The sequence below is a fragment of the Planotetraspora silvatica genome (genome assembly GCF_016863315.1).
Taxonomy (GTDB): domain Bacteria; phylum Actinomycetota; class Actinomycetes; order Streptosporangiales; family Streptosporangiaceae; genus Planotetraspora; species Planotetraspora silvatica.
This window is the reverse complement of record NZ_BOOQ01000059.1, coordinates 1-57,671: the sequence shown is the minus strand read 5'-3', so window position 1 is coordinate 57,671 and position 57,671 is coordinate 1. Positions and strand designations below refer to the sequence as shown.

The following is a 57,671-nucleotide window of genomic DNA, read 5'->3' as shown; positions in this document are numbered from 1 at the left end:
TCGTGGGCCGTCGTTCGAGCGCGCGGTACGCCTTGAGGTCGGCCAGCTCCATCAGGCCCTGCCTGACGACGCGGGTCGAGCCGGGGGTGACGGGCGGTTTCTTGACCGTCGCGACGATCTCGGCGCCGAGGCCCCCGCCGTACACCCAGGACGGGCCGCGCTTGGCCAGCTCGGTGTAGGTCCTGGCGAGGTCGGGGTTGCGGAAGACGGACCCGACCGGCGGCGGCTGTCCCCCGGGCAGGTAGAGGGCGGACGTGGTGGTGAAGTCGGCGAACCGGGCCGCGTTCTGCACGGTCTGGTCATAGAACGTCTGGTCCACGACGAAGCCGTCCCTGGCCGTCTCGATCGCCGGGCGCAGCGCCTGGCCGAGGGACAACGTGCCGAACCGGCGCAGCCCGAGGTCCCACTGCGCGACGCTTCCGGGAACGCCGACGGAAAGGCCGCTGGTGACGGCGTCCGCGAAGGGGATGCCCTCGAAGACGGAGGAGGTCATCGCCTTCGGCGCGGTCTCCCTGCCGTCGATCGTGGTGACCCGCTTCGCCCTGGCGTCGTAGTAGACGATGAAGCCGCCGCCCGCCAGGCCGGCCGAGTACGGCTCGGTCACTCCGAGCGTGGCGGCCCCCGCGACGGCGGCGTCCATGGCGTTGCCGCCCTGCCTGAGCACGTCGAGCGCGGCCTTGCTGGCATCCAGGTCCACGGTGGCCACGGCACCGCCGTACCCCTCGGCGACCGGCTTCTTGACGGAGGACGGGGCCTGCCACGAGGTTGTCGTCTCCGCGGGGTGACGATCCCCCTCGGCCTGGGCGGGCGGCGCCACCAGGCCGATCAGCATGACCAGCCCCAGCGGCGCGACGACTGCGCTCCTCATGTGCGACCTCCACGACGTGGGCGATCACTCCAGCATGACTGACGACGTCAGATCCTGTACGGAAATGTCCACATCCGGACGAGGGCCGGGGCTACTCCTCCCGTCGTACGAGGCGGTGCCGCGCCAGGAGGATGTGCTGGTCAACCGGATGGCCTAGCGTGCGTGATGTGCGCTCCAGGTCCCAATGGCTCCACCGGGTCGATCTCGTCCTGCCCGTCGTCGTCGGCGTGATCCAGGTCGCCGGGACGATTGGCGCCCAGCACGTGCAGCTCTCGATCGCCGATCTGGGCCGCGCGCCGCTGGACTGGCGAGGATACGCGCTGCTGCTCGCCGGTCCCCTGGTCATCGCCGCCCGCCGCCGCCTCCCGGTCGCGGCGATGGTCGTCACGCTCGTCGCGACCTGCGTCTACCTCCTTTTCGACTTCTCCTACGGGCCGGTCTTCCTCAGCCTGGTCATCACCCTGTTCACCGCGGTGACGTCAGGCCGCCGGCGGGCCGCCTGGCTGGGAGCGGCCGCCTTCTTCCTGTTCATTGTGGTGTACGCCGGCTGGCTCATCCCGAACCCCCGCGGCTGGTTCCACGACACCGCGTTCGCGGCGTTCCTGCTGCTCACGATGACGGTCTCGGAGTTCGTCCGGATCCGGAGGGAGCGCCTCGCCGAGCGTGAGCGCGTGGCGCGGGAGGAGTCGAGGCGCCAGGCCAGCGAGGAGCGGCTGACCATGGCGCAGGAGCTCCACGACGTGCTCGCGCACAACATCTCGCTGATCCACGTGCAGGCGGCCACCGCCCTGCACCTGCTCGACGAACATCCCGAGCAGGCACGAACGGCGCTCACCACGATCAAACAGGCGTCCAAGGACGTCCTCACCGAGATGCGCGGCGTCCTGAGCCTGCTCAGGGAGGGCGCGCCCCGCTCGCCCACAGCCGGGATGGATCACCTGGGCGAGCTGGCCAAGCGCAGCGGCCTCCCGGTCACGGTGGAGATCACCGGATCCGTCCGGCGGCTTCCCGCGGGAACCGACCGGGCCGGTTACCGGATCGTCCAGGAGTCGCTGACGAACGTCTCCCGGCACGCCCCCGGCGCCAGCGTGACCGTCCGCGTCTCATACGGCCCCGGCGAGTTCGGCATCGTCGTGGAGGACGACGGTGCGGGGGCGGCTCCCGCGATTTCCGGCCTCGGCAGCGGGAACGGCATCCCCGGCATGCGTGAGCGGGCCGCGGCGCTCGGCGGGTCGCTGAACGCCGCGCCCCTGCCCGGTGGAGGTTTCCGTGTGGAGGCCGTCCTTCCCCTGCCCGACGACCCGGCGATGGAGTCCATGTGATCAAGGTGCTGCTGGCGGACGACCAGGCTCTCGTACGGGCCGGCTTCCGCGCCCTGCTGGACGCGCAGGAGGGCATGACCGTCGTCGGTGAGGCCCCCGACGGGGCGGAGGCCGTGCGGCTGGCCCGGGAACTGCGGCCGGACGTGGTGCTGATGGACATCCGCATGCCGGGCATGGACGGCCTCACGGCGACCCGCCGCATCGGCGAGGACGCCGAGCTCGACGCCACGAAGATCATCATGTTGACCACGTTCGAGCTGGACGAGTACGTCTTCGAGGCCCTTCGAGGCGGGGCCAGCGGCTTCCTGGTCAAGGACACCGAGCCCGCCGAGCTGATCCAGGCCGTCCGGGTGGTGGCGTCGGGCGACGCGCTGCTGTCCCCCGGTGTCACCCGCCGGCTCATCGCGGAGTACGCCTCCAGGGCGAAGGAGCCCGGAGTCGGCCGCCGCCTCGACGTGCTCACCGATCGGGAGCGGGAGGTCCTGTCGCTGGTCGGCACCGGTATGACCAACGACGAGGTCGCCGGCAGGCTCTTCATGTCCCCCGCCACGGCCAAGACCCACGTCAGCCGGGCGATGACGAAGCTCCACGCCCGGGACAGGGCCCAACTGGTCGTCATCGCCTACGAGTCCGGCCTGGTCAAGCCCGGCTGGCTCTGACCCGCGGGCGCCGGGGTGAGCGAAGTGTTACTGGTCGCCCCCGGACCGCCACGTTACGTTGCGGGAAAGCCCTGGTTCGAGGAGGACCGCGTGAAGTCCATCGCACGATTCTGCGGCAGTTGCAGCTGTGGCTGCCCCGAGCTCTTCGTAGATCTATCGGCGCCGGCCGAGCGGCAAGTCGTGATCACCGACGACTTCGGGCAGCGGGTCGAGATGAGCCTCGACCAGTTCGGCTCGATCGTGGAGGCCGCGAAGTCCGGCACTCTCGACGACCTGGCCCTCGTCCACTGAGGGCCGTCCGCGCCTGTCATCGCGAGAGATATCACGGGAGATGTCCAGCGGGCCCGCCGGGGCCCGTTGACAAAGGACTTCTTAATTACGCTCCGTAGTCACAACATCACGTGCCACCCTGGCTCCCATGACAACACTGGGAGCTATGCAGGCGGCGGTCCCGTGGCCTGACGTCCCGGTCCCGCGCAGCCCGGAGCCCGCGGATCCCTTCGAGGCGAAGCTGCTCTCGACGGCCCGGGCGGGCGACCCGGATGCCGCGCACCGTCTCGGCCGCCTCTACGCCGAGCGCGGTGACCGGTCCGCCGCCCGGCACTGGTGGGAGCGGGCCGCCCGGATGGGCAACGTCGACAGCACGTTCAACCTGGGCCTGTGGCACCAGCGGCACGGCACGACGGAAGAGTCCGTGGGCTGGTTCGAGCTGGCCGCCACGACCGGCGACGCCGAGGCCGCGATCTACCTGGCCACGCTGCTCCTGGAGCGCCGCGGCGACGTCGCGGGCGCCCGGAGCTGGTTCGAGCGGGCGGCCGCGGACGGCTCATGCGTGGCGGCCCGGCGGCTGGCGCTGCTCTGCGAGGACATGGGAGACACCCTCGGCTCGCGCGACTGGCACCGCAGGGCGGCGATCGAAGGCGAGCTGGAGTCGGCCTACGACCTGGGCTTCCTCGGTTACTCGGCGGGCGACGAGAGCGAGGCGCGTCACTGGTGGGAGTACGCGGGACGGGCGGGTCACGCCGACGCGGCCTACCACCTCGGCCTGCTTCTCCACGCCGCCCGCGACCCTGAGGCCGCCGAGACGCTCTATCGGCTCGCCGCCTGGCAGAACCACCCCCGCGCGGCCTTCGCGCTCGGCGGCCTCTCGCTGGCCAAGCGCGATCTCCGTACGGCACGGGCCTGGTTCGAGCGGGCGGCGCACGCCGGTCGCGTCGACGGCCAGCGCATGGCGGGTTTCGTATGCGTCGAGCTGGACGACCGTCCGGCGGCCGCCCACTGGTTCGCGCAGGCGGCGGCCGCGGGCGACGCGGAGGCGGCCTACAACTACGGCCTCCTGCTCGTCGCCGAGCACCACGATCTGGACGGCGGCCGGCACTGGCTCGCAGAGGCCGCGACCGCCGGCCACCACAGGGCGGCCGCGGAGCTGCGCACGCTCCAGACCGTGACCGGCGGGCCCGAGCAGCCGGCGGGCCGGCCGTGCGAAGCGCGGGCCGCGAGCTGGGACCACCCGACGGAGCCCGAGCTGACCGCCCGGGCCGAGCTCGCGGTGGCAGCGGGCCGCCGCAGAGGCGACGCGGTGGCCGACACCGCGGATCTGATCGAGATCCTCGGCACGTGGGATCTGATCACGCGCGGGCTGGCCGAGCGGCACGACCCGGTCATGTGGCTGACCGAGACGAGTGGCCTGCACGCTCCCGCCGTCGAGCACCTCTGCTCGGTGCGGGCGACCCTGCTGAAGCCGGGCACGGCTCCATGGCCGGCTCCGACCGAGGTCGAGCACGTGCTGACGACGGCCCGCGACCTGCGCAGGCGCCTCGGCCTGCGCTAGTCGACGGGTTCAGACGCGTTCCGGCGGATTCGGACGGAATCAGGCCGCGAGGATGTCGGCGACCGGGGTGAACGCGACGCCGTGCGCGACGGCCACGGGCTCGTTCGTGAGCACACCCGCGTGGGTGTTGAGCCCGAGCTGGAGCGCGGAGTCGGCGCGCAGCGCCTCCCGCCAGCCCCGGTCCGCCAGCTTGACGGCGTAGGGCAGCGTCGCGTTGGTCAGGGCGAAGGTGGAGGTGTTGGCCACCGAGCCCGGCATGTTGGCCACGCAGTAGAAGATCGAGTTGTGCACCGTGAAGGTGGGCTCGGCGTGCGTGGTCGGCCGCGAGTCCTCGAAGCAGCCGCCCTGGTCGATCGCGATGTCGACGAGGACCGAACCCGGCTTCATGCGTGACACCAGGTCGTTGGAGACCAGGGTCGGCGCCTTCGCGCCCGGGATGAGGACCGCGCCGATGACCAGGTCGGCCGCGAGCACGGCCTGCTCGAGGGCGTAGGCGGTGGACACGAGCGTCTTCAGGCGGCCCTGGTAGATCGCGTCGATGAACCGCAGCCGGTCGATGTTGACGTCGAGGATCGTCACGTCGGCGCCCATGCCGACGGCGATCTGCGCCGCGTTGAGGCCGGACACGCCGCCGCCGATGACGACGACCTTGGCCGGGGCCACTCCGGGGACGCCGCCCGGCAGGACACCGCGGCCGCCGTTGAAGCGCATCAGGTTGTACGCGCCGACCTGGGGCGCCAGACGGCCGGCGACCTCCGACATCGGGGCGAGGAGCGGCAGGGTGTTGCCCACCTGCACGGTCTCGTAGGCGATCGCGGTGGTCCCCGCCGACAGCAGCGCGTCGGTGCAGGGCCGCGAGGCGGCCAGGTGGAGATAGGTGAACAACACGAGGTCGTCACGGAGCCTGCCGTACTCCTCGGCGATGGGCTCCTTGACCTTGAGCACCATCTCGGACTCGCCCCAGACCGCGTCGGCCGTGTCGAGGATCTTGGCACCGACCGCGAGGTACTCCTCGTCCGTGATGTGCGACCCGAGACCCGCGCCACGCTGAACGTGGACGTCGTGTCCGTGACGGACGAGTTCGTGCACACCCGCCGGGGTGGCGGCGACACGGTACTCGTGGTTCTTGACCTCGGCAGGCACGCCGATCTTCATGGGATGAGTCCTTTCGGCTTTCTCGGTACGGCCCGGCGCCGCCGGGGGCGCCTGGCCGTACCACGCGGATTGTCAGAGACGGGCCCAGGCCTCGGTGAGGACGGACCGGAGAATCGACTCCATTTCGTCGAACTCCTTGGGGCCGCAGATGAGCGGCGGCGCGAGCTGCACCACGGGATCACCGCGGTCGTCAGCCCGGCAGTACAGACCGGCTTCGAACAGGGCCTTGGACAGGAACCCGCGGAGCAGCCGCTCGCACTCCTCGTCGTTGAAGGTCTGCTTGGTCGACTTGTCCTTGACGAGCTCGATTCCGTAGAAGTAGCCCGCCCCGCGGACGTCGCCGACGATCGGCAGGTCGAGGAGCTTCTCGAGCGTGGCGCGGAACACCGGCTCGTTGGTCGTGACGTGGCCGAGCAGGTCCTCACGCTCGAAGATGTCGAGGTTGGCCAGGGCCACGGCGGAGGCCACGGGGTGGCCGCCGAAGGTGTAACCGTGGGCGAACGTCTCGTCCCCGTGCCGGAACGGCTCGAACAGCCGCTCGGACGCGATCATCGCACCGATGGGCGCGTACCCGCTGGTCAGGCCCTTGGCGCAGGTGATGATGTCGGGAACGTAGTCGAACTTGTCGCCGCCGAACATCGTGCCGAGGCGGCCGAAGGCGCAGATGACCTCGTCGGAGACGAGCAGCACGTCGTTCTCGTCGCAGATCTCACGCAGCCGCTGGAAGTATCCGGGCGGCGGGGGAAAACACCCTCCGGCGTTCTGCACCGGCTCGACGAAGACGGCGGCGACGGTGTTCGCGCCCTCCATCTCGATGGCCTTGCCGACCTGGTCGGCGGCCCAGCGGCCGAACGCCTCGGGGTCCTTGTCGAAGCCGGGGAAGCCGGAGATCTCGTCGGCGCGGTAGAGGTTGGTGTTGGGGACCTTCAACGCGCCGGGGACCAGCGGCTCGAAGGCCTCCTTGAGGCTGGGGATGCCGGTGAGGGACAGAGCGCCGTGCGGGGTGCCGTGGTAGGCGATCGAACGGCTGATCACCTTGGTCTTGAGGGGCTTGCCCTGGGTCTTGAAGAACTGCTTGGCGAGCTTCCAGGCCGACTCGACGGCCTCGCCTCCGCCGGTCGTGAAGAAGACCCGGTTCAGGTCGCCTGGGGTGAGCTCCGCGATTCTGGCCGCCAACTCGGCGGCCTTGGGATGGGCGTACGACCAGAGCGGGAAGAAGGCCAGCTCCTGGGCCTGCTTGGCGGCCGCCTCCGCGATCTCCGCGCGGCCGTGGCCCACCTGGACCACGAACAGTCCGGCGAGGCCGTCGAGGTACCGCTTGCCGTGAATGTCGTAGATGTAGGCGCCCTCGCCCTTCACGATCATCGGCACTTCGGTGCCTTCATGGGAACTGTGCCGGGTGAAATGCATCCACAGGTTGTCTTGTGCGGCTTTGAGAACGTCCGGGCGCGTCATCGCAACCTTCCCTCAGGCGATAGGTGCTCTGCACAGTCTGCATGCCGTTTACGGAGTTTGCCAAGTGATTACGTGGTTGCAGTATCCAAGAAGTTCGGAATCCGCGATATCGCCATGTAACCACAACGAAATCCGTGAGGATCAATTCTCGCCTCGGCCTGGCCGTACGGGCGGGGGGCGTCACGGGATGTGGTGCAATGGGCTCACCCAACGGCCCAGCGCGCCTCAAACCACCTACATTCGGGAGAAAACGCCGTGACACCTGCGGAGATCGAAAAGGCCGTCGAGGCGGGAATGCCGCAGGCGATCGAGGACCTCACGAAGCTCGTGTCGATCCCGTCCGTCGCGTTTCCCGGGCATCCGGAAGCCCCCGTGCACGAGGCGGCCGCGGCCGTCGCGGAGCTGCTGCGCTCGGCCGGTCTCCCGCACGTCGAGCTGATCCCCGTCGAGGGCAGCTTCCCCGCCGTCTACGCCACCGCTCCCGCGCCTCCCGGCGCTCCGACCGTGCTGCTGTACGCGCACTACGACGTGCAGCCCTCCGGTGACCTCGCCCTGTGGCGGACCCCGCCGTTCGAGCCGACCCTGATCGGCGGCGCGATGTACGGCAGGGGCGCCGCCGACGACAAGGGCGGCCTCATCGCCCACATCGCGGCGCTGCGTGTCTTCCAGGGCCGCTTCCCCGTCGGCCTGAAGGTCATCGTCGAGGGCCAGGAGGAGTACGCCGGCGAACGGCTCGAGGCGCTCGTCGAGTCCGACCCCGAGCTCGTGCGCGCCGACGCGATGGTCATCGGCGACGTCGGCAACCCGAAGGTGGGCGACCCCGCACTGACGACCATGCTGCGCGGCATGGCCGCCTTCACGGTCGAGGTCCGGTCGCTCGGCGACGCCGTACACAGCGGATCGTTCGGCGGCGCGGCCCCGGACGCCCTGTCGGCGCTGATGCGCATGCTGACCGCGATGCACGACGACAACGGCGACGTCCGGGTTCCGGGCCTGGGCCGGGGGACCTTCCCCGGCGAGAGCTCCTCCGAGAAGGAGTTCCGCGCGACGGCCGGCGTTCTCGACGGCGTCTCCCTGGTCGGCTCCGGGTCGATCGCCGACCGGGTCTGGGCGTCCTACGCCATCACCGTGACGGGGCTCGACGTGCCCAGCGTGTCCGGTGCGATCAACGCGGTGCAGGCGGTGGCCCGGGCGCGCGTCACGATCCGGATCCCCCCGTCGGGTGACTCCGCGACCGCGCTGAAGGACGTGACCGCGTTCCTCGAGGAGGTCGCCCCCTGGGGCGTCCAGGTGTCGTTCGCCGACATCGTCACCGGCTCGGGCTTCCGCGCCGACGAGGGCGGACCCGCGCGGGCGGCGATCGAGAAGGCGATGGAGCAGGCCTTCGGCCGCGCGCCGCGTGAGGTCGGCCAGGGCGGGTCGATCCCGCTGGTCGCGAAGCTGGCCACGCTCCACCCGCAGGCGGAGATCCTTCTTTACGGGGTCGAGGACGAGGACGCCTCCATCCACGCACCGAACGAGCGGGTGGTCCTCGACGAACTCCGCCGGATCATCACGGCCGAAGCCCTCTTCCTCGCCACCTACACCCACCTCTGACGGATGAGCAGAACCCGGGGTGAACAGAACCTTGGGGTGATCATGCACACCTTCGGCCGGAGGGCGTCCCACCTGCGACGCCCCCGGCCGTGATCATGCACAGGTTCGGAAGAACGGCCTCTGACCTGTGGCGACGCTTGTCGTGATCATGCACAGGTTCGGGGAAATACGCCCCTACCAGCATGAACGCGTTCTGTGATCATGCACGGTTTCGCCAGCCATGCCGCCGACCAGGCGATTCACATCCCGTGATCATGCACGGCCTCCGCAGTCACCGTACGGACGACTTGTGCATGATCACGGCGGGCATTCAGGCCGACCGGGGGCGACTTCCCCGAATCCGCGCATGATCACGTTGGGGATATCCGCAGGTCGGCGAGCGTCTTTCCGAAGCTGTGCATGATCACGGCGAGCATGTCAGCAGGTCAGTGGGCATCCTTCCGAAGGTGTGCATGATCACGCCCAAGGGGTGGGGGGAACCGGATGGTCATGCGTTAGCCGGACGAGATGATCGGAAACTAACGTGGATCGCGATACGTCGGGAAAGATGCCGACAATCTCGTTCTCCGATGCTCATCCAGTGGAGGAAGCGTGTACCCCCCAGCGCAAAAGCGCCGCAGCTTCGCTCCGTTCATCATCGCGATCATCCTCGCGGGCGCCCTCATCGTCGGACTGCGCGTGCTCTTCGGAGGGTCGGACGCCGGCGGCTCGGCGAACACGCAGGACCCGTCAGGCTCGCAAGAATCGTCGAGCGCCCAAGGGGCGGCCTGCGGCGACGACGGCGTCAAGCTGAACGTCGTGGCCTCGAGCGAGAAGGCGGAGGTCCTGCGCACGATCGCCGACGCGTACAACGGCCGCGAGGTCGGCGGCCGCTGCGTCGACGTGGTCGTGACCTCCAAGGCGTCAGGCGACGCGATGCAGGCACTTGCGCGCGGCTGGGACACCCGCAGGGACGGCCCGAAGCCGGACGTGTGGACCCCCGCGAGCGCGGGCTGGGTCAGCCTGCTGCAACAGCGGGTCGCGGTCAGCGACCAGGCCAGCCCGATCCCGGCGGAGAACCCCACAATCGCGACGTCTCCCCTGGTCATCGCCATGCCCAAGCCGATGGCCCAGGCGATCGGCTGGCCGTCGAAGAAGGTCGGCTGGACGCAGATCCTCGATCTGGCCAACGATCCGAAGGGCTGGGCGAAATACGACCACCCCGAATGGGGTCCCTTCCGTCTCGGCAAGACGAACCCGAACTACTCCACCTCCGGGCTGAACGCCACGATCGGCGCCTATTTCGCCGCGACGGGGTTGTCGGGGGACCTGTCGAAGCAGGACGTGGCGAACGCGAAGACGCGAAAGTTCGTCAGTGGCGTGGAACGGTCGATCGTCCACTACGGCGACATCTCGCTGACGTTCCTGTCGAACCTCCAGCACGCGGATGACTCCGGCACGGCCATGTCGTACATCTCGGCCGTGACCATCGAGGAGAAGTCGGTCTGGGACTACAACCAGGGCAACCCGACGGGCGACCCGAAGACCCTCGGCCAGCACGCCAAGCCCAAGATCCCGCTCGTGGCGATCTATCCCACGGAGGGCACACTCTTATCGGACCATCCGTACGCCGAACTGACCGGGCTCGATCCGGCCAAGAAGGCCGCCGCGGACGACTTCCTCAAATACCTGCGTTCGGACGGCCAGCGCGAGTTCGCGAAGTACGCCTTCCGCTCGTTCGACGGGAAGGCCGGCGACCTCATCACCGCGGCGAACGGGCTGGACCCCAAGGAGCCCGCCACCACGCTGAGCGTGCCGGCTCCCGACGTGCTGGACGAGATCCTCAAGAGCTGGGGCGAGTTGCGCAAGCCGGCCAACGTCCTGGTGGTCATCGACACGTCCGGGTCCATGGGGGCGGCGGTCCCCGGCACCGGGAAGAGCAAGCTCGACCTGGCCAAGCAGGCCGCGGTCAACGCCCTCTCCCAGTTCGGGCCGAACGACAAGGTCGGCCTGTGGATGTTCTCCCTCCGCCAGGACGGCAACAAGGACTACCGCCAACTGGTCCCGATGAAGAAGATCGCCAAGGACGAGCTGCGCAGCCGTATCCGCGACCTCATCCCCAACGGCGGCACCGGCCTGTACGACACCGCGCTGGCGTCCTACCAGGACGTGCTGAAGCGGCAGAGCGATGACACGATCAACGCCGTCGTCCTGCTCACGGACGGCAAGAACGAGGACAACAACTCGATCTCCCTCGACGACCTCCTCCCCGACCTGGGCACGGAGGCGGGACAGGACACCGTCCGCCTGTTCACGATCGCGTACGGCGCGGACGCCGACCTGGACGTCCTGAAGCAGATCTCGCAGACCACCAACGCCGCGGCCTACGACTCCCGTGAACCGGGGAGCATCGATCGGGTGTTCACCGCAGTGCTCTCCAATTTCTGAGCCAGGAGCCCTCCTTGTCCCGCTTCAGTGACGAACTGCGCGACCCCTGGGGACTGCTCATGGGCGCCACCGCGGGCGGCGTGGCCTGGGCCGTCAACGTGCACCCGGTCGCCGCCGCCGGCGTCGGCGTGGCCGTTTGGCTGGCCAAGTCGTTCGCGTCGGCGTGGCAGGCCGCCGGAGGCGAGAGCCGTACCGAGCCGGTGCAGTTGCCGGTCACCAAGGGCAGTCCGGAGGAGGCGTGGTTACGGCGCGCCGAGCGGGCGGCGGACGGCTTCGGCGACCTGACGGCCTCGATGCGGGGCCGGCTTCTCCTCGACCGGATCGCGGCCATGCGCCCCCAGGTCGACGACACGGTCGCGACATTGCGGCGGCTGGCCGGGCAGGCGTCGGTGACCGGCTCGGCGCTCGCCCGTTTCGACCCCGGCTTCCTGCAGGCCGAGCGCGTACGGCTCGAGCGGGCGCGCGCGTCGGCGTCGGCCGACGTGGCGGGCGACCTGGACCGGTCGATCGCGTCGCTGGAGTCACAGCAGCAGGTCCATGACCGGTTGTCGGCGACGCGGGCACAGGTGCTCGCCAGGCTCGAGTCCGGCGCGATCGACCTCGAGGGCCTGGTCGCCCGGGCGGTCGAGGTGTCGGCGATGACCGCGACGTCCTCGGCGGCCGACAGCGGAACCCGTGACCTGGACGACCTCGTCTCCGAACTGGAGCTCACCCGGCAGAGCCTGCACGAGGTCGAGCAGGCCACCCGCGAGGACCTCGGTCAGGCCCCCTGACCTGGGCGTCGCCGATCAGGCCCCCTGACCTGGGCCGCTTCGGTCAAGCCCCCGACCTGGGCGTCTCAGGCGGCCAGCAGGCGGTCGAGCTCGGCGGGTCCGGCGTTGCCCCCCGTGCAGACGACGGCCACCTCGCGACCGGCGAACTCCTCGCGTACGGACATCAGGCCGGCGAGCGCGGCCGCGCCGGCCCCCTCCGCCAGCGTGTGGGCCTCGGTGAGGAGCATCCGCTGGGCGCGCCGGATGTCGTCGTCGCCGACCAGCAGGAAGTCGGCCAGCCCGTCCCGCATGACGGCCTGGGGCGTCGCGAAGGCGGAACCGGTCGCCAGGCCGTCCACCACGGTCTCGCACGGCCGGGTCACGAGCTCTTTCGACGCCCAGGAGTCATGGGCGGCCGGCGCCGAGGCCGACTGCACGGCGATCACCCGGCAGCGGGGCGCGAGCGCGGCGGCGACCAGGCATGCGGCGGCCGCTCCCGTGCCGCTGCCGACGGGCACGAAGACGGCGTCGAGCCCGGGCCGTGCGGACAGGATCTCGAGGTAGAGCGTGGCGACTCCCGCGATGATGTCCGGCTCGTCGGCCGGGCTGATCAGGCGTCTGTCCTGGTCGTCGGCCAGCGCGCGGGCGTGGTCCGCCGCCTCGACCATGGTGGCGCCCGCGACGGTGACCGTGGCGCCGAGTGCCTGGACGGCGGCGACCTTGGCCGGATTGGGGTTCTCCGGCATCACGATCGAGCAGGCGACGCCGTACAGCCGGGCCGCGTAGGCCACCGACTGCGCGTGGTTGCCGGTGGAGTACGCGACGACTCCCCGGGATCTGTCGGGCATCCGGGCCAGCAGGTTGATCCCCCCGCGCACCTTGAAGGCGCCGGTGGGCTGGACGTTCTCGTGTTTGACCTGGACCCGCGCCCCCACGATCGAGTCGAGGACGGGATAGGACCACATGGGCGTCTCGGGCAGATGCCCGGCGATCAGCCGCCGGGCTTCCAGCACGTCGCGGAGCTCTGTCACGTACCCAGGGTGGCGTTCGATCGTGGCATAGGTCCAACTGAAGTCATCTCGTCAATCGATAGATGGCATTGATAGGTTTCGCGGCATGCTCGACATCGTACGGCTGCGGGTGCTGCTCGCCGTGTCGAGGACCGGTTCTGTGACCGCGGCGGCCAGGGAACTCCACTACGCCCAGCCCTCGGTCAGCCACCACCTCGCCCGCTTGGAGGCGGAGACCGGGGCGAAGCTCGTCCAGCGCGTGGGCCGCGGCATCCGGCTGACCGAGGCCGGCCGCCTGCTGGCGGAACGGGCCGCCGAGATCCTCGGGCGGCTCGACTCGGCCTCGGCCGAGCTCGCGGCCCATGTCGGGTTACGCGCCGGCCGGGTACGGCTGGCCGCCTTCCCCTCGGCGCTCGGCACCTTCGTCCCCGAGGCGGCCGTACGGCTCGCGCACGATCACCCCGGCCTCGACCTGCGCCTGGCCGAGGCCGAGCCGCCTGAGGCGTTGCGCATGTTGCGGGCCGGCGACGTGGACGTGGCGGTGGTCTTCCAGTACGGCCCTCACGGCGCGGCCGAGGGGGCCGGGCTTCGGACGACGCCTCTGCTCGACGAGCCGAGTCTGCTCGTCGTACCCGGCTCCGGGCCGCCCGCGACGGCGCTGCGGGACCACGCGGAGTCGCGCTGGATCGCGGGCTGCGATCGGTGCCGCGCCCACCTGCTCGATCTGTGCGCCCTCGCCGGATTCGAGCCCCGCATCTCGTTCACCACGGACGACTACGTCGCGGTCCAGGCCATGGTGGCCGCGGGCCTGGGCGTGGCCGTCCTGCCGAGGCTGGCGTTGTCGGCGCATCGTCACCCGGGCGTCCAGGTGACCGAGCTGCCCGGGTCGACGCGGCGGGTGTTCGCGGCGACGTACGGGGAGCCGCCCGATCCCCCCGCCATCGCCGCGCTGCTGGCCGCGCTCAGGTGAAAAACGGGATGCCGGGACCGGCGGTCACTTCGTACCATCGCGACCATGCCACCGATTCCGACGCTCGCCCTGTTCGCGGCCGCGACCCTCGCTCTGCTCCTGGTACCGGGACCCGCAGTGGTCTACATCGTGACCCGCAGCGTCGCCCAAGGCCGGGCGGCGGGGCTCGTCTCGGTGCTCGGGGTCCACGCCGGCTCGGTGGTGCACGTGACCGCCGCGGCACTCGGCATCAGCGCGCTGCTCGCGGCGTCGGCGACGGCCTTCGCGATCGTGAAGTACCTGGGTGCGGCCTATCTGGTCTACCTCGGCATCCGCAAGCTGATCAAACGCTCCGCTGCGGAGGAGCCCTTCGAGATGCGGCGGGCGTCCCGGTCCCGGCTGTTCGGAGAGGGGTTCGTCGTCAACGTGCTCAACCCCAAGACGGCGATCTTCTTCCTGGCGTTCCTCCCGCAGTTCGCCGACCCGTCGCGAGGACCCCTGGCGCCGCAGATCGTGGTGCTCGGGCTCATCTGGATCGTGCTCGGAATGGCGAGCGACGGCAGCTACGCCCTCCTGTCGTCGGCTCTGGCCGGGCGGCTCCGCCAGTCGGCCCGGGCCCGGCGGCGCCTGGACGTGGGCAGCGGAGTGGTCTACCTGGGCCTGGGAGCCGTCGCCGCCCTCACCTCCGAATCCGCGTGATCACCCGCCGTGATCATGCACGGGTTCGACGAGGCACCCCCTGACCTGCCACTCCCCCGGGCGTGATCATGCACAGGTTCGGAGATTGCCGGCCTGACCAGCGCAAACACCGGCCGTGATCATGCACACTTTCGCTGATTGGCCGGACGACCTGCGCTGATTCAGTTCGTGATCATGCGCACATTCGCGCAAACCCGCGACCAGCTGGCCGTACACACTTCGTGATCATGCAAGTCGGCATTGCATGATCACGAACGACGAAACCCCTGGTCGGCCGACGTTTCCCCGAATCCGTGCATGATCACGAACCGAGAACCCGCTGACCAGACGCCACCCCACCGAACCCGTGCATGATCACGGCCGGTGTTCGCGCTGGCCAACGGGCATGCGGACGAACCTGTGCATGATCACGCCGGGGTGGGGGGTGGGGTGGTGGCGGATTGGGCGATCTGCTTGGCCCATCGGTAGTCGGCCTTGCCGGCCGGCGACCGGAGTACTTCCTCCACGAACGCATACGTTCGCGGCACCTTGTACCCCGACAACCTCTCCCGGCAGTGGGTGTCCAGTTCCTCCCACACGGGAGCGGTCCCCTCATACGGCTGGACCACGGCCGCCACACGGGAGCCCCAGCGGTCGTCCGGTATCCCGGTGACGACGGCGTCGAAAACCGATGGATGCCCCTTCAGCACCGCCTCGACCTCCTCGGGGAAGACCTTCTCCCCGCCGGTGTTGATGCACTGCGAGCCCCGGCCGAAGATCTGGATCGTCCCGTCTTCTTCCACCATGGCCATGTCGCCCGACAGCAGCCATTTGATGCCCTCGCCGTCAGTCACGAACGTCCGCTCGGTCTTGTCCGGGTCGTTGTAGTACCCGAAGGCGATGCGCCCCGACCTCGCGACCATTCCCATGACTCCCGAGCCCGGCTCGACGGGCCTGAGCTTCTCGTCCAGTACGGCGATGCCCGCATCGGCCTTGGGCTGGTACTTCAGACCGGCCTCCGGAGTCGACCCCGCGACTCCCGACGCCGTGAAGCCGGACTCCGTCGACCCGAAGCTGTCCATGATCATCGAGTGCGGCAGCAACTCCTGCAGCCGCGCCCGGACCGTGCCGCTGAGGATCGCCCCCGTCGAGCTGACGACGGCGAGCGAGGACAGGTCGTACGCCCCGGTGGCGATCTCCTCGGCCAGCGGACGGGCCATCGCGTCGCCGGTGATGTTGATACTGAGGACCTTCTCGCGCTCGATCGCCCGCAACACGGCGACCGGGTCGAACTTGCGGACGTAGACCATGGTGGAGCCCATGCACCAACACAGGAACGTCCCCATCTGCGCCGCGCCGTGCATCAGCGGCGGCGCGGCCATCATGACGATCGGGTTGGCGTTGCGCGCCTGCTCGATGACCGACTCCGGCGTCTCCAGCGGCGCGCCGTACGGGTTGCCCCCGCCGAACGCCATGAACAGGTCCTCGACCCGCCACATCACGCCCTTGGGCATGCCGGTGGTCCCACCGGTGTAGATGATGTAGATGTCCTCGCCGGTCCGCGGTTCGAACCCTCGCGTCGCCGGTTGCGCTTCCAGGGCCTCGCCGTACGGCACGGCCTCCGAGATGGCGGAGTCGCCGCCGACGGCGATGAGGTGACGCAGCGCGGGAGCTTCGGGAGCGGCGGCGGCGACGCGGCCGTCGAACTCGACGTCGAACAGCAACGCCACGATGTCGGAGTCGCGATAGAGGTAGACCAGTTCCGCCTCGACATAGCGGTAGTTCACATTCACGGGCACGGCCCGGATCTTCAGCGCCGCGAGCAGCGCGGTGATGTACTCCAGCCCGTTGTAGAGCTGGATCCCGACGTGTTGCCCGCGCCGTACACCCTGGGCGGCCAGGTGATGGGCGAGGCGGTTGGCCTGTGCGTCGAGTTCGGCGTATGTCATACGGGTGTCGCCGCAGACGACGGCCACCCGGTCCCCGATCGTGTCCGCGAACCCTTCGAAAAGGTCGGCGTGATTGAACTCCATACGAGGGACCTCTCTCCCGGGGCCTGGCCGATCAGGGTTTTTGCGCTCCGACGATCCACATGGCGAAGAATTGCGCCCCTCCGCCGTAGGCGTGGCCGAGGGCCGTACGGGCGCCGTCGACCTGATGCTCACCAGCCATGCCTCTGACCTGCTGTGCCGCCTCCGCGAACCGGATCAGGCCGGAGGCGCCGATGGGGTTGGAGGACAGCACGCCGCCTGAGGCGTTCCACGGGATGTCGCCGTCGAGGGCCGTGCTGCCGGCCTCGGTGAGCTTCCATCCCTCGCCTTCGGGGGCGAAGCCGAGGTTCTCCAGCCACATCGGCTCGTACCACGAGAAGGGCACATAGACCTCGGCGACGTCGATCTCCCTGCGCGGATCGGTGATGCCGGCCTGGCGGTAGACATCTGCCGCGCAGTCCTTGCCGGCCTGGGGGCTCACCGTGTCGCGATCGGCCCGGGCCATCGGCTCGGACCGCATGGCCGTGCCGTGCACCCAGGCGGGCGTCCCGGTCACCTTGTCCTCGGAGGCGAGCACCATCGCGCAGGCGCCGTCCGACGACGGGCAGGTCTCCAGATAGCGGATCGGCTCCCACAACATCGGGGTCGACTCGACCATCTGCCGGTTGATCCCGGGGATCCGCAGGTGGGCGTAGGGATTCTTCAGGGCGTTCTGCCGGTCCTTGACCGCGACCAGCGTGCCGATGTGGTCGGGCGCGGCCGATCTGCGCATGTACTCGCGGATGTGCGGCGCGAAGTACCCGCCCGCGCCGACGACCAGCGAGGCGTTGAACGGCAGGTGCGTGGACAGGGCCCAGGTCGCGTTCGACTCCGACTGCTTCTCGAAGGCGACGACGAGCACCCGGTCGTGCACGCCGCCCTGGATGAGCGAGGCCCCGACCAGCGCCGTCGACCCGCCGACCGATCCCGCGGTGTGCACGCGCGTCATCGGCTTGCCCGCCGCGCCCAGGGCGTCCGCGAGGTACGCCTCGGGCATCATCACGCCCTCGAACAGGTCGGGGGCCTTGCCGATCACGACGGCGTCGATGTCCTTGAACGTCAGGCCCGCGTCCTCCAGTGCACGGAGGGCGGCCTCCCTGACCAGGCCGGCGATGGAGACGTCACGCCGCCTGGTCTGGTAGCGCGTCTGGCCGACGCCGATGACGGCACAACGGTTACCCACGGCAGCACCTCGATTGCATGATCACGATCGACGACTTCCCAGCTCAGGGCGTGAATTCGCGAACTTGCGCATGATCACGCCAGGGGTTTTCGCAGGTGGGACGGCCTGATCACGAACCTGTGCATGATCACGGCGAAAAGTGGGGGGCATGGGGGTTCAGGCCTCCAGGACGGTTACGAGGTTGTGCTGGAGGCAGGGGCCCGACGTGGCGTGGGCGACGGTACGGCCCGCGCCGCCGTCGAGGATCCGCGCCGCGGCCTCGCCGATGCGGATCAGCCCCGTCGCCATGACGGGGTTGGCCGCCAGCGGGCCGCCCGAGGGGTTGACCACGGTCTCCGCCGGCAACTCGAGCGCCTCGCGGAGGATGAGCTCCTCATGGCTGAACTGGGCGTGCAGCTCCGCGACGTCGACCGGCCCCTTGCCGACCCCGGCCGCCCGGCCGGCAGCCTCCGCGGACGGCGACCGCGTGAGATCACGCATGCCGAGGTAGTGGGGCTCGATCCGGTGGGCGATGCCCGTGATCCAGGCGGGACGCTCCGCAAGCTCTCGTGCGAGGTCGCCCGCGGCCAGCACGATCGCCGCGGCGCCGTCGGTGATCGGCGCCACGTCGTACGGCCTGAGCGGCTGGACCGCGAACTCCTCCCCGGAGGGGTCGTCGAGGTCGAGGGCGCGGGGGTTGTTCCGGCCGTCCGCGCGGCTGCGCCGTACGATCTCGTCGAGCTCGGCCCGGCCCGCGCCGTACGCGCTCGCCTGCAGGGCGGCGAAGGAGACCTGGTCGAGACCGAGCGGCGCGAGATAGTACGGGTCGAGCTGCAGGGTCATGATCTCCCGGAGGTCGCCCATGGACGACTTGCCGAAGCCGTAGACCAGCGCCGAGTCGACGTCCCCGTGCTGGAGCCGCACCCAGGCCTCGTACAGGGCCCACGCCGCGTCCATCTCGACGTGGCTCTCCGAGATCGGCGGCCAGGCGCCGAGGGCGTCCAGCGCGGAGACGAAGGAGAACGGCGCACCGGCCAGGTAGTCACAGCTCCCCGAGCAGGTGAACCCGAACCTCGACAGGCCGGACCGTTCCTTGACCTCCTGGATCACCGGGTGGATCAGCTCGAAGTCGGTCAGTCCCTCGTCGTGGTCGGTGTGCTCGGTCTGGGCGAAGGCGATGACCGCCACCTCACGCATACGGCTCCTCCCCTCACAGCTCGACGTCCGGCTCGCCCGTGGGGGCGAACCAGCGGATGTTGGCCATCGACAACGTGCGTTCCTCCGGCGGCGCCCAGACGGCCCTGACGCGCATGCCCTGACGCACCTCGTGTGCGGGCACGTCGGCCACCAGCGCGATCATCGGGACGTCCGCCCCGTCGAGCTGGATGTAGGCCGACACGAAGGGCACCTCGGGCGCCCGCGGGTCGGGGAGGTTGTTGATCGCGAAGGTGGTCACGGTGCCGGTGTCGGGCAGCTCGACCTCTTCGGAGATCGCCGAGCCGCACTCGGGGCACGACGTCCGGAAGGGCACGTAGACCTTGTCGCAGTGCGTGCAGCGCCCGGCCAGGAAGACGCCGTCGCGGACACCCTCCAGGAATCGGCTGAGCGACCGGCCCGGCCGGACGCGGTACTCCATGCGGATGGGCGCGACCATCGCGGTCACTTCAGGAACAAAGCACGAAATATCGGTTATGTGGCCGATGCGGTCCGCCTCCGGCTTCCACCGGGGACGGACGCGCAGCCCCGGGCGCATCGCCTTGGCATCGTCGGCGCCGACCGCGTGGACCAGCGCCGTGTCCGCGCCGTCCAGCTTGATCAGCGCCCAGGCGAACGGCCGGTCCAGCGGATGGCCCTTCCTCGGCGACTCGACCCAGGCCCAGCTCATCACGGTTCCGGCCGGGCCGACCTCGACGTAGTCGCCGGTCACCGGCTCCCCCGTCTCCGGTTCGTATTCCAGCGGCGGCACGAGCACCCGGCCTTCGGCGGTGCGCACGCCGACGATGCGGCCGTCGCGCAGCTCCGTCAGGAAGCGCCCGATCACCGGCCCCGTCGTCCGCGTGTACCCACCGGGGAACTCGAGTGCGTGCTCGGCGACCAGCGGTTCAGATGGCACGGTCACGGCCCTCCCAGTACGGGTCACGGAGTTTGCGCTTGAGGAGCTTGCCGTTCGGCTCGCGCGGCATGTCCTCGATGAAGTCGACGGTCTTGGGCCACTTCATCCGCGACAGCCGGCCTTCGAGCGTCCCGAGGATCTCCGCGGCGAGCTCGGGCCCGGGGTCGTTGCCGGGCATGGGCTCGATGACCGCCTTGATCTGCTCACCCCACTCGTCGTCGGGGATGCCGAAGACGGCGACGTCGGCGACCTTGGGATGGACCATCAGCTCGTTCTCGATCTCGGCCGGGTAGATGTTGGTGCCACCCGAGATGATCATGTCGGCCTTGCGGTCGCACAGGAACAGGTAGCCCTCGTCGTTGAGATAGCCGATGTCCCCGACGGTGAAGAAATCCCTGAGTCTGTTCGCGGCGGTCTTCTCGGGGTCGCCCTTGTACTCGAAGCGGCCGGCGCCCATCTTCATGTAGATCGTGCCGGGGGTCCCCACGGGAACGGGCTCGTGGTCGTCGTCCACGATGAGCAGTTCACTGATCGGCCAGGACGTGCCGACCGTGCCAGGATGCTTCTTCCAGCCGTCCGGGGTGGCGAGGGTGCCGCCGCCTTCCGTGGCCGCGTAGTACTCGTAGACGCAGTCGCCCCACCACTCGAACATCGCCCACTTGACCGGGACGGGACAGGGCGCCGCCGCGTGGATCATCCAGCGCAGCGTGGAGAGGTCGTACTTCGACTTGACCTCGTCGGGCAGCGCGAGCAGCCGCTTGAAGTGCGTGGGGACCATGTGCGAGTTGGTCACGCCGTACCTGGCGCACAGCCGCAGCGTCTCCTCCGGATCCCACTTGTCCATATAGACCAGCGTGTGGCCCATGTGCAGGGCCGATCCGCCGAACTGCGTCACGGCGGTGTGGTAGTTCGGCGAGGTGACCAGGTGCGCGTTGGGCGGCCCCGGGGTGATGCCGAACAACGCCAGCAGCCCCGTCATGAGCTCCGCCGAGTCGTCCGGATCCAGCCCGGTGAGGGCCCGTCTGACGCCCTTGGGCCGGCCCGTCGTGCCCGACGTGTAGTGCATCGTGGCGCCGGCCGTACGGTCCTCGGGAGCGGAGTCCGGCTGCCCCGCGGTGAGGTCCGCGACCGGCCTGAAGCCGTCGATCTCCCCGAAGGAGAACCGGCGCTCGGGCTCGACCTCCTCCGCGGCCCTGACGGCTTCCACGGCGTACCGATCGTGGGCGAAGAAGGCCTTCGCCTCGCTGTCGGCCAGGATGTAGGCGATCTCCGGCCCCGTCAGGTGCCAGTTGACCGGCGTGTAGTACCAGCCCGCCTGCAACGCCGCCAGATAGAGCGTGAGCCCCTCCACGCCGTTGGGCATCAGGCCGCAGATCCCGTCTCCGGCCTTCAGGCCGAGTTCACGGAGGCCGTGGACGAGCCGGTTGGCCCGGGAGAGCAACTCCCCACCCGTGTACTCGACGCCGTCGGGATCGATCGCGGCGATCCAACCAGGATCCGCCTGCGCAAGCCTCCAGAAACCCAGCGAGCCCATCGGAACTCCCTTGCCCGGTGTCGTCTGACATCCCCCGGATCGCCGCAGTGAAGCACGTTCTCGTTCTATCGACAAGCCCTGGCATTACTGGGGGGTTACGAACAAGAATCTGTTCTAGTTCGTAGTCCGCAGACTAACCCGGCCCGACCCTGCCGAGCAATCGCTTGATCAATTTTGGAGAGTCTCCATGGAGCTCCTGTCAATCAGTACGCCGCACTGCCGCGTCGAGCGCGACGGCCACGTCGTCGTCGTCACGATGGACCGCCCGGAGGCCAGGAACGCCCTCTCCATGGACATGCTGGTCGGGCTCGCCGACGCGTGGGCCTACATCTCCGCCGAACCGGACGTGCGCGTGGGCATCCTGACGGGCGCGAACGGGACGTTCTGCGCGGGAGCCGACCTCAAGGCCATGGGCACGCCGTCCGGTGACCCGCGGGTCCTCCAGCGCGCCCAGGAGATCCCCGACGTCCACTGGAAGGGCCTGCTGCGCGACAGCGGCGCCCTGCCCACCAAGCCGATCATCTGCGCGGTGGAGGGCTACGCGGTGGCGGGCGGCACGGAGTTGCTCGTCGGCACGGACCTGCGGATCGTGTCCGAGTCGGCGACCCTCGGCCTGTTCGAGGCCCGGCGGGCGCTGTTCCCGATGGGAGGCAGCGCCGTACGGCTGCCGCGCCAGATCCCCTACGCGTTCGCGATGGACGTCCTGCTGACCGGACGGGCCATCAGCGCGCAGGAGGCGCTGTCGATGGGGCTGGTCAACCGGGTCGTGCCGGACGGCCGGGCGCTGGCGGCCGCCCGCGAGACGGCCGACCAGGTCGCGGCCTGCGGCCCGCTCGCCGTGCAGGCGATCCTCCGGACCTACCGCGAGACCCTCGGCATGGCGGAGGGGGAGGCGCTCAAGGTGTCGGACACCATCGGCTGGCCGGTCATCGGCTCGCAGGACGCCAAGGAGGGATCGCTGGCGTTCCGCGAGAAGCGCCCCGCCGTCTACCGCGGCGAGTAGAGCGGCACGGCCCGCACCGGGTCCGCCGCCCTACCCCCGATCCGCGGGCTGCGGCGAGTAGGGCGTCACGCCCTGCCCTGGATCAGCGCCCGCGTGCCCGTCGTGCGCCAGCGCTCTCCCGTCGCGTCCAGGCCGGCCGACACCTCCTCGGCGACGCCCACGAGGACGTCGGACTTGAGGGTGCGCAGCGCGACCACCGGTCCGGGGAAGTACGCGGTGACCTCGGCGAACGGGATGTCCGACGGCCACATCCTGTCGCCGACCAGCCTGCGGTAGTTGAGGTCGCCCTTGGTGATGGTCAGCGACGCCGCGGCGAAGTCGTCCCGCAGGCTGTCCGGCATGTCGCTGTAGGGCAGCGGAGCGCACGCGAAGGGGTGGGTGCGCAGAACGAGACGCCCCGACCTCAGGGCCTGCCGGAGACGCACCCCGGCCTTGCCCGCCTCGCCCGGCGCCCCGGACAGGCGCCGCAGGCCGGCGAGGACGTCCGCGGGCGTGGCGTCGGAAACGAAGTACGGCTGCGGCTTGACGTGCAGGACGACCTCGGTGGCCAGTCTCCGGGCGAGAAGGTGGTCGATCAGGGCCAGGTCGGGCAGCAGTTCGCGGCCGGCGTTGTCCGCGACGACGCAGATCGTGCCGGGAGGACCGTCGTGGACCAGCGACCACAACAACTCGCCGTCGTCCACGACGAGGTCGGCCGCCGTGTCCTCTCCGAGCTCCCCGGTGATCTGGAAGGTGAGGTCGGCGCGGTTCCCCCACAGGGACGCCAGCAGCAGCGCCGTCTCCTTCTCCCGCTGGGGCAGCGCGGCGACCCGGTCCAGGCTCGCGAGTTCCTCGTCGACGATCGACCCCGTGAGCTCGGCCTGCTTGAAGGGCTCGAAGGGGTCGACGCCCCGCCACGGTCCCTCCGCGAAGTAACCCGTGGCCTCGAGCAGTCTGCGGTAGAAGAAACTCTCCGCCCAGAGGAACGGCGCGTCCGTCCACCGCCCGCGAAGGTAGTCGCGCCCCCACGTCAGCCAGGCCGCGAAGTCGTGGGCCGAGGCGTCGAGGGGTTGCATCTTGTCGGCGATGGCCTCCTCGAGCAGCCGGTCGAGCGCCTCGAGCCGGTCCGGCGAGTACGGCAGGGCATCCCTGACCTGCCGGACGAGCGCCGGATGCCGGTCGCGGAAGACGCCGAGCGCGTACGCCCCGGGGACGTTGCCCAGGATCGGCGGCGCGCTCACGGCCGCCCCCTGCCGGTTCCGCGCCGCGTCACCGGACGGCGCCGGTGTCCTGTCGTCCATCTCTACAGCTCCCCAGTCCGGCGCCCAACGGTCCGCCTGCATTCCATCAGAACGGGAGCCGCGGGCACGGCACCGCCCTCACCAGGGATGGGAAGAGGAGATCACGACGGCTCCACGGGGGCCGGTTCTCCCACGGCGATGGCCTTCACGCAGGTTCCCCCACTCACCGTGAGCGACAGTGAGCGGACGGCGGAGCGCACGGGGAAGTACACGACGCCGTCTCCCCGCTTCAACGGCAGGGTCAGCCGCCGCCCGTCCACCGTCGCGCTCGCCGTGGTGTCGACGAAGGCCGCATACCCCAGGCCCGCGACCGTCAGCGGCCCGCCGTCCGTGCTCAGCGGCAGGTCGACCACGCCGCCGATCGTGGGGAAACACGGCAGGCCCGCGGGAGGACCGAGCAGACCACCCCCCTTGATCGTCATCTTGACCAGATCGCCCTTGTCGTCGAAGACACGGGGCTCCGTGGCCGGCTCGGGGGCGCGCATGCTGTCGACGGCCCATCGCGGGGCCACGGGCGCGAGCACACGGGAGGTGAGGTCGGTGAGGCCGGTCGCCGGGATCGGCATCTCCATCGGCACGTCGGTCGGGTAGATGGCCGTGCCGGCGGGCGCGGCGGCGAGGGCACGGGCCGCGTTGCCGATGTAGGCCCGCTGTTCCGTAGTGTCGATCAGCTTGCCGAACGAGCTGGCCGACAGGATCGACAGGGCGGCCATCGCCCCCGCGAGCACGCCGGCCGTCGCCTTGACGGCGGGCCCGGACGGCGGCTTGATCAGATAGGTCCTGTTCCCGTTCCCGGGAAGGTCTCGTACGGGCAGGAACGCGAGGGCGAGACACACGGCGAGCACGGGGGCCGCGTCCGCGACGTACCGCAGCTCCCATCCGGACCACGCGGTGGCACGGCCCAGCCAGGTGAACAGCGCGTCGGCGACCAGCAGCCAGGTGAGCAGGACGAGCCAGGCCCGCCACGCGCCCCGGCGGAAGATCAGGCTCGCCACGACCGCCAGCGCCCACACCAGCCAGGCGAAGCCGAGGAGCAGTGCGGGCGGCGCGGCGTTCGCGAAGTGGCCCGCGCCCGGCTGCCAGCCGGCGGGGCCGCCGACCGCCCCGGTGAGGAACGTCTCGCCGATCACCCGCCCGATGTACGGCAGCAGCCCGATGCCGCGCTCGACGCCCACCGGCACGTACGAGCTGGCCGTGGCACCCGTGACGAGGTAGCACGCGCCGTACCCCGCGAGCAGGAGTCCGTGCAGGACGAGCAGGATGCGCTGCCGCAGGAGCAGCCGGAGCGCGTCACGGAGACCGCGGACCCCGGGGACCACAAGAGGCGCCGCGAACAACGTCACCACGACGAGCAGCAGCGGGATGACGGCCGCCTTGATGAAGAAGAGCAGGCCGAATGCCGTCCAGGCCACGGTCCGCAGGCCCGACTTGAGCGTCCCCTCGCGCAGGTGACGGACGTGGGCGTACAGCGCGCCCGCCACGGCGAGCTGGAGGGTGACGCTGAGCATGGCCGCCGAGTACCAGGCGACCGCGGGCACCGTCAGCGGCGAGAACAGGTAGAACGCCAGCGGCACCAGGATGGCCGGCCTGTCACCGAACAGCAGGCGCAATGTGCGCAGGACGTAGACATAAGCGCCGACCTGCATGAGGAGCACGACGGACCAGGTCAGGACCCAGTTGTATCCGGCCGCCCAGGTGAGGATCCACGTCAGGAACAGGCCCCCCGGCATGAGCTGGCCGTACACCGGCTGGGTCAGGTAGGACCAGCCGGGCGGTCCCTCCGTGGCGAGCGCGACGAAGCGGAAGTCGTCGACGCTGTACCAGGTGGCCCGCAACGCGACCACCTGGCAGACGACGGACAGGGCGATCATCGCCCAGGCCGCGCCCGCGACCTTCTTCCCGCGCCGCCACGTCGGCGGCGTGATTGTCGGCGACACCGCCCTCAGCCCTCCGTGGCCGGCACGGCGACGCCGACGACCCCACTCGTGACGCAGAGGTCCTGCGTCGTGGTGATGCGCATCTCGGTGTCCTTCGCGCGCGTCATGAAGTACATGCTGTGGGCGCCGGGCGGAAGGGTCACCGCGACCCTCGTCGTGCCCACGAGAACGGTCGCCGGTCCGCCTGCCGCGCGGAGGTAGGAGAAACCGGCGAGGGCGTAGTCGCCCTTGGTGGCGATCGGGAGCGTGAGGGTGCTGCCCATCCGCGGGAAGCATTCGCCGCCGCTCGGCCGCACCTGGCCGGCGTAGGGCTTCAACGCGGTCAGGTTCCCGTCGCGGTCCAGCACCTTGGGGTCGGCCGACGGCTGCGGGTCGCGCATCATCGCGCGGACGGCGGGCGGCGCGAGCGGGCCGAGCACGTGCGAGCTGAGGTTGGCCTCCCCGAATCCGTAGAACACCACGTCGTCGGGCAGCGCCTGCGGATACAGCTGAGTGCCCGGGGGGAGGGTCGCGAGAGTCCGCTCGGCCGTCGCCAGGTAGTTCCGGTCACGATCCGCCCTCGCCTCGAAGCCCGTCGTGTAGCGCTCGACGGAGACGAACGACAGGAGCAGGCAGGCGCCCGCGAACACGCCGCCGGCGGCCGCGGCCCTGCCCGCGGGGAACACCCTCCTGTACGGCTCCCGCTCGCCCTGGACCGGAAGCGTGGCGAGGGCGAGACACAACGCGAGCGCGAGCGCGGCGTCGGCGAGATAACGCGGTTCGAGGGCCTGTGAGGCGTACTGCCCGCGCCCCAGCACGACCGGCACGAAGTCGACGGCGACCAGGTAGACGATCAGCCCCGCCCACGCCCACCCTGCGGACCTTCGGCACCGCAGGGTCACCACGAGCAGCGCGGCGAAGGCCAGCCAGGACGACAGCAGCAGCAGATCAGGGGGGACGGCCCAGCCGCCGAACCAGTCGATCGGGCCGCCCAGGGCGAGTGCGGGGAAGACCTTGCCCAGCAGCGTCCCGGCGAAGGCGGCGGTGTCCGCGAAGGAGGGAAGCCCGACGGGCTGATCCGACGTGTCGAGGCCGAGCACGAAGAGGACGGCGCAGGCCGCGAGGACCACGGCGTAGACCAGCCAGACCCGCAGGTGGCGGACCAGTGCCGTCCGCACGCCGCCGAAGTATCCCGCCGTCACCATGAAGGCCAGCAGGGGGAAGGCGCCGGCGGCCTTGAGGAAGAACGAGCCGAGGGCCACGAGGAACCAGCAGGCGGCGGCCACGACGTGACGTGTGCGCCCGCTGCGCAGGTAGAGGACGTGCGAGGTGAGCGCGAGCGCGAGGGCGAGTTGGAGCGGCACGGCCTCGAGCCCGGCCGCCCACCACAGCAGCGCGGGCACCGTGAGCGGCGTGAAGAGGTACAGCCCGAACGGGACCAGGATCGCGCGACGCGGTCCGAACAGGACCCGGAGCAGCCGGTAGACCGCGAACGACGCGGCGACCTGCAGGACGAGCAGCACCGACGCGGCGAGGACCCAGTTGTACACGTCGGCGCGGGAGACGGCCCAGACGACGGCGAACCCGACGGGAAGCAGCTTCGGGCCGTACATCGACGTGAGGTAGTCCCACCCGAAGGGGTGCTCCATCGCCCGGACGATGTAGGCGTAGTCGTCGCCCCAGAAGTAGCTCCGGCCGAGCAGCACGCCCTTCCACACCAGCTGGATCGCGACGAGCGTGAGCGCGACGATGCTCAGCCCGTGACGCCGGAGGAAGCCCGCGCCCATCCAGGAGGGGAGCGCGAGCTCCACGACGACTTCTCCCCCGCTCGCGGCCTGCTTCGAGGTCGCCACGTGTCTCCCGCCCGTTTCACCGAATAATCGTCCAAAGACGATTTAGTCGACTTCGGCGCTCGCGGGCGAGCACACGAGGATAACGTTTGGCCTCGCACGACTCAGGGGGAGCCGGAACCCTCAGTCCGTCGTCATGCGGTCGAGTCGCTCCATCGCCTCGATGTACTCCTCGACCATCTCGAAGACGACCTGCCTGGCCGGCTTGACCTGGTTCATCGAGCCGATGATCTGCCCCGCGGGGAAGGTGGCGAGCTCGGCCGCGGTGGAGTTGCCGATCCGGCGCAGCGCGGGCGACACCAGCATGTACTGCAGCGGCATCGGCAGCGTCCCCGGCGACTCGGCGGACTCCCAGGCGTCGGTCCACTCGTTCTTGAGCAGCCGGGCGGGCTTTCCGGTCCAGCTCCGCGACCGGACCGTGTCACGCGAGGTGGCCTCCAGGATGCGCCGCTTGGCCATCTCCGGGGTGTCCGCCTCCTCGACGGTGAGCCAGATGGACCCGGTCCACACGCCTTCTGCCCCGAGCGCCATCCCGGCGGCCATCTGGCGGCCGCCGCCGATGCCGCCCGCGGCCAGAACGGGCACGTCGACCGCGTCGACGACCTGGGGGATCAGCACCATCGAGGAGATCTCCCCGGTGTGCCCGCCCGCCTCGGTGCCCTGCGCCACGACGACGTCGACGCCCACCTCGACCTGCTTCATCGCGTGACGCGGAGTGGAGGCGAGCGCGGCCACCTTGACGCCCTTCGCGTGCGCGAGTTCGACCACGTCGGCCGGCGGCGGGCCCAGGGCGTTGGCCAGCAGCGCGATGGGGTGTTTCAGGGCCACCTCGACCTGCGGCCGCGCGGTCGCGTCCGTCCAGCCGAGCAGCACCTTCCCGGGGTCGGCCCCCGTCAGGGCCGGCACGTCGTGCTTGGCGAGCAGGTCCTCGACGAAGGCCCGGTGTTCCGGAGTGATCATTCCCTGCAATCGGGCGACCAGGTCGGCCGGAGAGTCGAGGCCGAGGTCGGCTCCGGCATAGGAGGCCGGCATGACCACGTCCACGCCGTACGGCCGGCCGCCGACGTGCTCGTCGATCCAGGCGAGCTCCACCTCGAGCTCTTCCGGCGTGTAGGCGAGGGCGCCGAGGACTCCCATGCCGCCGGCGCGGCTGACCGCGGCGACGACATCCCGGCAATGACTGAAAGCGAAGATCGGTAACTCGATGCCGAACATGTCGGTGACGCGGGTCCGCATGTCTCGACTGTACGACCGGACGCCACGAAACTGCAACGTGTTCTACAACTATGATTTTCGGGGTCCTACCACCCGGTAACCACGGGACGAGAGCACGATGATCAGACAACAGGAACACGTTTCAAACAATGCCCCGGACCTGCGGTCCATCTCGACGCACAATCGCCCCGGCACAATGGGTAAATCCTCGACGAATATGAGTCAGATTTCGTGACATAACGGGATTGCGGCCATACCACCGGGGTCGTAGTTTCCCGGTATGGATCTGGAGCTGCGCCACCTCAAGATCGTGCGAGCGGTCGCCGAGTCCGGCAGCGTCACCAAGGCCGCCACGCGGCTCGGACTGGCCCAGCCGTCCCTGACCGCGCAACTCAAACGGATCGAGCGCACCCTCGGAGGTCCCCTGTTCGAGCGTGACCGCAACGGCGCCAGACCGACACCGCTCGGCGAGATGGTGTTGTCGCGTGCGCGGGTCCTGCTGCCCGCCGTCCGCGAGCTCCAGGAGGACGCGGTGCGGTTCGCCAACAAGTCCGAGGACATCCCCGGATATCGCATCGGGGCCACCCACGGGCCGATACTCGGCGGGCTCGTCGAGCGTCTCACCACCGCCCATCCCGCCACCCCCGTGACCACCCGCACGTCATGGTCGGCGCAGGAGCTGACCTCGCTCGTGAGCTCGGGCAGGCTCGACTTCGCACTGGTCGGGACCTGCGGCGACAGCCCGCCGCCGCAAGCCGAGGCGATGAGCTGGAGCACGGTGGCCGCCGATCCCGTCTTCGTCCTCCTGCCCGAAGACCATCCGCTCGCGGAAGAAAAGGAGCTGGAGTTGTCCCGGCTCGCCGGCGAGAGCTGGGCGGTCGCGCCGGGCGACGGGTGCTTCGCCGACTGCTTCGCCGGCGCCTGCGCCCGGGCGGGCTTCGTCCCCCTGTCCATCTACGAGACCGACGTCGCCACCTGCCTGCACCTGGTGGGCGTGGGAAAGGCCGTCGCACTGTGCCAGGCGACCTTCCAGCTGACGGCAGGTCTCGTGATGATGCCGCTGGTCGGTACACCGTTGCGCTGGCGTCACCTGCTCGGCTGGCACGACGACTCCATCGCGGCGCGAGTGTCGTCGTCCGTCGTCCACCACGCGCGGGCCGCGCACGCCGACACCGTACGGCGAAGCCACCGATACGCCGACTGGCTCGTCGCCCATCCGCAGTTCAGGGCCATTCCATAATTCGGCGGTAGGGGTCATCTGATAGATCCACACACGGCATGGGCTCGGTTACCTTGGCGGCACCCCCCCAACCACCCAAGGAGAGCCAATGCTCCACAGACGCACGGTCATCGCCGGATGCGCTCTGGTCATCGGCGCCATCACCGCGATGGCGTCACCCGCGGCCGCCGCACCTGCCCCTGGCGCCGCCCCCGCAATCTCCGCTTCCGCCGTCAAACCGCCGCCCGGCATGCTCGACGCCATGAAGCGCGACCTCAACCTCAGCTCCGAGCAGGCCGAGTCGCGACTGCTCAACGAGGCCCACGCCGGTGCGGTCGAGCCCCGGATCCGCAAGGATCTCAAGGACACGTTCGCCGGCTCGTGGCTGGCGGGAGACACCGCCTCGACGCTCGTGGTCGCCACGACGGACGCCTCCAGCGCCGCGGCCATCACCGCGTCGGGCGCCCAGGTCAGGACGGTCGACCACAGCCTCGACGCGCTCAACGCCGCCAAGGAGACCCTGGACCGGCACGCCGCCAGTGCGCCCAGGACCGCGCCCGTCTGGTACGTCGACGTCCGGAGCAACCGCGTCGTCGTCCTGTCCTCCCAGCCCGCGCAGGCCGACGCCTTCGTCGCCGCCAGCGGCGTGGACAAGTCGCTCGTCCGGATCGAGATGTCCAACGAGCAGCCCCGCACGTACTACAACGTGCGCGGCGGCGACGCGTACTACATCAACAGCTCCTCCCGCTGCTCCGTCGGCTTCGCCATCACCCGCGGCACCACCAACGGTTTCGTGAGCGCCGGTCACTGCGGCCGCGCGGGGAACACCACGACCGGCTTCAACCAGGTCGCCCAGGGCACCTTCCAGGGCTCGTCCTTCCCGGGCAACGACTACTCCTGGGTCGCCGTCAACAGCAATTGGACATCCGTCCCCTACGTCAACAACGGCAGCGGCGGCAACATCACGGTCAGCGGCTCCACCGTCGCCGTCGTGGGCGCCTCCATCTGCCGCTCCGGCTCCACCACCGGCTGGCACTGCGGCACCGTCCAGCAGCTCAACACCAGCGTGACCTACTCCCAGGGCACCGTCTCCGGCGTCACCCGCACCAACGTCTGCGCCGAGCCCGGCGACTCCGGCGGCTCCTTCATCTCCGGCAGCCAGGCCCAGGGCGTCACCTCCGGCGGTTCGGGCAACTGCACCTCCGGCGGCACGACCTACTTCCAGCCCGTCAACGAGATCCTCTCGACGTACGGCCTGACCCTCGTGACGTCCGGCGGCGGCAACCCGCCCCCCGCCGTTTGCTCCGGCTACCAGTCGACCTACACCGGCAGCCTGACCAGCGGCGCGAGCGCCTACCAGCCGAACAACTCCTACTACACGACGACCGTGACCGGGACCCACCGCGGCTGCCTCGACGGTCCCAACGGCGTCGACTTCGACCTCTACCTGCAGAAGTGGAGCGGCACCGCATGGGTCAACGTCGCCCAGGGCACCTCGTCGGGCCCTGACGAGACCCTCACCTACACCGGCACCGCCGGCCAGTACCGCTACCGCGTCCACGCCTACAGCGGCTCCGGCACCTACTCCCTGGGTGTCACCCGGCCGTAACAGCAGCCGTAACGCCAGGCCGTGACAGCCTGGCGGGGACGACCGCCGCACGACAGGCGCCGCCGTACATGTGTACGGCGGCGCCTCCGTGTCCCGGAGGTCACCGACAGGTAGATTCGGCACCGGCTCCCCCGTACCCGACAGACCTCCACGAGGAGAGCCCATGCTCCGCGGTCGCACAACCACCAGGGGATCCGGCCTGGCGATCGGTGTCCTGGTCATCAGCGTCCTGATCACCGCACCCGCCGTCGCGGACCCCGCGCCGGAGACGGCGGACGCCCAGCCCTCCCAGGCGATGCTCGACGCGATCCAGCACGACCTCGGCCTCAGCGCGGAGCAGGCCAGAACCCGGCTGCTCAACGAGTCGCGCGCGAGCGCGTCCGAGGTGGTCCTGCGGGGCAGGCTCGGCGACAGCTACGCGGGCGCGTGGGTCACCGGGCCCGCGTCCGAGACGTTCGTCGTGGCCACGACGAACGCCTCACAGAGCGAGACCATCACCGCGTCAGGCGCGCGGGCCGAAGTGGTCCGCCACAGCCTCGCCGAACTGACCGCGTCCAAGGAGGCTCTGGACCGGCACTCCTCGACCGCTCCCGGGAGCACTCCCGTCTGGTACGTCGACGTCCGGAACAACCAGGTCGTCGTCCTGTCCTCCGAGCCCTCGGAGGCCGACGCCTTCGTCGCCAGAAGCGGCGCCGACACGTCACTCGTCCACGTGGAACGGTCGGACGAACGGCCGAGGACCTACCTGGACCTGCGCGGGGGCGACGCCTACTACATCGGCGGCTCGGCGCGCTGCTCGGTCGGCTTCTCCGTGGTCCGCGGCGGCACCAACGGCTTCGTGAGCGCCGGTCACTGCGCCGACGCGGGGAGCTCGACGACCGGCTACAACCAGGTGGCCCAGGGCACCTTCCAGGGCTCGTCGTTCCCGGGCGACGACTACTCCTGGGTCGCCGTCAACGGCGACTGGACGCCACGGCCATGGGTCGGCAACGGCGGCGGCGACATCATCGTCAAAGGGTCCGCAGCCTCCATCCAAGGCGCCTCCGTGTGCCGTTCCGGCTCCACCACCGGCTGGCACTGCGGCACCATCGAGCAGCGCGACGCCAGCGTGACCTACTCCCAGGGCACCGTCTCCGGCGTCACCCGCACCAACGTCTGCGCCGAGCCCGGCGACTCCGGCGGCTCCTTCATCTCCGGCAGCCAGGCCCAGGGCGTCACCTCCGGCGGCTCCGGCGACTGCGCGTCCGGCGGCACGACCTACTTCCAGCCCGTCAACGAGATCCTCTCCGCCTACGGCCTGACCCTCGTGACCGGCTAGCCGCATCGACCCGCATGGTCGTCGGCACGGCTGGTCAGCGCGGCAGGCGCCGCCACACCGCCTGAGGCAGCACGCGCATGACCGCGAACACCGGCCGCAGCCTCGCGGGCACCCACACCGTCCGCCGGCCGGACCTGAGCCCGTCGATCACCGCGTCCGCCACGGTGTCCACCGTCACGGACATCGGAGCCGGACTCATGCCCTCGGTCATGCGCCCGATGACGAACCCGGGCCGGACGACGACCACCCGGGCGCCGGATCCGTGGAGCGAGTCGGCGAGGCCCTGGGCGAAACCGTCCAGTCCGGCCTTGGCCGAGCCGTACACGAAGTTGGCCTTGCGGACGCGCACGCCGGCGACGGACGACAAGACCACGAGCGTTCCGTGCCCCTGCTCTCGTAGCCGCCGTGCGGCGGCGAGGCCGATCGAGACGTGCCCGCCGAAGTTGACCGCGACGTCCCGCGCCGCCGCCACGGGGTCGGCGTCGTAAACCGCCTGGCGGCCGAGCACGCCGAAGGCGGGGATCACGACGTCGAGGTCCCCCAGTCGCGTGGCGGCGTCCTCGATCAGCGCGGCGTGCGTCTCGGGACGCGCGGCGTCGAAGTCGGCCAGGTGAACCTCGGCGCCCAGCTTGCGCAGCCGATCCACCGGAGCGGTGCCGCCGCGCGCGGCCAGCATGACGCGGCGCGCACCAGCTCTGACCAGGCGCTCGACGATCGCGAGGCCGATCTCGCTGCGTCCGCCGAGAAGCAGGACGGTGTCCACGGAACCCAGGGCGTTCTTCATGGTCTCCCCCTCAAAGGCACAACCTTCTCGCGAGGTCGGAGCGGAACACGCCCTCCGGGTCGGCCCGGTCACGGATCGCCCGCCACTCGTCCAGGCGGGGATAGGTCCCGGCCATCATGGACGCCGGCATCCGGGAGTCCTTGGCCAGGTACAGCCTGCCCCCGGCGGCGGCCACCCACTCGTCGAACACGGTGAGCATCTCGGCCAGGCCGCGCTGTCCCACCGGGATGTCGAGAGCCAGCGTCCAGCCAGGCATGGGAAAGGACAACATCCCCGGCGTCCCCCGCCCGAACCTCTTGAGCACGGTCAGGAAGGACACCACGCCCGCGTTCGAGAGGCGCTCCACCACACGGCGCAGCGTTTCCTCGGCTCCGAACGGCACGACGAACTGGTACTGGACGAATCCGCGGGAGCCGTACATGCGGTTCCAGTGCGCGACCCCGTCCAGCGGGTGGAAGAACGGCGCGATCCCCTGGACGAGCCCGCGCCTGGCGGCGGGCGCCTTGCCGTACCAGGTGGCGTTGAACGCGCCCACCGTCGCCCGGTTGAGCAGGCCGCCCGGCACCCACGGCGGCGCGGCGAGCCGGGGCCGCGGCGCGAACGCGAGCGGGTCGCGCCGCATGCGAACGGGGAGTTCGTCCCTGCGAGCGTGGTCGCCCCGCGTGAGCACACTGCGGCCCATGCGTCCGCCGCGGGCGAGCAGGTCGATCCAGGCGACCGTGTAGCGGTACCGGTCGTCGGTCGCGGTCATCACCTCGAGCGTCTCGTCGAGGTCGCGGGTGCGCTCGACGTCGACCCACATGCGTGAGGTCTCCACGGGCACGCATGCGAACGTCGCCTCGACGACGACTCCGGTCAGCCCCATGCCGCCGACCGTGGCCCAGAACAGCTCGTCGTCCGGGGTCAGCGCCCGCAGCGTCCCGTCAGCGGTGAGGAGGGTGAGCGAGCGCACGTGGGCGCCGAATGAGGAGTCCACGTGGTGGTTCTTGCCGTGGACGTCGGCCGCGACGGCTCCGCCTACGGTGACGTGGCGCGTGCCCGGCGTCACCGGCACGAACCAGCCGCGCGGGAGGAGTTCCGTCATCAGGTCGTGCAGGCTCATGCCCGCGGACGCCGTCACCAGCCCGGTCGCGGGGTCGTGGGCCCACGACGAGGTGAGGGCCGTGCAGTCGAGCACCACCCCTCCCGAGTTCTGGGCGGCGTCGCCGTACGACCGGCCGAGCCCGCGGGCGACGGCCCCGCGTCCGGTCGCCGCACGCAGGAGCGCCGCGGCCTCCTCCACCGACCGGGGGCGCGACAGGCGGGCGGGTGTGGGAGCCGTGCGCCCCCACCCCGTCAGGAGTGTCATGTCAGGAGTGTTCACCGCAGGATGGTCACGTCAAATACACGCCGACGGCCAGCGGCACCAGCAACAGCCCGATGAAGACCTGCAGCGGACGGTCCCGCAGGGCCAGCTCCTCCGGTTCCTCACCCACCCCGCGGTCCACGAGCAGGGCGTGCCGCAGCACGACGAGGACGAACGGGACGATGCTCACGGCATAGGGCGCACGGGCGGCGCCCTCGTGCTCCTGCAAGGCCCACAGGCAGTAGGTGACGATCATCGCGCCCGATGCCATGACCCGGACGTGCCCCAGGTAGGCGACCGTGTACGTCACCAGGGTCGCCCGGGTGCCGTTCCCGCCCTGGGCGCGCAGCTCGGCCTCTCTCTTGCCCGCCACGAGCAGGAGCGACCCCAGGGAGATGACGACGAGGAACCAGCTCGTCACCGGAACGGCCACCGCGACCGCGCCCGCGTAGGCCCGGAGCACGTGACAGCCGGCGACGGCGACCAGGTCGACCACCGGCTGCCGCTTGAGCCAGAGCGTGTAGGAGAACGTCAGCGCGATGTAGGCGGCCACCACGGCGGCGAGTTGCCAGCCGCCGGCCCAGCCGGCCAGGAGACCGAGGGCGATCAGGACCGTGCCGGTGACGCGCGCGAGCCGTACGGACACGGCGCCGGAGGCGATCGGCCGCAGCCGCTTACGCGGGTGACGCCGGTCGGCGTCCGCGTCGGCGGCGTCGTTGAACATGTACGTGCCGCTCGCCGTCACGCAGAACGCGGCGAAGGCGACGAGTGAGCCGCGCAGCCCCGCGCCCGTCGTGAGCACCCCCGCGGCCGCCGGGGCGGCGAAGACGAGCGCGTTCTTGAGCCACTGGCGGGGACGGCAGGCATGGAACAGCGCGGCCGCCACCGAGTGGGTGGCGGGTCCGCTCGCCGGTGGCACGTCGTCCACCGGCGAGCGGAGTGCCGGGCCTTCCGTGCTGCTCATCGCTGCCGTCCCGCTCGGGTCACGGCCCGTCTCAGTCCGCGCGTCCGTGTCTCACTCCGCGTCGGCAGCGGACGCCGTCGCCGGCTTGTCCTTGGAGGCCGCGGCGGAGGGAGCGCGCAGGAGCACGAATCCCGCCACGGCGAGGATGAGCCCGATGACGAGCGACAGCAACGGCGCGGTCGTCTTGATGAGCGTGATCTGGTCCATGCTGTCTCTGGCCGTCTTGACCAGTTCACCGATGGTCTGCGGCGTGAACTGCGCGGTGGCGATCAGGGCGGGCATCCGCTCGACCCCGTCGGCCGTCTTGAGCACCTCGTGACGCTGCTGCTCCTGCTTGACCGGCGCGCCCGTCGTGGGCTCCACCCAGAACGTCACGACGCCGTCGTAGACGCGGTTGACCTGGACGTCGCCCGGGTCGGTCATGCCCAGCACCGACGCGGGCGCGGTGAGCGTCTGGGTGACCGTGGGCGGGATCTTCTGCTGGAACTTGTAGACCTTGAGCCCCTGGACGGTGTCCTCACCGACGAACGCCGCGTCCCAGGCCTTGCGGGTGGAGGTGTCGAACACCTTGTAGGTCTTCTTCTCCACGCCGAAGGGGAACAGGAAGATCTGGCCGTCCAGCTGGACCGGCTGCTTGTCCACGCTCACGCCGCAGCAGTTGACCCCGGCGCCGTTGTACTTGTTGAACGCGCTGCGGAACTCCGACAGCGAGATCGACGGCCTGCTGTTGGTCACGTCGTTGACGGCGGTGAACTGATCCCAGACGACATGGTCGTCCTTGGACTCCGCCACGTCGCCCCGAGTCGTGACGGTGATGTCGAGGGTGCCGGTGAGGACCTTCAGGTCCTGCTGGCTGAAGTACTGGGCGTTGTCCGCGGAGAGCTTCGAGACGGAGTACTGGTCGGACGGAGCCTCGATGAGCTTGCCCGCCACCTGGAATCTCAACAGCGGAGCCAGAACGACAAGGAACGCCCCGACGGCTAGCAGAACAACTCCGGTGGCGCGGCGCATTCGCTCCTCCTGGGGCATCCCGCAAAGGGGGGTGAGAGACTTTGAAATTGTGAGGTTTTGTACTGAAACATGTTTCTATTCCGCGTTATGTTAGTCGCGCACGTGACCCACGTCACCAGGGATGCGGAAAAGTGACCGAAACAGGTTCTAGCGAGATGTCGGCGAGTTCCCCGCGAGCGGAGAACCCCCGCCCCGTCTCCCCCGACCTGCCGGCCACCGGCGGGCGCCAGGCCTCCCTCGACGGACTGCGCGCCATCGCCGCGTTCGGAGTGCTCCTCTTCCACGTGTCGATCGAGACCGGAACCGCCCTCCGTGAGGGTTTCCTCGGCGGCATACTCTCCCGCGGCGAGGTGGGAGTGCCGATCTTCTTCACCCTGTCCGGCCTGCTGCTGTACCGGCCGTGGGTGCGGGTGGTGCTGGAGGACTCCCCCGAGCCCGACACCAGGATCTACCTCTGGAAGCGCCTGTTCCGGATCATGCCGGCGTACTGGCTGGTCGTCGTCGTCGCCCTGCTGTTGTGGGCGGACGGCCACCGCGGCGACCTGTGGACGTGGACCGAGATGTTGTTCCTGCTGCACAACTACGACATCGACCACTGGTGGTACGGACTGGGACCACAGGGCCTCGGCCAGATGTGGAGCCTGTCGGTCGAGGTCGCGTTCTACCTCACCCTGCCGATCATGGCCGCCGCCCTCCGCGCCTTCGCGACACGCGGCGGCGCGCCGGTCGCCATCCGCGCCAGGCGGCTGCTCATCGGCCTCGCCGTGTTCGGCGGCCTGTCCTACGTCTACACGGTCTTCGAGTTCCACCCCGACTACCGGCCCTGGATGAACATCTGGCTGCCTCGATCGTGGACGTTCTTCGTCCCCGGCATGATGCTCGCGGTCGTCTCCGTCTGGGCGCGGACCGGCGCCGAGGGGCCCCGGCGCTTCGGCCGGGCCGTCCACGCCTCCACGGGCTCGTTGTGGCTGATCGCGGCCTTGGCGTACGTGATCGCGGCCACGCCGGTGACCGGTGCCCGGTTCGTCGGCATCGACGGGATGTGGACCGGCCTGTTCGAGCAGATCCTCTACACGACGGTGGCGTTCTGCCTCGTGGCCCCCGCCGCCCTCGGGCCGGAGCGGGGCGGCCTCAGCGCGTCCGTGCTGGGCGGCCGCACGATGAGCTATCTGGGCCGGGTGTCCTACAGCGTCTTCCTGTGGCAGTTCGTGGTGCTCTACCTGTGGCGGGACTTCACGGGTCAGGCGACGTGGACGGGCGACCTGGTCCTCAACTTCGTGCCGGTGGCCGGGCTCACCCTCCTGATGGCCCACCTGACCTACCGGTACGTCGAGGAGCCCGCACGCCGTCTGATCCGCTACGTGGCCCCCCGGCCGGATCCGGCGAAGGCGGCCGCCCTCCAGCCGGCTCCCTAGCCGATCGGCGTCGGCCGGTACCCCTCCGGCGGGGCGGACAGCGCGGCCCTGACCGAGCGGGTCACCTCGTCGGCCAGCACCTCCTCACGGTCATCGAGCAGCGCCCGCATGGTCCGCTCCGCGACGTCCTCCGGAGTGATCTTCGGTGCCGTCGTCCACGCGCTGAGATCGGTGTCGACGTAGCCGGAATGCACGGCGACCACCAGCGTCCCCTGCTCGGTCAGCCCGAGACGCAGCGCGTTGGTCAGCGACCACTGCGCCGACTTGGACGCCGCGTATCCGGGCGCGCCGGGCATCGCCATCCACGAGGCGACGGAGAGCATGTTGACCAGCGCCCCGCCTCCGTTGCGGGCGAGCACCGGGGCGAACGCCCGGGAGACCGCCCAGGTGCCGAGGTAGTTGACCTCCATCTCGTGCCGCGCTCCGTCGAACGATCCGTCGAGCAGTCCCGTGCCGCCGGCGACGCCCGCGTTGTTGATCACGATCGTGACGTCACCGGCGATCTCCGCCGCGGCCGCGACCTGGGCCGGGTCGGTGACGTCGAGCCGCACCGGGATCAGACCGCCGTCCTTCACGGCGCCCGGGTCCCTGGATCCGGCGTAGACCTTCGCCGCGCCGTGCTCGAGCAGGGCCCGGGCGAAGGCCCGGCCGATTCCGCGGTTCGCACCGGTGACAAGGGCGACTGCTCCCTCGATCTGCATGGTCGTTCTCCGTTCGTGGATTCTCAAAAAGTAGACCGATCGTTCGATTCACTATAGATAGACCGAGTGGTCTATAGTCAAATCGTGGACACGACGAACACCACGAAGGCCCCCCGGAGCGAAGGCCCGCGCGAGCGGCTGCTGCGCGCGGCCGACGAGCTGACCTACCGCGAGGGGATGCATGTCGGCGTCGACGCCATCCTCACCGCGGCCGACGTCGCCCGCCGCTCGCTCTACCAGCATTTCGGCGGCAAGGAAGGCCTCGTCACAGAGGTGCTCGCGAAGACCTCCGAACGCACCGAGCGGCTCTACGCCGACGCCCTGGCCGCCGGCGGAGACGATCCACGCGAGCGGCTGCGGTCTCTCTTCGCCGTCCTCGAGAAGATCCCGGACGCGCCCGGATACCGCGGTTGCCCCTTCGTCAACGCCGATCTCACGCTCGCCGACCCGGCACACCCGGCACACGACGTGATCCGCGCTCACAAGCGCCGCCTGCGCGCGCTGCTGGAAGGGGAACTGCGCGCCGCCGGGCACCCCGACCCGGCCATGGCGGGCGTCCAGCTGCAACTGCTGATCGACGGCGCCGCCGCCGTCGCGGCCTCCCGTCCCGATGAACGGCCCGCCGCTGCCGCGCGGGCACTCGTCGAACTCGTGATCTCCCAGGCGACCCCGGCGGGCTAGAACCCAGGGCTTCGTCAGGGGCCTGGGACGACCGCGCCGAACGCCACGGCCTTCAGGCACAGGCCGTCGGGCGCGGTCACCCGCATCCCCCGCCCCACGCCGGGATGGGGGAAGTACACCAGCCGGTTCTGAGCACTCGCGGGCAGGTCGACGCGCCGGGAGACGGCGCCGAGCGACACCTCGACCGTGACGGGTCGCTCGCTGGTGTACGAGAGCGCCCCGACCGCTTCCGGCCCGCCCTGCGACTCGACGGGGAACGAGACGGCCCCGTCCTTCGGCGGATAGCACCCCTCTTTGAGGAAGTCGAAGTAGCCGAAGAGCTTGGCCACCCCCACGAGCCTGCCGCTGTCGTCGATGACGTACGGCTTGTCCGTCGGCCCGGGGTCGCGCATGCTCGCCCGCACCGCTTCGCCGGCGAGTGGCGCGAGCACATGCGAGGTGAGCCGCCGTTCGCCGTTCCACGGCAACACCGCGTAGTCCGGCACCGGCCGAGGATAGATCTGCGCTCCCGCGGGGGCCGACGCGAGCGAGGCACGCGCGGTGTCCAGGTAGGTCTGAATCCGATCGCCCACCACGAGCGTCCTGCCGTATGACGTGATGGACATGATCGACATGCCGACGACGGCGAAGGTCGCGACGGCCGCCGCCAGCGGCATGACCTCCGGGTACGGCCGGCGCAGCGCGCGCTCCTCGCCCCGGACCGGCAGGAAGGACAGTGCGAGGCAGATCGCCACGATGAGGGCCGCGTCGGCCACGTACCGGGTCTCCGTGCCCACCAGTGCGGTGTACCGGCCGCGTGCGAGCACGGTCGGGGCGGCGTCGGCCACGACGACGAAGGCCGCCGCGATCAGCCAGGCCCGCCAGGCGTGCCTGCGGTAGAGGCACGTGAGCGCCACCACGACGGCGATCGTGAGCCACGCCGTGACGACCATCGTCGGGGACGGATCGGCGAGCCCACCGGTCCCGGCCAGGCCTCCCCAGTTGAGCGGGCCCCCGACGACGCCGGTGGGGAACGTCTTGCCGAGCATCCATCCCAGCAGCCCGGCCGTGACGTCCGTCTTGGGCACCCCCGCCCCCTCGTCGCCGGCCGTCCCCTGCTGCGCGAGATAGACCACGGCGTAGGCCGCCAGGAGCCCCGCGTAGGCCAGCCAGATCCGGGGGCGTGCCCGCAGTTCCCGCACCATCGACCGCACCCACCCGCCGCCGGGGCCGAGGTAGGCCGTGGTGACGGCGAACGTCACGAACGGCAGGAAGACGCCCTTGGTCGAGAAGGCCATGCCGAACACGGCCCAGGCCAGCCCCCGCCAGGCGAAGCGCATGTCCCCGGTCTGGACGTACCTCACATGGGCGGCCAGTGAGAAGACGATCGCCACCTGCAGCGGGACGGCGTTGAGCGCCGCCGACCACCAGCTCAGCGCCGGCACGGTGAGCGGGGCGAAGACGTAGACCGCCAGCGGGATCAAGATCCCGATCCGCCCGCCGAAGAGCCGGCGCAGCAGCACCAGCATCCCGGCCGACGCCGCGGCCTGCAGCGCCAGCATGACCGAGCAGACCAGGAACCAGTTATAGGCCGCCGCCCGCGACACCACCCAGACCAGCAGGAGGGCGCCCGGCATGAGGTGCCCCTTGTGCACCCGCATGAGGTAGTCCCAGGTGAGGCCGTGCTCGTGGGCGTCTCCCACGAAGAGGAAGTCGTCCTCGATGAAATAGGACCGGGACAGGACGTGGGCCTTGAAGGCCAGCGACACGACGATCAGCGCGAGGGCCACCAGCGTCGCCGGGCTGAGCCGCGGGGCGGCGAGGCGGATCCGGATCGTTCCCGGCTGACGCGCGTCCTCGATCTCGGTTTCCGTCACGGTCGTCCCTCCACCGCTTCGCGGGTGCAACGTGTTCTATATACCGTGTTAGGCTCCGCCGGATGGAGACCCACGAGGCGTTCCGCGCGGACCTCGCGCGGTCGGTCCGCCTGCTCGGCGCCTTCCGCCTGGAGCAGAGCGACCCGAGCTTCTTCTACGGTCTGCTGGCCAGGGACACGGTGGCCCAGCTGTCCACCTACGCCGACCTGGACGGCGCCCTGGTGGCCGACATCGGCGGCGGGCCCGGGTACTTCGCGGAGGCGCTGCGCGCCGCCGGAGCGCGCACGGTCTGCGTGGACTGCGACGCCGGCGAGATGCGCGCGCGTGACGGCGCCATGCCGGAAGGCGCCGTCCTCGGCAGCGCGCTGGAGATCCCGCTGCGGACCGGCTCCGTCGACGTGTGCTTCTCCTCCAACGTGCTGGAGCACGTGCCCGACCCTCTGGCCATGGCCGACGAGATCGTCAGGGTGACCCGCCCCGGCGGGCTCGTCTACCTGTCGTACACGTCGTGGTTGTCGCCCTGGGGCGGCCACGAGACCTCGCCGTGGCACTACTTCGGCGGCCACCGCGCGGCCCGCCGCTACGAACGCCGGTACGGCAGGCCGCCCAAGAACGTCTACGGCGAGAGCATGTACGCCGTGTCGGTGTCGCGGATGTTGGGATGGGCGCGACGCCAGACGAGGGCCGAGGTGCTCGACGCGATCCCTCGCTACCATCCTCGCTGGGCGCGGCATGTGCTGCTCCTACCGGGGATTCGCGAGGTCGTGACGTGGAACCTGCTGCTCGTCCTGCGCAGGCGCTGACCCGCGGCGAGACCGCCGCCGCGGCCACGAGGCCCAGATTCCCAGGGCGATCAGCAGCACCCCGGCGCCGGCCGCGCCGATCGGCAGGATGGTGCGGAGCCATCTGCTCCACGAGGCGTACGCCGCGGCCTCGGCCTCGTTGACGGCGATCTCGTCGTCGGGGGTTCGCAGGTCGGCCGCCAGCGCGACGAGCCGCTCCACCCCGTCGGCGGTGCGGAAGGTCTCCCGCCGCTTCTCCTCGAATTTGACGGGCACACCGCTCACCGGCTCCACCCAGACCGTTCGCTCCGTCTGGGCCCACCTGGTCACGGTGAAGCTCCTGTCGCCCGGCAGGCCGAGCGCCGAGCCGGGGATGCGGGTCGCGACGTCCTCGATCTTCGTCGCCGGCACGCTCTGCCTGTACCGGTAGGCCGTGACCCCCTCCACGGTCTCCTGTCCGTCGAACACCATCGGCAGGGTGCGCTTCACCTGGGGGTCGAAATACTCGTAGTCCCGCTTCTGCGCGCCGAACGGCCAGCGGAACGCGAGGCCCGCCTGGCGGGCCGCGGGATCGTCGTCGACGTACTCTCCGCAGCAGTTCACGATCGCGCCGGTGCGCCGGTCGAAGGCGACCCGGCGCTCGTGATAATCGAGGCGGTCACCGTCCGCGGTGTCGAGAGAGCTCGACTCGAGCCAGACGGCGCGCTGGTCGTCACCCGCGCCCGTGTCCCCGTTCAGCGCCCGCGTGAGGATGACGTCCCCGACGCGCGACCGCATGGCGGCCGTGTCGAAGTAGGTGGCCGCCTCGGCGTACATGTGGGTGAGCGACGAGTGCTCGAGCGGCACCCGGATGACCTTGTCGTACACGAAGCCGTGCAGCAGCGGGACGAGCGTGAGCAGGAACGCGCCCGCGCCGGCGAGGGCGAGCCCGGCGGCGCGACGCAGGGACATGCGACCCCGTGGAGAGGCCGCCTGGCCCGCGGCGGCGTTCATGACGCCGCCATGGCGTCGCCGACGGCGACGTCCCCGAAACAGATCTGCACAGCTGGTGACATGCCGGACACGAGCACCTTCGACAGATTCGCTGGGGCGGTGAACAGCACCCGGCCCAGTCCCGGCCCGATCGACACGTCGTATCCCTTGTCACCGATGTAGAGGACGACGTGGGCGCTCACGGCCGAGGCGTAGCCGAGACGGACCACCGAGCCCTCCCGCGTGACCGTGGGCAGCGGGATCTCCACTGCGGCTCCGGCCACCGGATGGCAGCCGCCGGGTGCGAGGGCCCGCTCCCCCGAACCCTCGGCCGGGCGAAGCCGTCCCTGATCGTCGAAGACCAGAGCGCTGGTGGACGGCTCCGGATGACGCATGCGCTCGCGCTGGGCGGGGGTCGCCAGCGGGCCGAGCACGTGGGAGGTCATGGCGTAGGCGCCGTACGACGCCGGGACCACGTCGGCCGGGGCGCGGCGGTCGAGGATGACGGCGTCGGGAGGGGCCGACCGCAGCGCGGCCGCAGCGGTGGTGAGGTAGGCGTGCGTCCTGTCGTTGCCCAGATACCCGGAGAAGACGCTCACCGACGCGAGCGAGCCGACGAGGAAGCCGCCGACGAGCAGCCCGCCGGCGCCGATCACCAGGTCTCTCGGCGGCCGCGCGCGATAGGGCGAATCCTCCCCCACGAGCGGCAGGAAGGCCAACGCGGCGGCGAGCGCCAGCACGGGGGCCGCGTCGACGACGTACCGCGTCTCCATGCCCATGAACGCGCCGAGGATGTGGACACGCCCGTAGAACGTCGGCACCACGTCGGCGACGACCAGGTATCCGAGCAGCAGCCCCCAGGCGCGCAGGGCGCGCCGCCGGTAGACGGCGGTGATCACCAGGACGGCCGCGGCGACGAGCGCCGAGAGGACGACGAGCAGGCCGGGAGGGCTGGCGACCGCACGGTCCGGGCCGGAGAACCACCGCCAGGGGCCGCCCAGCGTGGTGCCGAGGAAGGTGTCGAGCAGCAGCCTCCTGATGAACCCGAGCCCCTCGGCCACCGTCGGCCATCCGCCCAGGCCGGGCGTGTTCCGCGCCGCCACGAGGTAGCCGGCGACGTACGTCACGACGACGACGGCGTAGGCCGCCCACAGGCCCGCGTGCCTGCGGAGAACGCCCCGCATGCCCGTGCCGGCTGAGAAGTAGGCGAGCGTCAGCGCGAACAGCAGCACCGGCAGCGCCGCCGCCTTCAGGAACGAGCACAGCGCGACGACGATCCACGCCGTCGCGGCCACCGCGTGCACGAGACGGCCGTCGCGCAGGTAGAGGACGTGAGCGGTGACCGCCATGGGGATCGCGAGCAGCAGCGGCGCGAGGTTGAGCGCGGCCGACCACCACGTGAGGGCGGGCACCGTGAAGGGCGCGAACAGATAGACCACGAGCGGGACCAGGATCGCCCGCCTGCGCCCGAACAACACGACCAGCATCCGGAACACGGCGATGCCCGAGACCGTGAACAGGACCAGCGTGCTCCCCGCCGCCAGGCCCCACCCGTACGGCGCGAGCCGGGTGACGAACCAGGCCAGCGCGAATCCCACCGGCATGAACTGGTCGTAGTGGATGCGGGTCAGGTAGTCCCACGAAAGAGGGTTCTCCGCCGCCCGGGCGACGAACTCGAAGTCGTCCTCCTTGAAGGAGGCCAGGCTCACGACGTCGGCCCGCCAGCACAACTGGAGCACGAGCAGGAGGACGGCCGCCAGGGTGACGCCGTTGCGCCGGGCGAACGCGCCCCAGGCCGAGAGTTGCGCCACCGTCTCCGAGGGAAGCGTGATGCGGATCCGCGGTGACCCTGACCGCGGTGTGACGTCCGAGATCACCTTGGTCACGGCACTCCAGAGAGGTGGGCGTCCCTGCGTGCCGGAGGCGACGCCTGCGGCGCCTCGCCGCCCGGATCGGCGGTCCGCGGGGCCGGAGCCCTGGACGGGTCGTCGGGCACGTTGGCGAACAGACGGGCGATGAGCGGGAGGCAGAGCAGTTGCGGCACGAGGTCGCTCAGCGGCCGCCCCCAAGCCGTGTTCTCCGTGGAAAGCAGAGCGGTCCCGGCCGCCAGGCTCAGCCCGGCGAGAGCGAGCGAGGCCAGCGCGGCGGGCGCGGACGAGAGCGCGCGCGACACGGCCACGACGGCGGTCCCCCGCCGGGCGTGCTCTCCCGCCGAGACCCGCCGGAACAACACAGTCGCGGCGAACAGCGCGGTCAGCACGGCGAGGCCCGTCACGCCGCCGATCCAGAACCCGTAGACCGGCACGAACGGCCACAGCCACTTGACCCGCATCCCGCGGGGGCCGATCACGGGGTGTACGGCACGGCGCCGCGCGGGAACCACGGCGGCGGCCACCACGAGCAGCACGAGCGCCACCCCGACCGCCAGGCCGGCGCGGTAGACGCCGTCCGGCTGATAGCTCATGGTCACGGTCCCGTTCGTGCCCGCGGGCAGGATCCACGCCTGCCGCCAGCCGTCGAGCCGCGCCGGCGTCAGTTCGCGCCCGGCCACGGAGGCATGCCATCCGTCGTTGAAGTTCTCGTTGACGACCAGATAGCTGGCCGCGGTCGCGCCGACCTCGACCCGGCGCTCCCAGCCCGTCCACTCCTGGACGTCCACCGGCCGGGTCACCGTCGGCGGCGCCGCCTCGGCTCCGGGCCTGCGGATGACGGCCGTCCTGATCCGGTACGGGTCCTGCGGCGACGCGGACAGGCGCGTCTCCCCGGCCAGCACATTGAAGGGCTCGCAGGCCTCGTAGGTGAGCGGCCTCCCGGCGAGGACGTCGGCGAGCGTCCCGCCGACGATCTTGGTGTGCACCGGCGCGCCGTCGACCGACGGCGTGGGACCGAAGCCGCACGGCAGCCGGAGCGGATACCCGGTGAGCGCTCCCAGGGGCCGCACGCCGGGGATCGTGACGTCGTTCACCTCGATCGGCCGCGAACTGGACGCGGTGAACGTGATCGAGAGCTTTCCGGTCTTCATCGGCGGGAACTCGATCCAGCCGTCGCGGCCGACCCAGCCCTCACGCGTGCCGCCGTCGCCCCGCAGCGTCAGCCGTACCGGAGGGGGGCCGAGGGAGGAGTCGGGGAACTCGACCTTGACCCGGGAAAGGGTGACCGGGCGGGCCAGCTTGACGTCAAGGGTCGGTGTGCGGTCGAGAGGGTCGGCGTACCAGACCGTCCGGGGATTTCCGTCGAAGGCGGATCTGGCGATCGTCGCCGGGTCGCCGGTGTACGTCGAGGACGAGGTGACGGCCAGGGGCTCCCCCGGCAGCGAGGTGACCCGCTCGATCTCGGAGCGGTCGGTGAGCACGGCCTGCCCGCTGAGGGTCCGCTCGCCCGAGCCCTGGGAGACGTAGGCCCGGTTGAAGCCGTAGGCGTCCTCGCCCTGGACCGCGAGCCCGGTGGAACAGGCCCAGACGTACGAGCCGCGCATGCAGGCGGGCACGTCCCCGTTCCTGCTGAAGGAGACGACCGCCTCGCCGCGGGGATCGCCGGGCGCCTGCGGGACGACGATGGTCCGGCCGGGCGTCACTCCGGGGATCGTGAGCTCGGTGATCCCGACCCGGCTGCCCAGCTTCATCTTGGGCTCGTAGGCCAGCTTCGTGATCCGGATGCGCACACGCGTGGTCGGCCCCGGCGGCAGGGCGAGGCGTTGCGGCTCGGCGGTCGCCGTGACGGCCTGGCGCCGGGTTCCCGCGTCGGTCTCGACCGCGACCTCCGAGGGCGGCGGCCCGATGTACGACTGGTCCAGCGCGAGCGTCACATAGGGGATGTCCGTGGCCTTGGTGAGTGTGACCTCGAGCCACTCGCCCAGCGGGCCGTTCCACCCGGCCGACCGCCAGCCGGTCCGCCTGTCTCCGTCGAGGGCCGCGAAGGGCTGGCGTCCGGGATCGCGCGAGCCCGGTATCGCGGTGGCGTCGGCCTCCGACGAGGACGCCCGCACACCGGCTATCTCCAGATACCGCGCGGTCGACTGGAAGGGTTCCCATGCGGGATCGGTGAGATCGGGTCCCGACGTGGTCTCGCCGGGTGTGAGGGTGGCGCCCGATACCTCTCTCAGGTCGCTCAGCTGGACGTCGGTCTTCCTCAGCGTGTCGGTGACGACCGTGTCGTACGCGGGGATCGCCGAGGCGCCGGGATCGTCGCCGAGCACGACGGGCCGATCATCGGGCAGGAGGCCCTGCTCCGCCAGGTCGAGCACGGCCTCGGGAGCTCCTCCCACGCGGAGCGCCCCCTTCACGGGCACCGTGCCGACCAGCGGGGCCGCGTCGCCGACCCGGTAGATCTCCAAGGCGCTGTAGGGCTGGTCGAGCCAGCCCGAGGCGATGCTGCCGTGCGCGTCGCCCACGCCCGGGCCGAACTGCTTGACCAGAGTGATCCCGGGGGAGTCCTCGATCGCCTGGTGGACGCGCGCGGGCCAGGCCGTGCCTATGGTGCGGCGGTCGAGGTCGTTGCGCACGACCAGATAGCCGACCCCGATCCGGCGCAGCGTGTCGGTGAGCCCGGCCGAGCCCTGCCCCGACGCGAAGCGGTCGTCGATGGCCGCCAGCAGCCGGCTGGAGCCCGCCGACCCCCAGGGGACGATGGTGTGCGTCGCCCAGCGTGCCGTGAGCAGCGGCTGCATGGGTTCGTCCAGCGGACGCCCCCACTGGTATTCGCCGCGCTTGGAGCCGGGGACGGCCAGGACCATCTGGTCACCGGCGTTCTCGTCCAGCCACGTGGTCGCCTGCTTCCAGTAGCCGGGGATCTCCGTGAAGGATCCCGAGGGCGCGAGCCCCTCCGCGACGATCGGCACGCAGGTCGCGGCGACCATCGCGACACCCGCCGCCGCCAGCGGCAGGCGAGCGGGCGGCTTCACCAAGGCGAGCAGCCCGGCCAGCCCGAGCACCACGGGCAGCCGGATCAGCGCGTCGAACTTGTGGAGGTTGCGGAACACCGCGAGAGGCCCGTCGAGCGTCTGCACGACGGCGTCGTTCAGCGGGCCCGCGATGGCGCTCGCGTGACCGGCCGCCACGATCGCCACCCCCACGAGCAGGGTGATGATCAAGAATGCGCGTTCCGGCAGGCTCCGCAGGGCCAGACCGGCCAGCCCCAGTCCCGCGAGCAGGACGGTTACCACGATCAGCCACGGGCTGAACGCCTGCTGGTAGGCCCCCGCCATCCACGGCTGGCCGTCCACGGACAGGAAGGCCAGCCAGCTGGAGGTGCCGCGCAGGACGTTCGTCAGCGACGTGACCCCGGTCGTCGCGGTGGCGTTCTCGATGAACGGGAGGAAGGAGAAGACGTAGCGGCCCAGGACGAGCAGCGGAACCGCCCACCAGAACGACACCGCCGCGATCATGACGCACCACCAGGCCGTCAGCCGGCGGCGCAGCGGTCCGCGAGACCGGGTCAGCAGATAGACGGCGGGGGCGATGAGCACGGCGATCTCCGCCGTGGCGTTGACGCCGCCGCAGAGTAGGAACGCGAGCGCCGACAACGCTGCGGCCCTGCGCGGGCCCGTCGTGCCCTGCGCGCCCCGGACCAGCGGAAGCATGATCCACGGCATCATCGCGCTGGGCAGGAACTCGGAGGAGTTGATGCCGATCAGCGCCTGGGCGTGCGGCGCCAGCGCGTACGCGAGACCGGCGAGGATGCGCGTGTTGGGCGTGCCGACGCGCAGGGCACGGGCGAGTTGCACCACTCCGAGGAAGGCGGCGCAGAGCACGAACGACATCCACAGCCGCTGGACGTTCCACGCGGGCATGTCGAGCTTGAGCCACAACGCGTAGAAGGGGCCCATGGGGAACAGGTAGCCGTAGGCCTGGTTCTGCAGGTGGCCGAAGTAGTCGTTGTCCCACAGGTGCAGCGCCCGGCCGAGGAAGCGCAGCGGATCGACCGCCATGTCGAGCTTGGTCTCGGCGATGATCTTCTCGGTGGCCGTGTTGAACGCGATCGCACCGAGGAGCAGGCATCCGGCGACAAGCCGGAGCCTGTGCCTGAACCGTTCGCCGTAGGAATCGGCCTCTGCGGGCGCCAGCTGGCCGATCCAGTTGGCAACCGTCACTGAGCCACTCCGCGGGAGGGGGGACCAGAGCCGCTTTTCTCCAGCTCTGTGGCAATTAGTCCCGTCATGCTAGCGCCGGTCTTCCCCCACGTGAACTCACGCGCCCACATCCGGCATGCGGCCCCCATCCGCGCGCGTGTACGGGGGTCGCCGAGCTCCTTCAGCGCGAGCCTGACGACGTCGGCGAGGCTCTCCCCGTCGCGGACCAGCCAGCCGGTGACGCCGTGCCGTACCGAGTCGCGCAGGCCCGCGACGTCGTAGGCCACGGTGGGCACGCCGAGCGCCGCCGCTTCGATGACCGTCAGCCCCCAGCCCTCGAACTCGGACGCGGTGACGTTGAGGCGGGCACCGCTGAGCACGGCGTTCTTGTCCGCCTCGGCGAGGAAGCCGCGCAGGTGCACCCGCCCGGCCACGTCGGGCTCGTTCGCGCGGGCCGCGAGCGGGCCGAGCTCGGGACCGCGCCCGACGACGTGGACGTGCAGCCCCGGCCAGTCCCCCGCCAGGTCCGCCGCGAGCGCGACCACCCGTTCCACGCGTTTGTGCCCGACCAGCCGGCCGAGGTAGACGATGGACGGGTCCCCCGGCACGGCGTCACGCGCGATCGGCCGGGCCACCGGGCTGCCGTTCGGGACGATCTCGATCGGCGCGAGCCAGCGCAGCCGCTCGCGCAACTCGGTGGCCGACGACTCCGACACCGTGACGGTGAGGCAGCGCCGATAGACCAGCCGGGCGATCGGCCCTTCGACGAAGCATCCGATCCGCGCGATCCGCCGGGAGAAGAACGCGTAGAACTGACGGTCGTGGACGTGGTGGATCAGGGAGATCACCCGGGTCCTGCGCGACACCACCACGGGGGCGAAGAACGGGATGCCGTTCATGCAGTCGACCACCAGGTCGAACCGCCGGCGCCGCAGCAGCAGCCACAGCGGGACGAGCAGGTGGACGAGGTAGCGGTTGCCCATCCTCCGCAACTCGACGCCGTCACGGCGCTCGGCGCGCGGCTGTCCGGGCTCCCTGCTCGTCACGAAGTGCACGTGGGCGCCCTGCCCGACCAGGTGGACGGAGACCTGCCAGGCGTACTCCTCGGCGCCGCCGGCAACCGACTGGCAGGGTTCCCGGAAGTTCAGCAGTGCCACACGCACGCCGCGCAGAGCCGGTGCGGACGTGGGTTGCCCGGCGGTCAGCTGCGGCCTGCCGCGCTCCGTGTCGTGACCCGTGTCGTGACCCGTGTCGTGACCCGTGTCGTGACCCGTGTCGTGACCCGTGTCGTGACCCGTGTCATGGTCCGGGAGAGACGAGACGCGCCCCGCGGGGTTGGTGTTCGCCCTCTGTGCGACCACGACCACTCCTTCGGGTGACACCGCGCGGGGCGAGCCGGTCGCGGTCGCGAACTGAAAGGACGCTGACAAAGGACGGGGAACCGGGACGGAACGGGGACGGGGAGCCGGGACGGGCCCGGATCCGGGCATGACGGGATGAGGACCCGGCGTATCCGGGCCCGCCCATCGGAAATCCATCAGCCGTCCGCGCCGCTCCCGCGGCTGCGACGTCCGGTACGGCGGGCCGCCGCCCGTCAAGGAAGGCCGCTCCTCAATGAAGGAGGGCCCTCAAAGAAGGAAGGCCCGCCGGCTCACCTGTCGCCGTAGTTGTAGAGAGGCTTGTTCGGCGGTGCCGGGGCAGGCGAAGCCACGTTGACCACCGCCACCGAGGCGAGGCCGGCGAGCACGGCTCCGACCACCAAAGCGGCTAGTACTTTCAACACGAGTGCTTCTCCCTCCACGTGCGGAATCCGCAGTGGGCCGAGACTAGAACGTGATCCAGGTCATAATCCATAGCATTCGTCAAACCGTGATAAAAAACGTTACTCACGGGTATAGCGCGCAAAACCAGGGAGAAGCGGCTCACAATCGCATCAGCAGCAGTTCGGCGTCCCGCCAGACGGGAATCGCTCCAGGTAGCCGGGACAGGAACGCGTTCTGATTTCGGCTTTCCACCAGGACATAACGCACCCCCTCATCGGCGAACGCCGCGGTGAGCGGACCGCTCCCGGAAACCAGGTCCCCGACTCTGCGGTTCAGCGGATCCTCCGAGGCCACCCGGATGCGTCCTCCGCCGGGGACGCCCACCACCAACGCGTCGTCCCATACGACCCGTCGCGCGAACGACTTGGTCGCCGGATCGAGCACCACCCGGCCGCCGTTCCAGCCGAACGCCCGGTAGGCCCCCCAGGGCAGCGACACCAGCGCGCCCGGCGCCGGGTCGTGGTTCACGATCGCCTGGACGGCCCGCCACCCGTCCGGGTACTCGGCCGATCCGAGCCTCCCGAAGGCCCCCAGGGCGAAGGTCGGCAGGGCGAGCACGGGCACGGCGGCCGCCGCGAAGGCGATCCGGCCGAGGGCGGCCCGGTCCAGCCATGTCACCGCGGCGGCGAACCCGACGGCGAGCGCCAGGGCGAGCGGGGCGATGTACAACTGGCCGTCGCGGAACGGCCCGAACCCGGCCCACACGCCCATCAGACCCTGGAGGACACGAGGGGCGAACGCTCCCGTGCACGCGATGACCAGCCCGGCCGCCGCCGCTACCGCGAGACCTCGGACGTACGACTCGTCTCCCTGAAGCCGGCGGCGCAGCGCCTGCCGTACGAACCCGATGAGGGCGACGGCGGTCAGGACGAGACGCACTGCGGCCGTCCCCCAGGAGCCCTGGCCGGGGACGCCGGCCTCGGCGTTCCAGATGCCGCCGAGACAGAGCAGGCTGCCCAGCGTCCCGAACGGCCCGTCGGCCCGCGGCGCGAACGCCGCGACCCCGGCCGGGTCGGCGATCGCGTCGGAGCGCAGGGCCGGCACCAGCCACGGCAGGCTGAGCACCGCGATCGTGGCCGCGCTCCCGAGAACCCCGCGGACGCGGGCCCGCCACCCGTCCGCGGAACGGAACGCCGCCACCGGCAGTACGGCCACAGCGGTGACGAGCATGGCCTGGAAGCCTCCCACGGCGGCCGGGAGCAGCGCGGCGGCCAGCCGGAGGGCGCCGCCCCGCGCCGCCGCCCGTACGGCCCAGGGGAGGCCCGCGAAGCCGAGGAGCAGCGCCCACTGCCCGAGCAGCAGACGCTGGGCGAGGTAGGCGTTCCAGGCGTAGAACGCGGCGGCCGCGAGGCGCGCGGCCGTCCTGTCCGAGGGGACCAGCGCCGCCGCCCCCGACGCGGCCAGCACGAAGATTCCCAGCAGGACGGCCTTCTGGACGATCTGCCCGGGAAGGACCGCCGACAACAACGCCACGACCTGGTCGCTCGGCACGGCCCTGGGGAACCCGCCCCCGTACGACCCCCACACGGGGTCGGGGACGAACACCATGTCGTAGCGCAGCGTGAAGCCCGGCCCGAGCGCCGGCCCCAGTGCGAGCAGGCCGAGGACGAGCCCCAGTGCGGCCGGCGCGAAGCGCACGAATCTGGAGGATGGCCGCATGCCGTACAGGCTAGGGCTCATCTCCCCAGAACAGCTCGGATGCACCACGGCGGTCACGCGGCCGGAAGGGGGAAGACCTGCCGCGTGACCGCCGAGACTATTTGCCGGGCTCGGGGTCGCGCGGCAGGCCCAGCATGCGTTCGCCGATGATGTTGAGCTGCACCTCGGTCGTTCCGCCGTAGATCGTCATCGCCCGGGTGGCGAGGACGGCGCGGTTCCAGTAACCCCCGTCACCGAGCTTCCAGTCGGCCGCGACGACCGCCCCGGAGCCGAGCAGGTCCACGGCCGTCTCCGACACGTGCTGCGCGTGAGAGGTGGACAGGAGCTTGCGCACCGACGCATCGGCGCCGGGCTCCGCGCCCGCGAGTTGCTTGAGCGTCACGCGCAGGGACAGCGCGTTGATCGAGTGCCCCTCGCACACCACGTCGGCCAGTCGGCACCGCTCCACCGGCGTCAACTCCCGCCCGAGCCTGCCCACCAGACCGAGGAGGTCGGTCACCGAGGCGCCGGTTCCGCCCGAACCGGCCGACAGCGACACACGCTCGTTCGACAGCGTGTTGCGCGCCACCTTCCAGCCCTCGTCGACGTTGCCGACCACGAGGTCGTCGGGCACGAAGACGTCGTCGAGGAAGACCTCGTTGAACAGGTTCTCCCCCGTCATCTCGGTCAGCGGCCGGACGGTGACGCCGGGCCCCTTCATGTCGACGAGGAAGTAGGTGATGCCGTCGTGCTTGGGCTTCGAGCTGTCCGAGCGGGCGATACAGATGCCCCATTCGGCCACGTGGGCGACCGACGTCCAGATCTTCTGGCCGTTGAGCTTCCAGCCGCCCTCGACCTTCTCGGCCTTCATCTGCAGCGAGGCCAGGTCGGAGCCCGCGCCCGGCTCGGAGAAGAGCTGGCACCAGATCATCTCGCCGCTCAGCGTCTTGGGCAGGAACCGCTCCTGCTGCTCCGGCGTGCCGTAGGAGACGAGGGAGGGCACCACCCACGCACCGATGATCATCTGAGGCAGCTTGATCTTGGCCGCCCTGATCTCCTGGTGGATGAGCACCTGCTCCAGCGGCGTCGCCCCGCGGCCCCACGGCCTCGGCAGGTGCGACATGACGAAACCGGCGCCGGCCAGCGCCCGCTTCTGCTCCGCACCCTCGAGCGCGGCGATCTCGGCCAGTTCGGCGCGGATGGCGGCCCGCCGCGACTCGGACTCCGCGGGCAGGTCGATCTCCATCTCGCGCGTCACGCCGTCCAGCGCGAGCGAGGCGACGGTCTCGGCCCACTCCGCCGACGACCCGAGCAGCGCCCGGATCGTGAGCGCCCGCCGATAGTAGAGGTGCGCCTCGTGTTCGAAGGTGTAGCCGATCCCGCCGAAGATCTGGATGGCGTCCTTGGCGCACTGGACCGCCGCGTCGGGAGCCGTCACCCCGGCGATCGCCGCCGCGTAGGCGAGTTCGTCCCCGGTCGCCCTGGTGGCGTCCCAGACGGTCGCCCTCGCCTGCTCCAGCACGACGAGCATCCGGGAGAGCTTGTGCTTGATGCCCTGGAACTGCCCGATCGGCCGGCCGAACTGCACCCGGACCTTGGCGTAGTCGGCCGCGGCCGCCACGCACCAGGCCGCGACGCCGATCGCGTCCGCGCCGAGGACGATCGCCGCGAGGTTGAGGACATCGGGGCCCTCGAGCCCGTCGAGGACCCTCTCCTCCGGTACGGCCAGCCCTTCGACCTCCACCTTCGCGACACCGCGGGTGAGGTCGAGCGGCTTCGCCGGGGTGATCGTCGCCTGATCGGCGTCGATCGCCACCCACTCCTCGCCGAGGTCCGTCGAGACCGGCAGGACGAGCACGTCGGCGAGAGCCGCGCCGAGCACCGGCTCGGCGGCACCGCTGATCGTCAGCACGCCGTCCTCGCGCACGCCCGTCAGGGAGCCGCCAAGGGCGACCGCGCCCGTCAGCGACCCGTCGGCGAGACCGGGCAGCAGCTTGGCGTGCGCCTTGCCGCTGGACGCGAGGATCGCGGCACTCGCCAGCACGGTCGGCACCAGCGGCCCCGGGGCCACGCGCTCGGACAGCGCCTCGATCACGACGGCGGCCTCGAGCAGGCCGTAGCCGGAACCGCCGTGCTCCTCGGGGATGTGCAGTCCGAGCAGACCCTGGTCGGCGAGACCCGACCAGAAGGCCGGCCGTTCCTCGGTGCCCGAGCCACTGAGATCTCCGACGGAACCGCGGACCACCTCGACGGGGATGTTCCGCTCGGCCCATCCCGCCACCGACTCGCGGAGCGCCTCATGCTCCTCGCTCAGCCCGATCGCCATGTGATTCCTCCACCACTAGACCCGTATAGAACCATATTCTAGAAGAAGGTTCGCGGGCTAGATCGGGCGGATGCTCTGCGCGAGAGTATTCAGATCAGGGAGCAGGGCCTTGTCGGTGTCCGGCACGGTCGCGAACACCATGGCCGGCTTCTGCCTGCCTGCCGCTCCGACCACGACCACGATCGCCCGGGACGCGTGCTTCTCGCCGTCGACCAGGTAAGTGATCTTGTAGCCCAGCAGCCAGCCGGTGCCGTGCGCCGCCGGCTGCGAGGCGGTCCACACGAGCCTGCTGCCCTCCGGCTGGCGGCGCAGCGTCCACTTGGCCGCCTTCTCGGCGTAGTACCGGTAGTCGGAAAGATCGTCGAGCCGCTTCGGCACAGCGCCCGGAAGGGGACTCGAGGCGATCATCGCCTGCGCCGGCCCCTCGAGGCCGGACCGCTGAACGAACGAGAACGGCGCCGGGGCCGCCGCCTGCCACGGCAGGCCGAGCTTCGCGTAGCCGATGCCGGATTTCTGGTCGGCTACCGATGACGTCACTGTCGTGGCCCGCCCGGCGAAGGTCGCGAGTTCCACGCTGCTCGCGGGAAGCGTGGGCACCGCCGACGCCGGCGGCTTCGGCGTCACACTCGGGTCGGCGACATCCGACGGGCCGACCTGGACCTTCGCCTGGTAGAGCTGGTCGACCCCGGTCGACTCCTTGGGGAAGTAGAGGAGGCCGAGGATGCCCGCCGCCACGATCGTCGCCACGACCGCGATGGCCACGTAGCGGCCCACGGGCTCTTTGCGGGCTCCCCCGCCACTGTGGCGGCCGCCTCGGGAGGCGTTGCCGGGGCCGGGCGTGGAACCGCGACCGTCGGGCCCACCGCCCAGGCCGGTCCCGCGACCGCCAGAGCCCTCGGGGTTCCCGCCCGTGCCAGCGACACGACCGCCGGCGACGATGCGGTCCTGGGTGGGACCAAGCCTGCGAGCGGAGCCTCCGGGCCGCGCACTCTGGCCGAGCCCGTCGGGGCCCACACGCGGCATGGGCGTCGTGGGGGCGTCGTAGGAACGGACGAAGAGTTCGCCGGACCTGTCACGTCCGGCCGGGTTCGCATCGCCCTCAGCCATGCAGGCAGGTTACGACAGAAATGACGGCCTTTGCGGATACTCGCATCACGCTTCAGCGGCGTTCCCGATGGTCCCCGATTCCCCTCGCAATGGAACGGCCCAGGTCACCGCCACGGCGACCCCGGGCGCGTTGCTTGGATACCCGTCGCCGGCATCGATAGACAGAGAGCATGGATTTCTCACGGGGGGCCACCCGCGTCGCGGTGGCGCTGGCGATGGTCGCGATCTCCTCCTGCGGGGGTGTCACGGACAGCCTGGGAACGGCTCCCGCGGCACGGTCGACGACCACGCCCGTGCCGCCGTCGGGCGCTCCCGAGGCGGTCGCACTCGAGAGCGCCCTCGAGCAGGTGATCAAGAAGGTCCTCCCGTCCATCGTGCAGATCACCACGGCACAGGGCCTCGGGTCCGGGATCGTGTACGACACGTTGGGTCACATCGTGACGAACGCCCATGTCGTCGGCACGGCCCGCGAGTTCCAGGTCACCCTCGCGAGCGGGGGCCAGCCGAGGAAGGCCACCCTCGTCAACACCTTCCGCGCCGGCGACCTGGCGATGATCCGGGTCGAGGACGCCCGCGGGCTCACCCCCGCGACCTTCGGCCGATCGGCGCAACTCCAGGTCGGTCAGATCGTGCTCGCCATGGGCAATCCCCTGGGCTTCTCCGGCAGCGTGACCCAGGGCATCGTGTCCGCCCTCGGCCGCACGGTGTCCGGCCAGGGGCCGCACGGGACACCCGGAGCGACGATCACCAACGCGATCCAGACGTCGGCTCCCATCAACCCGGGCAACAGCGGCGGGGCGCTCGTCGACCTGTCCGGCCAGGTCATCGGCATCCCGACGTTGTCGGCCGTCGATCCCGAGCAGGGCGCGGCACCCGGCATCGGTTTCGCCATTCCCAGCGACACGGCCACGGACGTCGCGGGGCAGATCATCAGGTACGGCCGGGTCGTCAACAGCCGTCGCGCCGCGCTGGGCGTCCGTGTGGGCACGGCCGTCGACACCGAGGGGAACCCGATCGGAGCCGTGGTGGGCGCGGTCACGCCGGGCAGCGGCGCGACCAAGGCCGGCATCAAGCCCGGCGACGTGATCGTCAGCATCGGCGGCATCCCCACTCCGACGTCGAACGCCCTCTCCCAGGTGCTCGCCACGCAGAAGCCGGGCAACCGGGTCAAGGTCCAGCTCCTCCACCCCAGCGGCCAGACCACCACGGTCACGGTCGCGCTCAGCGAACTGCCGTCCAGCGGCTAGC

General features: G+C 70.7%; 44 protein-coding genes (1 of these 44 running past the window's edge). 17 read left to right on the top strand and 27 right to left on the bottom strand.

Annotation, left to right across the window (positions count from 1 at the left end; all coding sequences use genetic code 11):
• On the bottom strand, positions 1-868 hold the start of the coding sequence (ggt, locus tag Psi02_RS36875) for a gamma-glutamyltransferase (protein ID WP_239095474.1). It extends 962 nt beyond the left edge of the window; only the first 868 of its 1,830 coding nucleotides appear in the window; it begins with the start codon at positions 866-868; the stop codon falls past the left edge of the window.
• Positions 869-1,035: 167 nt separating this feature from the next.
• Here ggt and Psi02_RS36870 point away from each other — a divergent pair, with 167 nt between their 5' ends.
• The 4 genes from Psi02_RS36870 to Psi02_RS36855 all read left to right on the top strand — a co-directional run bounded on the left by Psi02_RS36870 (position 1,036) and on the right by Psi02_RS36855 (position 4,680).
• Positions 1,036-2,190: a sensor histidine kinase gene (locus Psi02_RS36870; protein WP_203980502.1), complete on the top strand. Its 1,155-nt coding sequence runs from the start codon at positions 1,036-1,038 to the stop codon at positions 2,188-2,190.
• Positions 2,187-2,849 carry a response regulator transcription factor gene (locus Psi02_RS36865; RefSeq protein ID WP_203980501.1) on the top strand — a complete coding sequence of 221 codons (663 nt, stop codon included), beginning with the start codon at positions 2,187-2,189 and terminating at the stop codon, positions 2,847-2,849. Before Psi02_RS36870 ends, Psi02_RS36865 begins: the two co-directional genes overlap by 4 nt.
• Before the next feature lie 90 nt (positions 2,850-2,939).
• Positions 2,940-3,140 carry a hypothetical protein gene (locus Psi02_RS36860; protein WP_203980500.1) on the top strand — a complete coding sequence of 67 codons (201 nt, stop codon included), beginning with the start codon at positions 2,940-2,942 and terminating at the stop codon, positions 3,138-3,140.
• A gap of 127 nt (positions 3,141-3,267) precedes the next feature.
• Positions 3,268-4,680 (top strand): tetratricopeptide repeat protein, encoded by a 1,413-nt coding sequence (locus Psi02_RS36855; protein ID WP_203980499.1) that lies wholly within the window; start codon positions 3,268-3,270, stop codon positions 4,678-4,680.
• Positions 4,681-4,719: 39 nt separating this feature from the next.
• On the opposite strand, the gene ald is transcribed toward Psi02_RS36855, so the two are convergent.
• Together ald and Psi02_RS36845 are read right to left on the bottom strand one after the other, a co-directional pair.
• Positions 4,720-5,835: an alanine dehydrogenase gene (gene ald / locus Psi02_RS36850; RefSeq protein ID WP_203980498.1), complete on the bottom strand. Its 1,116-nt coding sequence runs from the start codon at positions 5,833-5,835 to the stop codon at positions 4,720-4,722.
• Positions 5,836-5,907: 72 nt separating this feature from the next.
• Entirely contained in the window at positions 5,908-7,290 is a 1,383-nt protein-coding gene (locus tag Psi02_RS36845; RefSeq protein WP_203980497.1) for an aspartate aminotransferase family protein, read from the bottom strand.
• 255 nt (positions 7,291-7,545) lie between these two features.
• Here Psi02_RS36845 and Psi02_RS36840 point away from each other — a divergent pair, with 255 nt between their 5' ends.
• The 3 genes from Psi02_RS36840 to Psi02_RS36830 all read left to right on the top strand — a co-directional run bounded on the left by Psi02_RS36840 (position 7,546) and on the right by Psi02_RS36830 (position 12,086).
• Positions 7,546-8,886, top strand: coding sequence for a M20/M25/M40 family metallo-hydrolase (locus tag Psi02_RS36840; protein WP_203980496.1), 1,341 nt, complete (start codon positions 7,546-7,548; stop codon positions 8,884-8,886).
• A gap of 591 nt (positions 8,887-9,477) precedes the next feature.
• On the top strand, positions 9,478-11,313 hold the full coding sequence (locus Psi02_RS36835; protein WP_203980495.1) for a substrate-binding and VWA domain-containing protein: 1,836 nt from the start codon (positions 9,478-9,480) through the stop codon (positions 11,311-11,313).
• 14 nt (positions 11,314-11,327) lie between these two features.
• Positions 11,328-12,086 carry an efflux RND transporter periplasmic adaptor subunit gene (locus tag Psi02_RS36830; RefSeq protein ID WP_203980494.1) on the top strand — a complete coding sequence of 253 codons (759 nt, stop codon included), beginning with the start codon at positions 11,328-11,330 and terminating at the stop codon, positions 12,084-12,086.
• Positions 12,087-12,151: 65 nt separating this feature from the next.
• On the opposite strand, the gene Psi02_RS36825 is transcribed toward Psi02_RS36830, so the two are convergent.
• Entirely contained in the window at positions 12,152-13,096 is a 945-nt protein-coding gene (locus Psi02_RS36825; protein ID WP_239095473.1) for a threonine ammonia-lyase, read from the bottom strand.
• 85 nt (positions 13,097-13,181) lie between these two features.
• Between Psi02_RS36825 and Psi02_RS36820 the strand changes: the two genes are divergently transcribed.
• Entirely contained in the window at positions 13,182-14,045 is an 864-nt protein-coding gene (locus Psi02_RS36820) for a LysR family transcriptional regulator (RefSeq protein ID WP_203980493.1), read from the top strand.
• Positions 14,046-14,090: 45 nt separating this feature from the next.
• Positions 14,091-14,723 carry a LysE family translocator gene (locus Psi02_RS36815; RefSeq protein ID WP_203980492.1) on the top strand — a complete coding sequence of 211 codons (633 nt, stop codon included), beginning with the start codon at positions 14,091-14,093 and terminating at the stop codon, positions 14,721-14,723.
• Between the two features lie 407 nt (positions 14,724-15,130).
• Here Psi02_RS36815 and Psi02_RS36810 read toward each other — a convergent pair whose 3' ends face one another.
• The 5 genes from Psi02_RS36810 to Psi02_RS36790 form a co-directional block, all read right to left on the bottom strand.
• Positions 15,131-16,735, bottom strand: coding sequence for an acyl-CoA synthetase (locus Psi02_RS36810; RefSeq protein ID WP_203980491.1), 1,605 nt, complete (start codon positions 16,733-16,735; stop codon positions 15,131-15,133).
• Between the two features lie 31 nt (positions 16,736-16,766).
• Positions 16,767-17,915 (bottom strand): thiolase family protein, encoded by a 1,149-nt coding sequence (locus Psi02_RS36805; protein ID WP_203980490.1) that lies wholly within the window; start codon positions 17,913-17,915, stop codon positions 16,767-16,769.
• Between the two features lie 156 nt (positions 17,916-18,071).
• Positions 18,072-19,091 carry a thiolase family protein gene (locus Psi02_RS36800; protein WP_203980489.1) on the bottom strand — a complete coding sequence of 340 codons (1,020 nt, stop codon included), beginning with the start codon at positions 19,089-19,091 and terminating at the stop codon, positions 18,072-18,074.
• Between the two features lie 13 nt (positions 19,092-19,104).
• Complete coding sequence (locus Psi02_RS36795) at positions 19,105-20,007, bottom strand: Zn-ribbon domain-containing OB-fold protein (protein ID WP_373317750.1); 903 nt, start codon at positions 20,005-20,007, stop codon at positions 19,105-19,107.
• On the bottom strand, positions 19,997-21,541 hold the full coding sequence (locus Psi02_RS36790; RefSeq protein WP_203980488.1) for an acyl-CoA synthetase: 1,545 nt from the start codon (positions 21,539-21,541) through the stop codon (positions 19,997-19,999). The genes Psi02_RS36795 and Psi02_RS36790 overlap by 11 nt, the downstream gene beginning before the upstream one ends.
• 187 nt (positions 21,542-21,728) lie before the next feature.
• Here Psi02_RS36790 and Psi02_RS36785 point away from each other — a divergent pair, with 187 nt between their 5' ends.
• Entirely contained in the window at positions 21,729-22,544 is an 816-nt protein-coding gene (locus tag Psi02_RS36785) for a crotonase/enoyl-CoA hydratase family protein (RefSeq protein ID WP_203980487.1), read from the top strand.
• A 65-nt stretch (positions 22,545-22,609) separates the two neighbouring features.
• On the opposite strand, the gene Psi02_RS36780 is transcribed toward Psi02_RS36785, so the two are convergent.
• The 4 genes from Psi02_RS36780 to Psi02_RS36765 all read right to left on the bottom strand — a co-directional run bounded on the left by Psi02_RS36780 (position 22,610) and on the right by Psi02_RS36765 (position 28,826).
• On the bottom strand, positions 22,610-23,824 hold the full coding sequence (locus Psi02_RS36780) for a damage-control phosphatase ARMT1 family protein (protein ID WP_203980486.1): 1,215 nt from the start codon (positions 23,822-23,824) through the stop codon (positions 22,610-22,612).
• Between the two features lie 101 nt (positions 23,825-23,925).
• On the bottom strand, positions 23,926-25,761 hold the full coding sequence (locus tag Psi02_RS36775; RefSeq protein WP_203980485.1) for a glycosyltransferase family protein: 1,836 nt from the start codon (positions 25,759-25,761) through the stop codon (positions 23,926-23,928).
• Between the two features lie 5 nt (positions 25,762-25,766).
• Positions 25,767-27,593 carry a hypothetical protein gene (locus Psi02_RS36770; protein ID WP_203980484.1) on the bottom strand — a complete coding sequence of 609 codons (1,827 nt, stop codon included), beginning with the start codon at positions 27,591-27,593 and terminating at the stop codon, positions 25,767-25,769.
• A gap of 120 nt (positions 27,594-27,713) precedes the next feature.
• On the bottom strand, positions 27,714-28,826 hold the full coding sequence (locus Psi02_RS36765) for an NAD(P)H-dependent flavin oxidoreductase (protein ID WP_203980483.1): 1,113 nt from the start codon (positions 28,824-28,826) through the stop codon (positions 27,714-27,716).
• Between the two features lie 259 nt (positions 28,827-29,085).
• Between Psi02_RS36765 and Psi02_RS36760 the strand changes: the two genes are divergently transcribed.
• From Psi02_RS36760 to Psi02_RS36750, 3 genes are all read left to right on the top strand, one after another.
• Positions 29,086-30,045: a LysR family transcriptional regulator gene (locus Psi02_RS36760; RefSeq protein ID WP_203980482.1), complete on the top strand. Its 960-nt coding sequence runs from the start codon at positions 29,086-29,088 to the stop codon at positions 30,043-30,045.
• A gap of 88 nt (positions 30,046-30,133) precedes the next feature.
• Entirely contained in the window at positions 30,134-31,633 is a 1,500-nt protein-coding gene (locus Psi02_RS36755) for a S1 family peptidase (protein ID WP_203980481.1), read from the top strand.
• Between the two features lie 163 nt (positions 31,634-31,796).
• Positions 31,797-32,951 carry a S1 family peptidase gene (locus Psi02_RS36750; RefSeq protein WP_203980480.1) on the top strand — a complete coding sequence of 385 codons (1,155 nt, stop codon included), beginning with the start codon at positions 31,797-31,799 and terminating at the stop codon, positions 32,949-32,951.
• Between the two features lie 34 nt (positions 32,952-32,985).
• Here Psi02_RS36750 and dprE2 read toward each other — a convergent pair whose 3' ends face one another.
• The 4 genes from dprE2 to pgfA (Psi02_RS36730) are packed head-to-tail and all read right to left on the bottom strand — an operon-like array spanning position 32,986 to position 37,055.
• Positions 32,986-33,735: a decaprenylphospho-beta-D-erythro-pentofuranosid-2-ulose 2-reductase gene (dprE2, locus tag Psi02_RS36745; RefSeq protein ID WP_203980479.1), complete on the bottom strand. Its 750-nt coding sequence runs from the start codon at positions 33,733-33,735 to the stop codon at positions 32,986-32,988.
• 10 nt (positions 33,736-33,745) lie between these two features.
• Positions 33,746-35,083 (bottom strand): decaprenylphosphoryl-beta-D-ribose oxidase, encoded by a 1,338-nt coding sequence (gene dprE1, locus Psi02_RS36740; RefSeq protein ID WP_203980478.1) that lies wholly within the window; start codon positions 35,081-35,083, stop codon positions 33,746-33,748.
• A gap of 25 nt (positions 35,084-35,108) precedes the next feature.
• Positions 35,109-36,044 (bottom strand): decaprenyl-phosphate phosphoribosyltransferase, encoded by a 936-nt coding sequence (locus tag Psi02_RS36735; protein ID WP_203980477.1) that lies wholly within the window; start codon positions 36,042-36,044, stop codon positions 35,109-35,111.
• Between the two features lie 51 nt (positions 36,045-36,095).
• Positions 36,096-37,055, bottom strand: coding sequence for a cell envelope lipid trafficking protein PgfA (gene pgfA, locus Psi02_RS36730; protein WP_203980476.1), 960 nt, complete (start codon positions 37,053-37,055; stop codon positions 36,096-36,098).
• Between the two features lie 131 nt (positions 37,056-37,186).
• On the opposite strand from pgfA (Psi02_RS36730), the gene Psi02_RS36725 reads away from it, so the two are divergent.
• On the top strand, positions 37,187-38,470 hold the full coding sequence (locus tag Psi02_RS36725) for an acyltransferase family protein (RefSeq protein WP_203980475.1): 1,284 nt from the start codon (positions 37,187-37,189) through the stop codon (positions 38,468-38,470).
• Here the strand turns inward: Psi02_RS36725 and Psi02_RS36720 are convergent.
• Entirely contained in the window at positions 38,467-39,171 is a 705-nt protein-coding gene (locus Psi02_RS36720; RefSeq protein ID WP_203980474.1) for an SDR family oxidoreductase, read from the bottom strand. The genes Psi02_RS36725 and Psi02_RS36720 overlap by 4 nt on opposite strands.
• Positions 39,172-39,255: 84 nt before the next feature.
• Here Psi02_RS36720 and Psi02_RS36715 point away from each other — a divergent pair, with 84 nt between their 5' ends.
• Positions 39,256-39,852 carry a TetR/AcrR family transcriptional regulator gene (locus Psi02_RS36715; protein ID WP_239095471.1) on the top strand — a complete coding sequence of 199 codons (597 nt, stop codon included), beginning with the start codon at positions 39,256-39,258 and terminating at the stop codon, positions 39,850-39,852.
• Positions 39,853-39,866: 14 nt separating this feature from the next.
• Here Psi02_RS36715 and Psi02_RS36710 read toward each other — a convergent pair whose 3' ends face one another.
• Positions 39,867-41,708 (bottom strand): glycosyltransferase family protein, encoded by a 1,842-nt coding sequence (locus Psi02_RS36710; RefSeq protein ID WP_203980473.1) that lies wholly within the window; start codon positions 41,706-41,708, stop codon positions 39,867-39,869.
• Positions 41,709-41,770: 62 nt separating this feature from the next.
• Between Psi02_RS36710 and Psi02_RS36705 the strand changes: the two genes are divergently transcribed.
• Positions 41,771-42,511 carry a class I SAM-dependent methyltransferase gene (locus tag Psi02_RS36705; RefSeq protein WP_203980472.1) on the top strand — a complete coding sequence of 247 codons (741 nt, stop codon included), beginning with the start codon at positions 41,771-41,773 and terminating at the stop codon, positions 42,509-42,511.
• Here Psi02_RS36705 and pgfA (Psi02_RS36700) read toward each other — a convergent pair.
• The 8 genes from pgfA (Psi02_RS36700) to Psi02_RS36670 all read right to left on the bottom strand — a co-directional run bounded on the left by pgfA (Psi02_RS36700) (position 42,452) and on the right by Psi02_RS36670 (position 56,423).
• A complete protein-coding gene (gene pgfA / locus Psi02_RS36700) occupies positions 42,452-43,441 on the bottom strand; it encodes a cell envelope lipid trafficking protein PgfA (RefSeq protein ID WP_203980471.1) in 990 nt (329 codons plus the stop codon). The two genes, Psi02_RS36705 and pgfA (Psi02_RS36700), sit on opposite strands and share 60 nt — an antisense overlap.
• 38 nt (positions 43,442-43,479) lie before the next feature.
• Positions 43,480-45,348 carry a hypothetical protein gene (locus Psi02_RS36695; protein ID WP_203980470.1) on the bottom strand — a complete coding sequence of 623 codons (1,869 nt, stop codon included), beginning with the start codon at positions 45,346-45,348 and terminating at the stop codon, positions 43,480-43,482.
• A complete protein-coding gene (locus tag Psi02_RS36690) occupies positions 45,345-49,550 on the bottom strand; it encodes an alpha-(1->3)-arabinofuranosyltransferase domain-containing protein (RefSeq protein ID WP_203980469.1) in 4,206 nt (1,401 codons plus the stop codon). Before Psi02_RS36690 ends, Psi02_RS36695 begins: the two co-directional genes overlap by 4 nt.
• Positions 49,547-50,890: a glycosyltransferase family 4 protein gene (locus Psi02_RS36685; protein WP_239095470.1), complete on the bottom strand. Its 1,344-nt coding sequence runs from the start codon at positions 50,888-50,890 to the stop codon at positions 49,547-49,549. Before Psi02_RS36685 ends, Psi02_RS36690 begins: the two co-directional genes overlap by 4 nt.
• A 290-nt stretch (positions 50,891-51,180) precedes the next feature.
• Entirely contained in the window at positions 51,181-51,312 is a 132-nt protein-coding gene (locus Psi02_RS40935) for a hypothetical protein (protein WP_275409625.1), read from the bottom strand.
• 139 nt (positions 51,313-51,451) lie between these two features.
• Positions 51,452-53,011, bottom strand: a complete 1,560-nt coding sequence (locus Psi02_RS36680; protein ID WP_203980468.1) for an MmpA family trehalose lipid delivery protein — start codon at positions 53,009-53,011, stop codon at positions 51,452-51,454.
• A gap of 97 nt (positions 53,012-53,108) precedes the next feature.
• Entirely contained in the window at positions 53,109-55,316 is a 2,208-nt protein-coding gene (locus Psi02_RS36675; protein ID WP_203980467.1) for an acyl-CoA dehydrogenase family protein, read from the bottom strand.
• A gap of 57 nt (positions 55,317-55,373) precedes the next feature.
• Complete coding sequence (locus Psi02_RS36670; protein WP_203980466.1) at positions 55,374-56,423, bottom strand: hypothetical protein; 1,050 nt, start codon at positions 56,421-56,423, stop codon at positions 55,374-55,376.
• 170 nt (positions 56,424-56,593) lie between these two features.
• On the opposite strand from Psi02_RS36670, the gene Psi02_RS36665 reads away from it, so the two are divergent.
• The gene (locus Psi02_RS36665) at positions 56,594-57,670 is read left to right on the top strand and encodes a S1C family serine protease (protein WP_203980465.1); all 1,077 of its coding nucleotides are present in this window, start codon (positions 56,594-56,596) and stop codon (positions 57,668-57,670) included.
• Position 57,671 lies beyond the last annotated feature (1 nt).

Coding starts and splice junctions, on each gene's coding strand:
- Psi02_RS36785 (WP_203980487.1), top strand. CDS start 21,729: ATGGAGCTCCTGTCAATCAGTACGCCGCACTGCCGCGTCGAGCGCGAC.
- Psi02_RS36855 (WP_203980499.1), top strand. CDS start 3,268: ATGACAACACTGGGAGCTATGCAGGCGGCGGTCCCGTGGCCTGACGTC.
- Psi02_RS36750 (WP_203980480.1), top strand. CDS start 31,797: ATGCTCCGCGGTCGCACAACCACCAGGGGATCCGGCCTGGCGATCGGT.
- Psi02_RS36780 (WP_203980486.1), bottom strand. CDS start 23,824: ATGGACGACAGGACACCGGCGCCGTCCGGTGACGCGGCGCGGAACCGG.
- Psi02_RS36815 (WP_203980492.1), top strand. CDS start 14,091: ATGCCACCGATTCCGACGCTCGCCCTGTTCGCGGCCGCGACCCTCGCT.
- Psi02_RS36765 (WP_203980483.1), bottom strand. CDS start 28,826: ATGCGGACCCGCGTCACCGACATGTTCGGCATCGAGTTACCGATCTTC.
- Psi02_RS36680 (WP_203980468.1), bottom strand. CDS start 53,011: ATGCGGCCATCCTCCAGATTCGTGCGCTTCGCGCCGGCCGCACTGGGG.
- Psi02_RS36790 (WP_203980488.1), bottom strand. CDS start 21,541: ATGGGCTCGCTGGGTTTCTGGAGGCTTGCGCAGGCGGATCCTGGTTGG.
- Psi02_RS36665 (WP_203980465.1), top strand. CDS start 56,594: ATGGATTTCTCACGGGGGGCCACCCGCGTCGCGGTGGCGCTGGCGATG.
- Psi02_RS36720 (WP_203980474.1), bottom strand. CDS start 39,171: ATGCAGATCGAGGGAGCAGTCGCCCTTGTCACCGGTGCGAACCGCGGA.
- Psi02_RS36705 (WP_203980472.1), top strand. CDS start 41,771: ATGGAGACCCACGAGGCGTTCCGCGCGGACCTCGCGCGGTCGGTCCGC.
- pgfA (WP_203980476.1), bottom strand. CDS start 37,055: ATGCGCCGCGCCACCGGAGTTGTTCTGCTAGCCGTCGGGGCGTTCCTT.
- Psi02_RS36810 (WP_203980491.1), bottom strand. CDS start 16,735: ATGGAGTTCAATCACGCCGACCTTTTCGAAGGGTTCGCGGACACGATC.
- Psi02_RS36820 (WP_203980493.1), top strand. CDS start 13,182: ATGCTCGACATCGTACGGCTGCGGGTGCTGCTCGCCGTGTCGAGGACC.
- dprE1 (WP_203980478.1), bottom strand. CDS start 35,083: ATGACACTCCTGACGGGGTGGGGGCGCACGGCTCCCACACCCGCCCGC.
- Psi02_RS36735 (WP_203980477.1), bottom strand. CDS start 36,044: ATGAGCAGCACGGAAGGCCCGGCACTCCGCTCGCCGGTGGACGACGTG.
- Psi02_RS36755 (WP_203980481.1), top strand. CDS start 30,134: ATGCTCCACAGACGCACGGTCATCGCCGGATGCGCTCTGGTCATCGGC.
- pgfA (WP_203980471.1), bottom strand. CDS start 43,441: ATGTCCCTGCGTCGCGCCGCCGGGCTCGCCCTCGCCGGCGCGGGCGCG.
- dprE2 (WP_203980479.1), bottom strand. CDS start 33,735: ATGAAGAACGCCCTGGGTTCCGTGGACACCGTCCTGCTTCTCGGCGGA.
- Psi02_RS36800 (WP_203980489.1), bottom strand. CDS start 19,091: ATGCGTGAGGTGGCGGTCATCGCCTTCGCCCAGACCGAGCACACCGAC.
- Psi02_RS36675 (WP_203980467.1), bottom strand. CDS start 55,316: ATGGCGATCGGGCTGAGCGAGGAGCATGAGGCGCTCCGCGAGTCGGTG.
- Psi02_RS36670 (WP_203980466.1), bottom strand. CDS start 56,423: ATGGCTGAGGGCGATGCGAACCCGGCCGGACGTGACAGGTCCGGCGAA.
- Psi02_RS36845 (WP_203980497.1), bottom strand. CDS start 7,290: ATGACGCGCCCGGACGTTCTCAAAGCCGCACAAGACAACCTGTGGATG.
- Psi02_RS36760 (WP_203980482.1), top strand. CDS start 29,086: ATGGATCTGGAGCTGCGCCACCTCAAGATCGTGCGAGCGGTCGCCGAG.
- ald (WP_203980498.1), bottom strand. CDS start 5,835: ATGAAGATCGGCGTGCCTGCCGAGGTCAAGAACCACGAGTACCGTGTC.